The following is a 57,671-nucleotide window of genomic DNA, read 5'->3' as shown; positions in this document are numbered from 1 at the left end:
AAAGCGCGCGTTGAGCCAGGGCAAAGTCATACCTTGGCAACGCGCATACGTTGGCTCTAATCTTTAATACACGTCGCATGCTTGGCGTAATCTCGTTAAGCGTGTGACATAGCTGCTTGCCAAGTAAATACCTTATCTTTGTATTTCAATATATCTTCATACTTTAGAAGCAGTCGCGCCGCTATTTCTAGCTGTATATACAAGTAAAATGCTGTGTTTCTGGTGTTATGCATACCAAGTGGTATGGGGTGATACGAGAACTGTCGTCATTACTTACAATTTTTATTTATTTTTCACAGAAGCTCACGCTGATTATTTGGCATACTGACAATAAGCAAACTTGTGAGGTGTTAAAATTTATGCGTTTACAGTGGGTATTTGTGAACTTGATCAGATTTGTTGGCTTGGTTATAGCGTCAGTCTGGATGACTTTAGCTTCGGCGGCTCCTGCTTGGTACACGATACAGACCGAGCACTTCAACATTCACTATACTCAAGGTCATCAGCTCTGGGCCATCAGCGCGGCTAAAGAGTTAGAGATTGTGCGTGATAAAGTGTGGCAGCAACAGAGCAGAGGGTTGAGTAAAAAAGCGGATGTGGTGATTTTTGATCCTATCCATGCTGCGAATGGATTTGCGCTTCCCAGTACTGATAATCCACTCATGGCTTTGTTTACGACACCGCCGCAATCAGATACCGCCATTGCTAATCATAATAGTTGGCAACAATTACTTATATTGCATGAATACATACATTTAGTGCACCTTTCTCAGCCTAGCAGGCATACATGGAAGCAGGCATTGCGGAATGTATGGGACTTGTATGACGTGTCCCAAGCAATGATGCCGCGTTGGGTGGCAGAAGGATATGCCACGTTGGTAGAGTCAAAAATGACGGGACGTGGCAGGTTATATGATAATTACAGTGAGGCGTTGCTCAGGGAGTTGGCACAACAAGGTGCATTGCTATCCTATGAGCAGTTGAATGACGGCAACCATGAGTATCAATCCAAAGCAATGGCTTATTTACTGGGCGCTCGATTTCTCGCTTGGTTAGAGCAGCGCTATTCACAACAAACACTCGATTCGGTATGGACCCGTATGCGAGCAGTAACCTCTCGAGACTTTACTCGCGCTTTTAAGGGAGTATTTGCAGAACATCCAGCAACATTATACCGGCGCTTTATTGCTGAATATACCTATCAGGCAATGGAAAAAGAACAGCAAGAACCTGTTATGGCAAGTACCTTATGGCAAGAGTATGCATATGGTGCTAGCAGTCCTGTGTTGTCCGCTGATGGTAGTCGGTTGGCTATCGTAGAGCACGATAAGGAGGGCCGAGTAAAACTCAATGTGTATCAGACTCAAGATGACCCCGATGCAGAGCGAAAGTTCATGGACAAACAGCGCACTCTGCTTAACGAAGATCCGCAAGATGTGGCTGAAGTTCGTCCTAAAGTGTTCGCTAAAAAGACACTTTACTCACTTGAACCTATAAACTTTTCTGGTATTCGGTATCCTCAGTGGTTAGATAATAATACGTTGTACTTCATTGCCTCTACTGCGGATCAGGCAAATCCTAAGCAGCGAAGGGGAGAGTTGTTTCGCTGGTCTGTTATCTCGAATAAAGTTGAGCAACTCACCCAAAATCAAGCAATCCGTCGTTTTACCTTGGTAGAGGACGGTCAAACCATTTATGCCGAGCAGGTGGCGTATGGCTATTCAGAGCTGGTAAAAATTCATTTGCCAAGCCAACAGGTAACAGCCTTATTTGATAAACAGATAAGCACTTTATATGACTTCCCTTCATATAGTGCTGCGCAGCAGAAGCTCGCATTTTTGAAACATACCATAAATGCAGATTGGCAGTTGTATATACAAGATGTGAATGCTCGAAATACTTACCCTGTTCCCTTACCCAAAGGGTATCAGTACTTAACACAACCTAGTTGGTCACCTGACGGAGATGCATTGTATTTTGTGGCAGGTAAAAATGGTGCTCTGGATATTTATCGATACGAGCTCAGTACAGGCGCGTTGTATCAACTGACACAAGGGCAAGCACTATTTCAATTCCCTATCGCCCATAAGTATGGACAGTTGCTCTATTTGTCGAGTGGATTCGAGGGGGTGGACATGTACCAGTTATCAGCTTTGCAAGGAGAGTTAGTGAATGAACTTGAACCTAGAGCACAATCAGGCAGTGTTAATGGGGTGAATGGTGAAAAAGCGCCAAATAGCTATGCCACTGTATTGCCACCGGCAAGGGTGCATCAAGATGATATGCTTTCGCAGCGATACGACATTTGGCATCAGGATGCGTCACTGACTTTGGGGGCGCAATATGCATCGGCAAGTACAGCGTTAATTAATGTTGGCTTAAAAGGGTCGGATTTTTTGGAGCAGTTGAGTTGGCATATCGGGCATACGCAAGATGTATCACGAGGTCAACTTCAAGGAAATTTTGCAAAGTTACGTTATCAATATGATCAGTTTCAACTAGATATACATGGCTTTGATTTCGAAGTGACTAATGAGACAAGTACTTCTTCTGACAAGGTCGGTGAAGAACAGCATGGTATGTTTGCACAGTTGAGTCAGCACTATCAATGGGGACAGCTCAATTTACAGACTCAGTTTGCGGGTTTGTTCGGCAAACAAGCACAGCGACAACAGTCGGTATCTCAGCGTTGGCTGCGGGTAGGCATAAAGCAGTCATGGTTGTATGATCAACAATCCTTTGCCATAGGCCAAAAGCTATCGGGCTACTGGTTAGAAGGGCAAACCGCAGAGCGCAATTGGCAAGGACAAAGCCTTTCAGCTAGCCTGTTTGGTAAAGCTTTTTATATCCCAATGGCGCTATCATATCAGTATGCTAAGCGAGAAAATCAGGCTCTGCAGCTCGGTGGATTCAGTTCGTCGCTAATGAGTGAAACGCGTTTGGCCAATATCATAATGGCGCCTGAACTGCCATTTTACACTGCTCAAGGGAACAAGTATGAAGGTTTTAGTGGGGCAATAACGCTAAAAGAAAGCTATCCGTGGCTGTACTTTCAACAACACCAACTAGATGGGCAGTTATTTGCACAAAGTTACGGTATTAAATGGTCTGTTGGGTTTAACGGGCAAACTTGGTTGGGTAAATTTTCCCCTGCGGGGTTGAGTGACTTCAAAGTCGATGTCGGAATGAGTCGTGTTGAAGGAGACAGTTTTGAAAATGAAAATAGAGCCTGGTTTGGCCTGTGGTACGACTTATAACCTAATATCTTGAACATAAATAAAGAAAGGCGACATAGAGCGTCGCCTTGAGTATAAAACAGATATGGAGAATGAAGAGCATGTCAGGATGTACACCTGTCTGCATAGAGCAATAAATACTCTGCTCTACCCATATTCTCCCGATATGCCTTAGTTAGTATAGTCTGCTGTTAGCTGTACGCCATTAAATGCAGAAAATGCTCTGATCATGACATGATATCTACCAGCGCCATCGTTTTGTGTACAGGTTTCACCATTACCCCAACGGTAAGGACGGCAGTCGTATGTAGAGGTTGTAGGCTTTTCATCTTTACGTACATATAAGTCCGCATCACCCGTGCCACCGGCCATTTTGAAGGTAATATTGGTTGCACCCATCGGCACATCAAAATAGAAGAACTGCTCTGAGTATTTTACACCCGACAGATCCGTTCTTGCTACGCCTCGTTGTAGCTGCGCAGGGTCGGTTGCATCAGAGACAGAAACTGTCTTACTAAGAGAAGCAGTTTGGCCTTGATCGTCTGTGACTGTCAGTGTTACCGAGTAATCGCCACCATTGGCGTAAGTATGTGCGACATTGCTACCAAAACCATTGTTGCTATTGTCGCCAAATTGCCATTCATACTGGTTGATTGAGCCACCAGGCACGTTAGAGTCTGAGCCGTCAAATTGGCAAGCTAACTTGTCACAGCTGTAGGTAAAGCGAGCTGCCGGTACAGGGTCACTACCAGGTTGATCACCAACCGGGATTTGATTGTTAAACTGACTAGCAACTTGCGGCCAGATCTTGCTGATTTTAGCACCTTTGTTAGTACAGCCACCCAAATGGTGTAGTGCGATAACATTGTTGGTTGCCGCTGCAAGTACAGGAGAACCAGAAGAACCGCCAATAGTATCACAGTAATAACCAAGATCTGTACCTGTACCACGTCCATTCGCATTGGCTTCATTCACCTGACATAGGCCGTTACTGTCTTGATCTGATTCAATAGACAGCTCTTTTGGGTTACCAGAACCATGCTGTGGAATATAGATACGTTCGCCTTGCGTTGCATCGCGCACATCCAAGCCGAAATAGCCGAATGGTTCTGTTAATTCAAAGTCGTTCACAGTGAATAAGGTGTAATCTAGTGTGTAATCAGTTTTTAGGAAATCTCTACCCGTGACCTTGACCACTGTCTCTTTGGTGCTGCCGTTACAGCTTGTGTGTTGGTAATTAAACCATACTTCCGTTGATGTAAGTTCTGACGCTGTTTCCACACAATGGTTGTTAGTAAACATGTGGTTATCGGCACCAACACGCCAACCAGTACATAAGCTACGACCACCAATAACTAAGCGTGCCACCGGACGACTGCGCTCAAACTCAGTAGGGTGAGATTGTGCCCAACACTGAACGTCTCTACGCTCATTAACCCCACAGGTTGATAGTGTATCAACATCAGCAGCGCTGAGCTGATCCTCGGTACCAAAGTGGTAATAGTCGATGAGAGGTGTGCCTAAGTTAGCATTATTTGCCTGACCCGGTGTGTATTCGACGACAACTGTATCGCTGGATACAGACATTGCTGCAAAGTCACTGGCACCGTTATCACCTTTTTCTAGAGTTGCTTTACGCATATCCGAAGCGGTGTATTCATAACGCTCACTATTGTCTGTCGCTCTGACAACCAGCTTACCACCACCATTTAAGTTAATGTTTTTAAAGTGTAGTTTTATATAACTGGCATCTGGGTGTGAAATAGTTTGTGAGATTGTGTTGGCTTTACCACTGAGCGCTAGGTTCAGTGTTTCGGTTTTACCGATGATGGTTTCGGTTGTTTTGCTTGTGAAGTTTAACATTTGCTCTTCAGTTAATGGCGCTTGTGCGAAAGCGGTCATTGAAACAATACTTAGAGCGGGGAGAAAATAGCGTTTTTTCATTGTTGATCCTTACATGTTTTTGTTTTGTCTAAAAGTTAGACACATCTAAGGTAGAACGAAAAAACGCATAGGTAAATAAGTTGTTAATAATAAATTAACATTGAGTTTAATTTTGTTCTTTGTTTTGGTTATAACTACTGCCAACATATTTGAGCGTATTCAACTTGGCCTGATAGACCCCTTGTTTTTCCCGATCTTCCGATTTTTCGATGGCGTACTGTAAATACATCGCAGACTTTTCTTTTTTATCTTGTAGATAGTAAATCTTCGCCAGTGCAAAGTAGGGTTCGGGAATGTAGGGCGTTGTGGCAATTAAGTCTTTTAGAAGGGATTCAGCTCGAAAATAGCGCTCTTTGGCAATTTCTTGTTCGGCAAGTTGTAAAAAATCAAACGGCGTTTTTGCGTTGTCCAACAATTTTTTTTCTAGTTCTTCTTGCAGTTGTGTGTCTGAGAGCTGTTGCGCAAGATAGCTGTAGCTATAAAGTAAGTTGCTGCTTACTAGCTGATTATTCACGGCAAATTCAAACAGTTTTTTGGCGGTATCAGTATCACCAACTCGACGGTGTAAAATAGCAGCTAAGTTAATCATTTCGGGATCATAGGGGGCATATTCAAGGGCTTGAGAAACGAGGGAATAGCTAGTATCAAATTGTTCTGCCAGTAATGCTTCAGTGGCGAGGTTTGCGTAGTATTTTGCCACTAAATCAGCGTACGTAGCGCTGCCGACAAACACCAAGTCTCGTGCTGGAAAGTAGTCAATTACAGTACCCGGGCGAATAGCATACAGCCAATTCTTATCATCTTGCTCAGGAGGGGCATATAGCTTTGTTTTAAAATGATTAGATACCAAAATGGTCTGGCCCTGTTTTTTATAAATGGGCATGCTGGCAACTTCTCTAAAGCTCGTTTCTACGCCGAGTATATTAGCATATGCTTGAGTCAAAATTGCGAGGCTAATACAGTTACCTTCATTCTTTGCTAGTGTATGGCTGGCATTGAGTGTGGCACCATCGTAACTAAACCTATCAAGGCTGCTATCCAGATAGTTGGCGATAATGGTATCGGCTCGGATATTTTTGAGTTTTTGTTCTTCGGCGTAGTTTATAAACTTTTGTTGTTCTGCTTCTGGTAGTGCAAAGATACTCGCTTCATTTTCGATATCCAAGCGGGTAAAAAGGGTATGATTTAAAAGGGTTGATGGTTTTTTAAGTGATTCTTTTATTTCAACTTTCTGCGTCTGTTTGCAGCCTGTGAGGAGCAGTATTAATAGCAGTGCAAAGAACTTTTTCATGGTGATACTTCCTTATTCATCAGACGAAAATGTAATCTTTCTATAGGCAGTTTACAATCGTTATCACAGCATTTTAGTTATGTTTGAAACAGATATATGTTTAGGTTGTATAAGCGGTGACTTTGTCGCCTAACTCACGCCCATCTTCACATCATCCATCTCTTTGAGAGCTGGCCCTAAAATATGTAATAGAAACTTACAAATGTCACGTTTTTCTCAGCCATAAACTTGTTATGATAGATGTAGGAAAATTACACAAGGTGCAGTCATGAAAACGAACATAATGAGGTGGATTCTACCTTTTGCAGTGTTAACTCTCGGCGGTCTAGGAGCGTGGGGTATTAATGCAGTGGCAGCAGATCCAAAAGAAAAGGAACCCGTTGACAGCAGACCCGTGGTCGAAGTGGAGTCGATATCAGCGTTGGATCATCAAGTCATCATTAATAGTTATGGTGAAGTAAAGCCGTATGAGCAAACCAACCTATCCGTTCAGGTGTCTGGTGAAGTAACGTATTGGCATCCGAACTTTATTCCAGGTGGTGTCATTGCGCGTGGCGATGTATTAATGCGTGTAGAAAAAGATAATTATGAAGCCGCATTGCTGCAAGCTGAGGCTGAGCTATCTCGTGCTCAAGCAGCATTAATTGAGGAGCAAGCGTTGGCTGAGGTCGCCGCCGATGAAGCGAGACGTTTTCCGAGTAAAAAGCATACTGACTTATTTTTACGTAAACCTCAGTTAATGAGTGCCAAAGCGGCGGTTAAATCTGCGGAAGCGGGACTAAAACGTGCGCAGCGAGATTTAGATAACTGTGAAGTTGTAGCCCCCTACGATGCACTGGTCGTTTCCCGTAGTATTGGTTTAGGTCAGTTTGTGAGCGTAGGCACACCTGTTGCTCAAGTTAACAATATTGAGGCTGCAGAGGTTGTGATCCCCATTGCAGGGTTCGACAGTGCTTTCTTACCTGAACGTATTGAAGGTATACCAGCCACTGTGACGCAAAGTGGATTGAACGGTTTTACTCGCCAAGCTGTAATTGATAGAGATTTAGGCGTAGTGGATACGCAAACTAGAATGGTGAATTTGGTTGTTAGAATTGATGACCCTTATGGGCTGGAGTCAAAGCAACCCGCACTGAAATTTGGTGCGTTTGTACAAGTGGAATTTGCGGGCAAAACGCTAAGTCGTATATACAAGCTGCCGCAGGATTTAGTGAACAACCAAACGGTTTGGTTATTAAATGATGAAAACAAGTTAGAGCCGCGTAAGGTTCAAGTCATTCGAGAAGAAGGCGAATACTTCTATGTCAATGTTGGCCTAAATGGCAATGAACGCATTGTAACGACTGTACCTGAGTATCCGCAAAAGGGTATGGCAGTCAAAGTTGCTGGTGCTGATTCATCTGATGCGAAAGCGTCAAAGCAAACCTTGTAAAGGCTGGGGTCAGTAATGAGTACACAACAGCACGAAAAACAAACAGGCGTGATAGCCTACTTTGCTAATAACTCTGTCGCAGCTAACCTGTTGATGTGGTTCATTATCATCGTTGGTATTGCCTCTTATTTTTCCATTCAGAGACAGATGTTTCCGAATGTAGAATTAAACTACATTAATATACAAGCTAATTACCCAGGAGCATCACCGCAGGAGATAGAAGAAAGTATCCTGATCAAAATAGAAGAAGCGCTCAAAGATGTTACCGAGATAGAAGAGGGAGTTTATCGAGCATTTCGTAATGGCGGTAGTGCAACATTAGAGATAGACCCCGATGTTGAGCTTGCCGATGTGATGGATAAAGTAAAACTCAGAGTTGACGGTATTGCCACGTTTCCAGCTGCGATGGAGCCGTTAACGGTCAGCCAGAGGGAATTTCGTCAAGATGTTATAGGCATGACTGTTTCAGCGGATTTACCGTTGACGGACTTAAAACCTATAGCCAAAAATATAGAAGACGAATTGTTGCAGTTGAGCAACGTGTCTCTGGTAGAGGTGAGTGTTCCTTTGGATGAAATTGCCATTGAGATTGACCCTGATATGTTGCGTCAATACAACCTCACTATAAGCGATGTGACGCAGGCGATCCGTGGTTATTCAACGAATTTATCTGCCGGTCAGTTGCGCACTGATGCGGGGATTATTTCCGTGCGCGTTGAAAACCAGTCTTACAATGGAGACCAGTTCCGTCAACTTCCTGTAAAGGTAGGAGAAAATGGCGCCAAGTTGTTACTCAAAGATGTGGCCGTGATCAAGGATGCCTTTACCGAGGGTGAGCGGTATTTCAAACTCAATGGTAACAATGCTGTGTATATTGCGGTCAAGGCAACGAAAGAACAAAACATGATCCCAATCGCGGAGACGGTTAAAGACTACATAGCGCATAAAAATGAACAATTGCCGGCAGGGGTGCAAATTGATCCTCTTGTTGACATGACCTACTACCTCAATGGTCGCCTTGATATGATGAAGAGTAATCTTTTTCAAGGGGCTATTTTGGTCGCCATCATGCTTTCCATCTTCTTACGTTTTAAGTTAGCGTTGTGGGTTATGGTTGGCCTACCTATTTGTTTTTTAGGTGCCATAATGACGATGCCGCTGCTTGATATTACGGTCAACGTGGTCTCACTCTTTTCGTTTATCATGGTACTGGGGATAGTGGTCGATGATGCCATAGTGATAGGCGAGAGTGCCTATACAGAAATTGAAAAGAACGGACCGGGTGTTGAAAGTGTAGTGCGTGGCGCTAAACGTGTTGCAACTCCTGCGACATTTGGGGTTTTAACCACGATGGCAGTCTTTGTGCCACTGATGTTTTCAAGTGGGCCAGACAGTTCTAACTTTGTGTCAATCGCGGGTGTTGTTTTACTGTGTCTGGCGTTTAGTTTAATTGAATCAAAACTAATCCTGCCAGCCCATATTGCGCACACGAAATTTGATCCGATGCCAGAAAACAGTTGGCGAGTTCGTTTCAATAAGCGCTTTTTTGGTTTTGTTAACGGGCCTTATAAACGATTTATAACCCATTGTGTACAGTGGCGATGGACGGTACTGTTTGCCTTTGTTGGCATGTTTATCATGAGTATTACGCTTATCACCAGTGGTAATGTGCGCACGTTATTTGTGCCCAAAATACCGCATGATTTTCCAGCAATAAATTTAACCATGAATGACAATGCATCGGATGAACAAACTATTTCCGCAATTCGCCAACTAGAAGCGTTGATCTTGTCTGTAGATAAAGAAATAGAGCAAGAATACGGTCAAAAAATGGTGCGTGATGTCATGGTGATGAATGAGGGTCGTACCGAAGGTCGAGTGTTAGCACCTTTAGTCGATGAGCCGCTCAGACCATTTAATACCTTTGAATTAACCCGTCGTTGGCGTGAGAAAATGCCTGAAATAGCCGGTGTGAAATCGATCCTTATTGAGGAAGAAGTTATAAACATCGGAGGAGATGGTGATTTTGGTTATCTGCTTTACGGCTCCGACATTGAGACCTTAAACGCGGCGGGCAGACAGCTAATTCGTATGTTGCAAGATGAAAAAGGGCTTTTCGATATCAGCTCGACCATCGACCCTGCCAGCAAGGAAATTCAACTGATACTCAAACCTGTTGCGTATGACCTAGGGTTAGATTTGCAAAACATTGGTTCGCAGGTCGGGGCAAGTTTTTACGGTGGAGAAGCACAGCGTGTTATCCGCAATGGTGAAGAAGTGCGCGTGATGGTACGTTATCCAAAACTGACTCGTGAAGCTTTCTCATCGTTGAAACATACCGTGATCACCACAGCTGAAGGTAAAGATGTGATGCTAGGTGATATCGTTGAGCTCGTTGAAAAGCCGGGGATCAGCTATATCCGCCGTGAAGAAGGTTATCGTACCGTTTATGTTTATGGCAACATTGATGAGGAAGTCGTTGAGCCTAACGCCGTGACCAAGCGTATTGATAATGACATTTTACCTGAGTTGTTAAAGGCATTTCCTTCAGTTAAAACTAAACTGGGTGGCTCGGTTGAAGAGCAGCAGGCTCAGGCTAATGAGCAACTGGTATTTTTCATTGTTGGTATGTTGATTGTGTACATACTCTTGGCCATCCCGCTGAAAAGTTATGCACAACCTTTGATTGTGATGTCTGTGATCCCATTCAGTTTGGTGGGCGCTATCTGGGGGCATCTATTCTTCGGGCTAGACCTGAGCATGATGTCAACATATGGGATCATTGCTGCAGCCGGCGTGGTAATCAATGACTCGTTAGTAATGACGGACTTTGTGAACCAAGCGCGAAAACAAGGCATGCCGCTTAAAGAGGCGGTGATCAATGCAGGTTGTGCACGTTTTAGGGCGATCACTTTAACATCTATTACGACCTTTGCTGGTGTTTTGCCCATCATGTTTGAGACCAGCTTACAGGCAATGTTTGTGATCCCTATGGCTGTATCACTCGGGTTTGCAGTTATTTTCGCAACCTTGATCACCTTGTTACTGGTGCCTTGTCTGTACATTATTATGACGGATGTTAGAGCGGTATTTAGAGCTTTGTTTAAATCGTTGAAACAGGTTCTGACTGCTCGAAGAGATCAACGTATGCCTAATTAAGTAAGGTGATTTCAAAAGGGCCAATTGTAACAATTGGCCCTTTTTTACGTGTTTACATTCCCGCCAAGCTAATAAAAGTTATGTTAGACTTCACAAAAAAGAAAATAGGAACAGCGTAGTGACTGATAAAGTGTCTGCACCCATTGCAAAAAAAATCCCACACAGTATGACGCATCATGGACATACTCGTATCGATAATTACTATTGGATGCGAGATGACAACAGACAAGATGCTCAGGTCATTGCGCATCTTAAACAAGAAAATGAGTTTACCGAGCATCATATGTCGGCTCACCAATCACTACAGGATGCATTGTTCGAGGAGCTAAAGGGTCGCATTGTTAAAGATGACAGTTCGGTACCTGTGAAAGATGGCGCCTACTGGTATGTGAGTGATGTACAGGGTGATGATGAATATGCCAGTCATTTTCGTGCCACAGATGAACAGCTCAGTGATAAAACCTTGTTGCTGAATGTTAATGAACTTGCCCGTGACTATGGGTATTACGATATCGGCGAAATTAACATCAGTCCCAATGACAACATACTTGCCTACAGTGAAGATATCGATGGACGACGCATATACTCAATACGCTTCAAAGACCTCACTAATAATCAATATTTAACGGATGTGTTGGAAAACACTGAGGGACAGTTAGTTTGGGCAAACGATAACAAAACTGTCTTTTACGTAAAAAAAGACTCGCAAACTTTACTGGGCTATCAAGTTTATCGTCATCTACTAGGTACACCACAAAGCGATGATATCTTGGTGTATGAAGAGCAAGATCGGCAGTTTTACATGGAATTGGGTAAAAGCCGTGATGAGAGTGAGATCTATATCCATCTTGCTGCGACTGAAACCAGCGATGTAATGGTATTAGATGCAAATGAACCCCAGGGTGAGTTCAAAAGGTTGTTTCCCCGTACCGAAGGTCATGAGTTTGGCATCGATAAACACGCTGGAAGTTATTATATTTTATCCAATCATCAAGCTAAAAATTTTCGCCTTCTTAAAGCAAGTGAGGCAACCATTGGTGACATATCAAAGTGGCAGGAACTGATAGCGCATCGCGAACATATTTTGATAGAAGGGTTGGAGTTATTCGATAGCCATTTCGTCATTACCGAAAGAGAGCTTGGGCAGATCCGTTTTGTTGTACACAATTATGACGGAGAAAGTTACCACCTAAGCTTTGATGACGAATGTTTTTATGCGGGGGTTGGCTATAACCCTGAATCGAGTGCCAGTACCGTCAGAATTCATTATTCCAGCCTAACCACACCAAGCTCGGTGTATGATTGTGATTTAAAAACTGGCCGCAAAATCCTCCGTAAGCAACAGCAGGTGTTGGGCGGTTTTGATGCGAGTAACTATGCCTCTAAAAGGTTGTTTGTGACAGCCAGAGATGGAGCACAAGTTCCTGTATCGCTGGTATATCATAAAGAAAAGTTTCATAAAGATGGCACCAACCCATTGCTGCAATATGGTTATGGTGCTTATGGTATTACAATCGATCCGAGCTTTTCTAGCGCTACCTTGTCACTTCTTGACCGGGGGTTTGTGTATGCCATTGCGCACATTCGTGGCTCAGAGATGCTGGGAAGACCATGGTATGAACAGGGGAAAAAAGCGCACAAGCAAAATACCTTTAATGATTTTGTTGATGTGACAAAGAGCTTGGTTGAACAGGGCTATGCTGATAAAAACAAGGTATTTGCTTCTGGTGGCAGTGCAGGTGGTTTGTTAATGGGAGCGATTGTTAATCAGGCGCCACAGTTGTATTTGGGAGTGGGCTGCCACGTGCCATTTTTAGATGTGTTGACCACCATGTTGGATGAGTCTATTCCACTGACAACCAATGAATATGATGAATGGGGTAACCCAAACGATAAAACCGCTTACCAAACTATTTTGAACTATTCTCCGTATGATAATCTTAGACAGCAGGACTATCCGCACATTCTGGTGACAACCGGTTTATATGACTCACAGGTCCAATATTGGGAGCCAATGAAGTGGGTTGCCAAGTTGCGAGAAGTAAAAACGGATGATAATTTGTTATTGTTCAAAACGGATATGGATGCAGGTCATGGGGGAGCATCTGGACGCTTCAAAAGTTTGCAGGATAAAGCTCTGGAAATGACGTTTTTCATAGGCTTGTTATCTTCGAAGTAGCGCTCTAATCGGTAAGGTGTTTTAGATGTTTTTAGCTCATGGTCTTTGGCGTGTTTATATGCAACCACCCTATGCTTATATGGGTCTAAAGGGAGCATTTAACAAAGAAGGTGTCCTTGCTTTCCAAGAGCACTTGCGCGCATATGCAAATCAATTTCCTGCACAAAGCATACTATATGCGGTTGTTGATATGAGTGAGTTTGAAATGAGCACTGCTGATAGCATGGAAGATACCCGCGAGTATTTTTCTGGTGTTACGCAGCGTGGTCTGAAGCACGTAGATTACGTGGGGGCAAATGCACTTGCCCGCCACGCTTTGGCTCAGTTATGGCAAGGAACCACAACGAGCATTAACTTTTATGCCAACATGGCAGAACTTGTAAGCCAACAGCCCCACCATAAAGATAATATACAACGCTTAGTTGAGATAGGCTTTAAGCATCCAGACTAACTTTTCTTGCTCTTTGATGTAATCGCTCATTAGTGCTGCGGTTCCTTCGTCTTGTGCATCGCCCGCTTGCTCTAAAATATCACGCTGCATGGCTATCAAGACTTTGTAACCACTTAACAGGTTGTTTAGTGCGTCGGCTCCATCACTGATGTTTTTTGCTTCAGCTATCTTACTGCTCTCCAAATAGTCAGAAAAAGCATGTAATGGCTTTCCTTCTATAGTGAGTATTCGCTCTGCGATTTCATCTACTTTTTCTAAAAGCAGGTTATAGATCTCTTCAAACTTAAGATGCAGCTCAAAGAAGTTACGGCCTTTGATGTTCCAGTGAAAGCCACGCGCGTTCATATATTGGATCTGATAGCTACTCAGCAGTGTATTTAATGACGTTACCAGTGATTGGCTTTTTTGATTGTCTAAACCAATTGAGTTCGTTGTATTCATATTAAGCTCCTTGTTTTGATGTTCACTAGTATGGGTGAAAGTCGCTCAAATTCCCATCGACTAAAATCTATGCAATCAATCGAAAAAATAAATCAAAGTAAAATAAATGTGCGAATAATATTTTATATGTGGGTTATACGTGATTTTTCTACCCCGAGATCAAAAACTCATTATTTGGTATTAGTGTGGGAATAAAGCTTGCCAAGTTTTTACTATTCACAGAGTGAAACGCTGAAAAATTGATCTGAAGCATAAGAGGCGTTTACGGTTAAAATTGCACCTACTTTGGTTTGATTTAGGTCAAAAATCACTCTGTCTATGGGCGCATAATGGACTGGAAAGATACAAGGTTATTATTGAAGGAGAGTAATTATGCAAGGTAAAACTAAATCACAACATAAGTCAGAGATCATTGTCGTTGTAATCGCTTTAGTTGCATTTTTGATAGGCTTGATTGGTCATCTTGCGGGAGCAAGCTTTGCTAACTCTGATGCGTTTGGCTACATTGCGGCACCGATTCCTCTGATAACAGGTATTATCGCCTGGGTTGCATACAAAGTTGCGCAAAATGGAGACCATTAATCTGGCTGCTCGAGATCGTCCTGATTAAGAAGTTGTAGGATATACTCAGTTACCTGACGAGAGTAAATCATACTGGTATGGCTTAAATGAAACACTTTATGTTCTTCCATACCTTTGAGTTTGGTCTCCTCTAGTAGAACCGTGCCGTCTGAGCGACTGCCCTTTTTTAGCAATGGCATAAGGCCAATGGGTAAGTCGCCAGCGATACTGTATAACTTAGCTTTGAACGGCCAGTCATGGTTGTCACTGAGCAAAAACTCAATGCTGTCTTTGAGCAACATGTTCAACCCTTTGTCATGCATGTGTTTTGCAATGGTGCTGCCTTTGTGTGGTGTGCCAAGTGTTATCACTTTGCTCACACACTGGCTTGGGAGTGAATTATTCTCCAAATAGGCTCGGGCAACTAAACCGCCCATAGAATGGCAGACCAAAGCGGCGGGGTGATCTTCGATAAAATCGTCAATGGCAGTAAAGATTGAGTTTTTGTTTGGCGTTAGGGTGTTATAACTGAGGTTGAGTATTTCAAACCCTTGATTAGTTAATCTTGAGCACAAGGGCTGCATTACAAAACCAGACATATACAAACCGTGTAAGACTACAACACGCTTTATCGCCATTTTGACTCCTACTTTAGTTGCTCCGGTACTAGGTGCACGCTGCGCTGTTCGTCGCTGACCCATATTTCTTTGTCTTGCACCGTTATAGTCAAGGAAATTGAACGAGCTGCCATATCTGCCAATTGTTGCGTTGCAAGATAAGGTAAGCTGATCACGGATAAATTGTCAAAACCACTGAGCTTAGCCTGATTTTTTTGCCACCATAGCGTTTGTGTATTTTCGCCATATGTGTAAAGCACAACTTGTTTAGCTCGATTACAGGCTTTTTTCACACGTTTCTCATCAGGTAAACCCAAATCAACCCATAATTCAATTTCATCACTGTAGTTTTTAACCCAAATTTCAGGCTCATCATCGGCACATAGGCCTTTAGTGAACTCGAGTTGCTCTTGGTATTGCAGCGCATACGCAAGTAGCCTGACCATTAGCCGCTGTTCGTTTTCTGATGGATGTTGTGCAACCGTCAAAGAACAGGTTTGGTAAATGTGTCTATCCATATCACTGAGTGATAGCTGTGTTTTTATAATAGTTGACTTTAATGCCATATGAATGCGCCAGAGAAAAATGATGGGCGCAGTATACTGGAGTTATGCTGGTAAGCGGTGTTATTAACGGTAAAAAGATAAAATTTTACGCTCTATTAAGGTAATTTTGTGATTACCTAGGTAAAATGACGTTTTGATTTTACCTGTAGGAGAAAACGATGGCCATCCAGTGGTTCCCAGGGCATATGAACAAGGCTCGTAACGAGATTAAAGAAATCATGCCGCAGATGGACGTAATTATTGAAGTGCTGGATGCACGCATTCCTTACAGCAGTGAAAACCCGATGGTATCTGCCCTTCGTGGTGATAAACCGGTCATCAAAATATTAAACAAAGCTGATTTAGCCGATCCGTCTTTAACAGAGCAGTGGATGGAGTATTTTGAGCAAGAAAGTGGTGTGAAGGCCATTGCTTTTGGTCACGATAAAGCTGCTGAGGTCCACAAAATAAACGAGTTGTGTAAAAAGCTTGCGCCACATAAAACTGGAGCGGACAAGCAGCTTAAAGCCATGATCATGGGGATCCCCAACGTTGGCAAATCAACGCTTATCAATATTTTGGCAGGCCGAATTGTGGCTAAAACAGGCAACGAACCTGCTGTGACAAAAGCACAACAACGCATTAAGTTAGATGATGGCATTATGTTGTACGACACGCCGGGCATGTTGTGGCCAAAAGTAGAAAATGAAAATTCAGGCTATCGCTTAGCAGCAACAGGCGCCATTAGAGATACCGCCATTGATTATGAAGAAGTGGCCAGTTATACCGCAGAATATTTAATACATGCTTATCCCGAGTTATTAAAGGCGCGTTATAAGCTGGATGAATTACCTGAGCAGGATTGGGAGTTTATTGAAATCGCAGGTAAAAAACGTGGTTGTATTCGCGGAGGAAATCAAATTGATACGCACAAGATGTCTGAAATCTTAATCAATGAATTGCGCGATGCAATCATTGGCCGCATCACTATGGAAACGCCACAAATGCGTGAAGATGAAGAAGTGATGGTGGCGCAATTAAGAGCCGAGGCGGAAGCGAAAAAAGCGGCCAAAGAGGAAGAAAAGAAGCAAAGAAGAGCTCGTGCGCGAAAAAATCGTCGTTAAAGTTGCAAACGAAACAGGCTGCTTTCTTAAGCAGCCAACTCGACTCTATCTCGTCCCTGATTTTTTGCCCGATATAATGCATCATCTGCACGTTTGATAAATTCATCCTCACTTTCTTGAGGTTGATACTGAGCGACGCCGACACTGATGGTAATGGCTACTTCACACTTACATGCTGCAAGTTTTTCTCTTAATTTTTCACTCAGTTGCTGGGCATGATTTAGATAAGAGTTGGGCATTAAGATCATAAATTCCTCACCGCCCCAACGACATATAATATCGCTGTTATGTGCTACCGATTGACATAGCTGTGCAAAGTGCTTCAACACCCTATCGCCAACCAAGTGACCATGCTGGTCATTGACTTGTTTGAAGTGATCAATATCTAGCAGCAATAAGCTCAAAGGTACTCGGCCCAGTTTGGCTCGATAAATGTGTTTTTGTAGCTGAGGTTCAAATGCTTGTCGGTTTAATACATTACAAAGTTTATCGGTAAGAGCAATGGCCTCCAGACGAGATTGATACTGATTAAAGGTCAATTGTGCTATTGCCAAAATGCACAACGTTATCACCACACCAAGTAACAAATTTGCTATCAGCGCATCTGTTAATGTCGTTTGCGTGGTGAACTCTTGTTCGACTAACAGGTGCCAGCCTAATTCAGGAATGTAACGACTATTTATTAGGCGCTGCACACCGTTTTGTTTAACTGAAAATTTATAGTTTTCTTGTTTGGCTATAGCGCTGTGATGAGAGTCAAATTCAGACTTCAAGGTGCGGTTGGGGAGCAAAGATTGATTGTAGAATAACAGGCGTCCTTGGTGATCAGAAAAGTAGACCTTACGATGATACTGGGCTTGGTATTGGTTGATGAGTGTTTGTAAGTCATATAGCTGAATGCCGACACCAGCAACTCCGAGTAATTCGTCATTGAGCACAATTTTGTGATTCACATACACGATGGCTGTAAAGTTATCTTGAGGTGTAACATCTACATTAAGAAGATAGTCTCTGTGAGATGGCGCAATTGCTTGTTGGTACCAAAGTGTTTCTTGACTATTTAAATCTAATTTGTGAGTGCGGCCATCGTAATGGTAGTAAGTGAGCGTTTTATGGTCGACCAAAAAGCTTGTCTGACTTTGAAATAACTGTTTGGTTTTATCTAGGAAAATAAAGAGTTGATCGTCACTGGCATCGCTGTCATTGAGCCATAAATGGATGAAATGGTTCTGTGCCATGCTCTGTGCAACATAAATAGGGGCTTGTAATTGTTTTTGTAGATCAGTGCTTATCAAATGGCTAGTCAACGGCAAAGCATCATCCACAATGCCTTCGCTAAGCGAATTGTGTGCCATATAAAAGCTAAACCAACTGGTAAAAGTAAATCCCGCCAGCAGCAATAGTGTCAAAATTAGGTTGCAGCGGCGTCGAGCATGGGTCATTAGAATTATTATATTTCACGCTGAAGTATTACTTATGGTACAGGGTGTTGATTTTATAGTCGATTACAGCTGATTACACCGTACGAAAAATAAAAAAAGCCCACAAGGGGCTTTTTAATTTTCATATCTACCGTCACCGATATGAGCAATGTAGCAAGTAAAATTTGTGAGTGTATGGACGAGTGAGCACTGTGTTTGCCTCCTTTCCATACCGAGCAGTTTACGTATGCCAAACGAACTAAGGGTCTTAAAACAATTAGAGTAACAAAGTTGCGATTACTCGCTATTGTTGATATTGATTATCATTTAGATTTGATAGTTGATCAAGCACTATTTGAAAATAATTTTCATTTACAATTTTTTTGTAAGTATGTATCGGTTATAGAAATAAAAAAAGCCCACAAGGGGCTTTTTAATGTCATATCTACCGTCACCGATATGAGCAATGTAGCAAGTAAAATAGTGAGTCGGTTGAAGGTGGCTGTATCAAGGGGCGTTGCTACAAACACACTCAACCTATGGCTGTTAGCGTGCGCCACACGTTTGTTTCAGGGTCGAGAAACAATATGAGTTATCTAACAAGGTGAGCCGTCAACCTCTCCTTGTTGAGATTGATTATCAATTAGATCTTCGGAGGTGTCAACACCTAGTTGAGATTAATTTTCATTTTTATTTGAGCTTCTTTTGTGGGTTATTATGTAAATTAAAGGTGAATGATAGGTTTGAATGGTGCTTTGTTGGCTAGGAAGTGCACAATTCAACGTACAGTAACACCAATCTTATGCCTTCAAATACCGTGTGCATTAGGTTTCATCGCGATGATGTTAGTGTAGGGGATGAACGGATTAGAGTTGCTCAGGCAATCAACTCTTACAAGTAGCCATGAGTTCCTAGCGTTTGTGCGACTTTTTTATCACAGAGGATTCGATCTCAGGAAGGTTTTGCAGTATAACAAATACGCAAATACAAATAATAACTATAAGGTAATTGTATGCTTAGCATGGTTGGTCTCATCGGCGCGTTGGCATTATTGATAGCTCTAACGCTAAGAGGTGTTAACTTGTTTATTTCAGCTCCTTTGTGTGCGTTGCTAGTGGCGCTTACCAGCCAAATAGCGGTATTTCCAGTCGTTGAACAACCCGCATTTATCAGTAGTTACATGGCGGGCTTCAGCGGATTTGTTCAAGCTTGGTTTTTCATGTTTTTGCTGGGGTCGTTGTTTGGCAAGTTTATGGAAGATACGGGGTCAGCGGATGCAATCGCCCATTATATAGTATCTAAGCTGGGTATGAAGTATGCGGTGCTTGCCGTCGTTTTGGCCTGTGCGCTGCTCACTTATGGCGGTGTAAGCGTGTTCATTGTGGCTTTTTCAGTGTTTCCCATGGCATTGAGCTTATTCAAAGACGCCAACCTACCACGGCGATTTATTCCTGCCACGTTGGCATTTGGTTCCGTTACTTTTACTATGACCTCAGCGGGTTCACCGGAAATCCAAAACTGGATCCCAATCAAATATTTGGGAACTTCACCTTATGCGGCTTGGCAAGAGAGCTTGATAGTGGCCATTTTCATGGCAGTATTGGGTTATTTCTTATTAATGCGCATGATAAGAAAAGCGCAGTCAAATGGCGAAGTGTTTGAGGCTCGTGATGATGACCCGATTGAATTAAAGCGGAACTTGCCACACCCTATCACTGGACTTATTCCTCTGGTTGTCGTGCTAGCACTCTCATTCACCTTGCATGAGGCTTTGCAACAAAGTGCACTCATTGTCGCGTTGTTGGGTGGCGTGTTGAGCATATTGATTTGCAACTACAAGCATTTTGTAAATTTGCAGCAAGCTATCAACCTAGGGACTACGGGGGCATTGGTGGCCATTGGTAATACTGCGGCGGTGGTTGGGTTTGGCGCTGTTGCAAAAGTTACTCCCGCATTTAATGAAGCGGTGGCGTTAATGACGCAAATCCCTGGTAATGAATTGCTTGGCGCGGCGATAGCGGTCAGTGTCATCGCGGGTTTAACAGGTTCAGCTTCGGGGGGACAGGCCATCGCTTTACCATTAGTTGCACCACATTATATTGACCTAGGTGTGAACAACTCAGAGCTTCATCGCGTTGTTGCTATTAGCTCGGGTGCCATCGATACTTTGCCTCACAACGGTTATGTTGTGACCACGGTTAGAGCGATTTGTAAAGAAACGCACCAAGCAGCATATTGGCCGTTGGCAATGCTTACCGTCGCTGTGCCTTTATTAGGGTTGGGTCTTATTCTTGGTTTGTTTATATTCTTTTAATAGATAATTGCAGTGAACAGGGTTTAAAAGGACTCAATTTGCTCAACTTTCAGCATTGTTGTTGATTTTATCTAGATAACCCAATAGTTGCTGTGTTTATTATTACTTATCGCCACGAATAAAAACTTTTTCGCAAATTGTGCGCATTTTAAGCGATATCAAGGATGATGTTCGCAATAAGAGGTGATATACTCCCGCCGAATAATTTTTCTACTTTAAATAGAGCAAAACAATGGCAGATTTATCGAAGTACAGAAACATTGGTATTTTCGCGCACGTTGATGCGGGTAAAACTACCACCACTGAGCGTATCCTAAAGCTTACAGGTAAGATTCACAAAACCGGTGAGGTACACGACGGTGAGTCTACTACTGACTTCATGGAACAAGAAGCTGAGCGTGGTATCACAATCCAGTCAGCTGCAGTAACGTGTGAGTGGAAAGGTCACCGCTTAAACGTTATCGATACTCCGGGACACGTTGACTTCACAGTTGAAGTATATCGTTCATTAAAAGTTCTTGACGGTGGTGTTGGTGTATTCTGTGGTTCAGGTGGTGTAGAGCCACAATCAGAAACTAACTGGCGTTATGCGAACGAATCAGAAGTTGCACGTATTATCTTCGTAAACAAATTAGACCGTATGGGTGCTGATTTCTACCGCGTAGTAAAGCAGGTTAAAGATGTACTAGCAGCTAACCCACTTGTAATGACTTTACCAATCGGTATTGAAGACGAGTTCTGTGGTGTTGTAGACGTACTTGAAAAGAAAGCATATGTTTGGGATGACACAGGTCTTCCTGAAAACTACGAAGTACAAGACGTTCCAGCTGACATGGTAGACAAAGTTGAAGAATACCATGAGTTGCTAATCGAGTCTGCTGTAGAGCAAGACGACGACCTAATGGAAGCGTACATGGAAGGTGAAATCCCTTCTATCGAAGACATCAAGCGTTGTATCCGTAAAGGTACTCGTGACCTAGCATTCTTCCCAACTTTCTGTGGTTCTGCGTTCAAAAACAAGGGTGTTCAACTAGTACTTGACGCTGTTGTTGATTACCTACCTGCACCAACAGAAGTTGATCCTCAGCCGCTAACTGATCCTGAAACTGGTGAGCCAACTGGTGAAGTAGCTACAGTTGACGCTGAACAGCCGCTTAAAGCGCTTGCGTTTAAGATCATGGATGACCGTTTCGGTGCACTTACCTTCATCCGTATCTACTCTGGTCGCATGAAAAAAGGTGACACAGTACTTAACTCTGCAACAGGTAAAACTGAGCGTATCGGCCGTATGGTTGAGATGCAAGCAGATGACCGTAACGAGATTTCAGAAGCACAAGCTGGTGACATCATCGCGGTTGTAGGTATGAAGAACGTTCAAACAGGTCACACGCTTTGTGATCCTAAGCATGAATGTACACTTGAAGCGATGATCTTCCCAGAGCCAGTAATCTCAATCGCGGTACAGCCTAAAGATAAAGGCGGTAACGAGAAGATGGGTATTGCTATCGGTAAGATGGTTGCAGAAGACCCGTCATTCCAAGTTGAGACTGATGAAGATTCAGGTGAAACTATCCTTAAAGGTATGGGTGAATTACACCTAGACATCAAGGTAGACATTCTTAAGCGTACTTACGGCGTAGACCTAATCGTTGGTCAGCCTCAGGTTGCTTACCGTGAAACTATCACGCAAGAAGTTGAAGATAGCTACACGCACAAGAAGCAATCAGGTGGTTCTGGTCAGTTCGGTAAGATCGATTACCGTATCAAGCCAGGCGAAGTTGGTTCAGGCTTTACGTTCAAGTCTACCGTTGTTGGTGGTAACGTTCCTAAAGAATTCTGGCCTGCAGTTGAGAAAGGCTTCAAGTCAATGATGGAAACGGGTGTTCTTGCTGGCTTCCCTGTATTAGACGTTGAAGTTGAGCTATTCGACGGTGGTTTCCACGCAGTTGACTCATCAGCAATCGCGTTTGAAATCGCAGCGAAAGGTGCATTCCGCCAGTCTATCCCTAAAGCGGGCGCACAGCTTCTTGAGCCAATCATGAAAGTTGACGTGTTCACTCCGGAAGACAACGTAGGTGACGTAATCGGTGACCTTAACCGTCGTCGTGGTATGATCAAAGACCAAGAAGCGGGCCTAACAGGCGTTCGTATCAAGGGTGACGTACCACTATCTGAAATGTTCGGATACATCGGTCACTTACGTACAATTACTTCTGGTCGTGGTCAGTTCTCTATGGAGTTCTCACACTACGCACCATGTCCGCAAAACGTTGCTGACACAGTAATTGCTGCAGAAAAAGAGAAAAAAGCGGCTAAGTAATTCTTAACCACTTTTAAATAATTAAAAAGCCGCTTGATTTTCAAGCGGTTTTTTTGTGCCTAATAAAAAAGTGCTGAATATTCATATTTTTGGTGTTTATTTGGGTACGATAGCTGTTATTATTGCTGTTCGGTGAATAAATAACTATCTGGAATGGATGCTAAATAAAATGGGAGCTTGTAGTGAGAACGGTTGATTTAACAGTAAATTGGCCACTATATAGTGTGTTCTTGACATTATGTTTTGGGCTGTTTGCTTTATCTTCTATGCTGGAAGGTGGAACAAACACGCTGTCTATGTTGTGTTATGCTCTACTGACTATTACTCTTGTGCCGCTGTTTTTAACGTTAAGTGATAAACGCTTCGTGCACATCGACAAAGCGGGTGTGAGTTATTCCCTAGGGTTAGGGACCTATTATATTCATAGTGATGATATCGTCCGTATTCAGCGTAAAAGCTTTTCTCTACTTACGCTAATACAAGTACAGATGAAAACGGGTAAAGTTAGATCGTTTTACAGCTGGACTTTGAGCGCCCCTGACTTTATTAGAGCTGAACAGCTTTTAGCAAGCAAGTAGCAAAAATGCGCCTTTTTGGCGCATTTTTTTTGTTATCACATGTTAAGCGATTCACTACGGTTTTTCGTTGAGCCATATCGCAGCTTGTTTAGCGAAGTAAGTCAAAATACCATCAGCGCCTGCACGTTTAAATGCTAGGAGCGATTCCATAATACAGGGGCGCTCAGCAAGCCAACCGTTGTCGATAGCGGCACGATGCATCGCATACTCGCCACTGACCTGATAAGCAAATGTCGGTACCTGAAATTCGTCTTTGACTCGGCGTACGATATCTAAATAAGGCATTCCTGGTTTAACCATTACCATATCGGCACCTTCTTGCAGATCCAATGCGACTTCTCTTAGTGCTTCGTCGGAGTTGGCCGGATCCATCTGATAAGTTTTTTTATCGGCACCTTTTAAGTTTCCTGCTGAGCCAACGGCATCCCTAAAAGGCCCATAGTAGCTAGATGCGTATTTCGCTGAGTAAGCCATAATTCGAGTGTGAATATGGCCCTCTGCTTCCAATGCCTCGCGAATGGCTCCAATACGGCCATCCATCATATCTGAGGGCGCGACAACGTCAGCTCCCGCATCGGCATGAGACAATGCTTGCTTGATTAAAATCTCTGTCGTTACGTCGTTAATCACGTAACCCGCTTCATCAATAATGCCATCCTGCCCATGTACAGTAAATGGGTCGAGTGCCACATCAGTGATAACTCCTAATTGAGGATAGGCTTCTTTAAGTGCTCTAACGGTTCTTTGTGCCAGTCCTTCTGGGTTATATGCTTCTTCAGCATTAAGAGACTTTTTATCGGCAGGGGTGACCGGAAATATAGCAATGGCAGGAATACCTAGTGCAACAAGCTGTGCGGCTTCCTCGATTAATAAATCAATCGATAAGCGTTCAATACCTGGCATCGATTCAATCGCTTCGCGTCGATTTTTACCTTCCAGTACAAATACGGGAAAGATAAGATCGTTCACAGTTAGTTGGTTTTCACTCATTAAACGTCTTGAAAAATCGTCGCGGCGCATTCGGCGCATCCGCGTGTAAGGGAATAAATCTAATCCAGATTGAGCCACAATATTCTCCTAAATTATTTATAGGCAATTACCCGATTTCGCCCTTGCTGTTTCGCTTGATATAAGGCTTTATCGGCTAAATCGGTAAAGATGGTTGGGTTTTTACTATCGCTGGCAATGGCAGAGTAAATGCCAGCGCTGAGCGTCATACTCAGTTGGGCGGTGCCAAAATCAAATTGGACCTGACTTAAATCCTCACGGATCTGTTCAGCGAGCTCTTTAGCTCCTTGCTCTTGAGTGTTTGGCAGTAGCAAAACAAACTCCTCGCCACCATATCTGAATACTTCATCGGAGGGACGCTTTAGATGTTGCTCAATCATTTTTGCTACTGCGCAAATGGCTTGGTCGCCGACCACATGACCATAGTTGTCATTGATTTGTTTGAAGTGGTCAATATCTAGCATCACAACACTAAGTGTTGTTTGCTCACGGCGGGAACGTCTTACTTCCATGATGACTCGTTTATCAAAGTAGCGGCGGTTTTTGACTTTAGTTAGTGCATCTTCCATATTCAGCTTTTCTAACTCGCGATTTTTCTCTTCGAGTTCTCGTAAGGTTACTTCCAGCTCAAAGGTACGTTCATCAATACTACTCTCCAACTCTTCTTGCGCTTGGGCCTGTAGATGAATTCGCTCTTTAAGTAGCGCATCTTCGGCACGAGTTTGTGCCAGACGAGCCTGTTGCTGTTTGATTTTATCATCGCGGTCTTGGATATAGCGCCTGGCCAGCGCGTAGCTGATAGCTAGGCTGATCAGCAAGTAACATACATAGGTTAACGGTCTATCAAGTACCGCCCCCGAAAGCAGGCTGAGCTCAAAAGCGCATTGGTAACTCAGCACCATAAATAGCAAAAGGAACAGCAGTAAATAGGTTTTATGAGAAAACGCGTCGCGTTGCCAAGCTGCAACCGCTATCAACATATAAGTGATAGCCAGCGCAAAGCAGTAGGCAAATGCGATGGGTAATGCAATACGATGTGGAAATAACGACAAGCCTATGGCGATGACAATACTCAGTTGAAACAGAATATTCAGAGCGCGTTGGATCCGTACCGCCGACTTGGGTACCAGAGTTGTTTTTAGTAAGGGGATAAAAAGCCAAGTAGAAAGCAACATAAACAAGGTTTGGCCGTATTGTTGTAGCCACAGCCAATCACCATAAATGTAGCGGTGACTAAATCCATATAAATGTACGTTGAGCAACCAAATGGCGGCAATGGTTAACCCGCCATACAAGAAATAGTGTTTGTGGGTAAACGAGTACATGGCTGCATTGGTGAGCACCATGGCGAGTATTAGGCCCGCTAAAATACCATAAAGTAAATTGAATTTACTGGTGTATTTAAGGTATTCAATAGGATGCCATAGGCTCAGAGGCAAATATGTTTGTTCGCTATTTTTAACGCGTATATATATAACAGTATGCTGTTGTGCCGGTAGTTGTAGTGGTACCAGTTGAGCCTCATGCAGGATTGGACGCTGTTCGTCTACAAACTGGTATGGTGAGGGTGGTACCAAAATCGAGCGGTTTTCTTTTGGTACGAACGCGCTTACCTCATCTAACTGATTATTATGAATACTGAGTAACAAAGGTAAATTCAGATCGGAACTATTACTTAGGGGTACTCTAAGCCAGATGGTTTGCATGGTGTGACTTAACTGCAAAAAGCCACTGGGTACAGGCTGCCACAAAGGTGTGCTTTGTTGCAACTCGGCTAAGTTTTCACTGTTGTTTTGTGTGTAAGCAAACGGCAACGAGAGATGTTTATTAAAATCTTTAGGCACCTCAAAGGCTGTGCCCGAAAAGGCAAAGCACAAGCAAAAAAACAGGGAAATATATCGGCTCATATTTGTCCATTCCCTGTTGTAAGTAAACGTGCAAAGTTGGTCTGACTACAGGCAGCTACATGTGCTTCGCTTTGCCCTCTGAGTTGCGCAATTTGTTGTACAACAGCACTGATAAAAGCGGGCTCGTTGCGTCTTGATTTGGGCTTAGGCTTCAGTGTGCGTGGTATTAAGTAGGGCGCATCGGTTTCAACGAGCAAACGATCATCAGGGATAAGCGGCACTAGGGCTTGTAGTTGAGCACCTCGACGCTCATCACATACCCAACCTGTGACACCAATCATCAAACCATAATCGAGATAAAAAGAGAGCGCTTGGGCATCTCCTGTGAAGCAGTGTAATACACCTTTGACGTTAACGCGTTCGAGTTGTGTTTGCATTGTACTGAAGGCATCTCGCTCGTGCAGATAAACTGGCTTGTTTAACTGTTGTGCCAGCATAAGCTGTTCATGTAGAACGATTTGTTGCTGTGGGCGAGGAGAGAAATCTCGGTTAAAGTCCAGCCCACACTCACCAACAGCGACAACCTCAGGCTGTGATAACAATGTGTTAAGTTGCTGTATGTAGTCATCATTGACGCTTTTTGCATCATGCGGATGCACACCTGCGGTACTGACAAAGCCATAACGTTTGGCAAGTTCAAGGCTTTGTGCTGACTCAGCGATATTGGTTCCTATGAGCAACATCTCGCTCACACCAGCTGTTTTTGCTCGTGCTACGATGTCATCGCAGTCTTGTTCGAACTGATGACTGGTTAGGTTAACGCCCGCATCGGTGTATTGAATCGTCATCCGTTAGCTCACCCGCACAGGTCCTATTTGCTTATTACTCATTAGCTTCCTTCTCGCTCGGTGCTTTGGTATACAGCTTGGCTAATAGTAAACCCAGTTCAAATAACATTAGCATTGGGATGGCTAATAAAGTTTGTGATAACACGTCAGGAGGGGTGAGGAACATCGCCACTACGAAGGCGGCCACAACCATATAAGGACGTTTCTCTTTCAAACTTTGTGTGGATGTAGCGCCACTCCAGCAAAGTAGCATGATGGCCACTGGAATTTCAAAGGCAATGCCAAAAGCAAAAAATAGCTTGAGCGCAAAGCTTAGGTAGCTACTTATGTCCGGCGACAATGTCATCATATCTGGTCCAACGCTTGTGAAAAAGCCTAAGACAATAGGCAGAACCACGAAATAGCAAAACGCAATCCCAGCATAAAAAAGTAAGATACTAGAGAGCAGGATTGGGATGAGCATACGTTTTTCATGCTGGTACAGACCTGGCGCGATAAAGCTCCAGATTTGATGTAAAATCATAGGTATTGCTGCGAATAATGCAACGAAAAGTGTTAGCTTGAAGGGGGCGAAAAACGGTGCTGTAACATCTGTTGCGATCATTGTACTGTTTTCGGGTAAGCTGGACACCAAAGGTGAGGCAACAAAGCTGTAAATGTCGTTGGCAAAATACACTAAAGCGAGAAAGATGAGTAAAATACTCAACAGCGCTTTCATGACACGATTCCTAAGCTCAATTAAATGGCTGATAAAACCGCTTTGATGGGCTTGTGACATTGGTTACTCTTTTACTTCTTGCTCGTTAATCGGTTTTGTTTGACGTTTTTGATACGTTTTTGTAGCTGTGTTTTACTGATTCAGCTGCTTTTTTTAACTCATCGACAGAGTGTTTTACGTCGTCCGGCAAATCCTGCATATTTTGCTGCTCTGCCTTTTTTAAGTTGTTGTGTAGCTCATGTACGCGCAACTCTTCATTGACCTCGGCCTTAACCGAATTAGCGACAGATTTTATGGTATTGATCCAACGACTGACTGTGCGAATGGCGACAGGCAGGCGCTCTGGACCTAAGACTATTAGGCCAACGACCAGCACGACCACAAGCTCCCACATGCCCATTTACTGTGCCTTATCTTTCTTATCTTGTTCAGCTGGGCTGTTAGCGTCTTGTTTCTTTTGCTCGGTTAGCTGAGCTGCTGACTTTTCCTCATCAGACATTGTTTTATCGTCAGACATCGCTTTTTTAAAGCCCTTCACGGCACCACCTAAGTCACTGCCCATACCGCGCAATTTCTTTGTTCCAAAAAGAAGAACGATGATGGCTAGGATTATTAATAACTGCCAAATACTGATCCCACCTAAACCCATGATGACTCCGTTTGTAGTAGATAAGTTTAATGATTAGTGATTATACGCCCAGTGTGTAAAATATCACCCTATTTTGCGCCACGCGCCAACAAATAAGGCAAAGCTTGAGGATAATGCGAGTCCGCTTACCAGCCAATCTTGTGCCAGATACGTTAAGCTGGCACAAATGAGTAAGGTACACGCAAGCATACCTAGGAGTATTGGTTTACTGTTACTTTTTGGAGTAGGCGTATTTAACTGACGATTATTTTGTTTTAGGTTGTGATAAATCAAATCAGGTATTTCAGGCATTTTCTCGGCCCAAAAAGGTAAATTTGCATACATCTTTTTGAGTACAGACAGTGGACCAACTTGTTCTTTAACCCATTGTTCTAAAAATGGCTTAGCTGTTTGCCATAAATCTAATTGTGGGTATAGTTGACGGCCTAATCCCTCAACGTATAACAAGGTTTTTTGTAATAAAACTAGTTGTGGCTGGACTTCCATGTTGAAGCGTCGCGCCGTATTGAACAGGTTCACTAGCACATGGCCAAATGAAATCTCTGCAAGAGGCTTATTGAAAATTGGTTCACAAACCGTGCGAATGGCAAACTCAAACTCTTCGACACAGGTATCAGGCGGTACCCAGCCTGAGTCGACATGTAGTTGCGCAACCTGACGATAATCACGATTAAAAAAGGCTATAAAGTTTTCAGCAAGGTAGCGTTTATCATCTTTATTTAAAGTGCCGACAATACCGCAGTCAATGCCAATATATTGAGGGTTATGCGGGTTATTGCGAGACACAAAAATGTTTCCGGGGTGCATATCGGCATGGAAAAAGCTATCTCTAAATACCTGTGTAAAGAACACCTCAACACCACGCTCAGCTAACAGCTTCATGTTCGTGCCTTGCTTCAATAGCGCCTCGGTGTCAGATACAGGTATACCGTAGATGCGCTCCATAACTAGTACATTGGTGCGTGAGTGGTCACTGTAAACTTCTGGAATATACAAGGACTCAGAATCAGTAAAGTTGCGTTTTAGCTGAATTGCATTTGCGGCTTCGCGCATTAGGTCAAGTTCATCTAACAGAGTTTTTTTGTATTCTTTAACAACCTCTACAGGACGCAAGCGACGACTCGGTTTAAAAAGCTTAACAAGCAAACGGGCAAATTGTGTCATCAAGGCCAAGTCGGCTTGAATTTGCTGTTCGATACCGGGTCGAATGACCTTAATAACCACTTCATTTTCTTGTTCATTGTGCACGAGTGTGGCGGTATGGACTTGTGCGATTGAGGCTGAAGCAAGTGGAATTTGTTCAAACTTAGAAAACAGCTCACTGATGTCATTTAGCTGTAGTGCTTGTTCAATCAAAACTTGAGCTTGTGCACCATCGAACGGGGCAACCTTATCTTGTAACAATGCTAACTCTTCAGCCACATCTAGCGGCAGAAGATCTCGGCGAGTTGAAAGCATTTGTCCAAACTTAACCCACACGGGACCAAGCGTTTGTAACGCTAATCTCAGTCGTGCACCAATGGCTTTATCACGGTGTTTATTGCGGATCCAAAACAGACTGCCTCTTGCTAAGCGGGCAAACCAGGGACGCTTATCCTCTGGGATAAAATCATCAAGCCCATAGCTGAGTAATGTGTGTGTGATCTGGTATAAACGAGCGATAGCCAAACTGGTTTCCTTAGCGAGCTAGCAGTTGGTTAATACGCTGCTCGAGCACAGCGGTATGTTGTTTTAGTTCTCGGGTATGCGCTTTGAATTGTGCCATTTCTATCGGGTGAATGGTGACTTTTAGCTCATCTTGAAATAACCCTATGGTCGTAGTTTTTAGTACGTCATCAAGGTGCACAGTGCGTTGCTTAGTGTTACGTAGCTGTTGTACCAATAGCTGAGCAGCAGCATCCCCAAAATAGGTTGATAAATGTTCAGCCCAGTCTATGTCGAGTTCACTGAATATCTGGCTGTAAGCTTGAGCTAAGTGCAGATTGCCCTCTAAATCAAGCTCTCCTTGTCTAATCAAACGAGTTAACTGACTTGGGTCTTTGAGTTGTGACAAGGTTTCAATACTGGCGCTGATGTGGCAATCAACATGCTCTTGGTAATTGTTAAACAGCATAAAGCTGTGGCCCGTGAAGGTGATTGCAAAAGTTTGCTGCCAGTCACGAATTTCTACAGCCAACACCTGATGTTGTATTTTGCCAAGCGAAGCTAGCAAGCTTGGCTCCAAGCTCAATATTTTGTTGAGTATACGTTCGGCAGCTGCCGTTAACAGCGTGTTGATCATGCCACCCTCTAGTATTTAAAGCCGCGGTGAAGCGCCACAATACCGCCGGTCATGTTTTGGTAGCTGGTTTGCTCAAAGCCTGCGTCTTCCATCATGCCTTTTAACGTTTCTTGATCTGGGTGCATGCGGATTGACTCCGCCAGATAACGATATGACTCACTATCGTTTGCCACCAACTTGCCCATCGTAGGTAACAGATTAAATGAGTAGAAGTCGTAAATTTTTGATAGGGCTTCACTGTCCGTTTTAGAAAACTCGAGGATTAGTAAGCGGCCACCTGGTTTTAAGATGCGATACATTGACTTAAGTGCGGCATTTTTATCGGTTACATTACGTAGTCCAAATGCAATGGTGATCACATCAATACTGTTATCAGGAAAAGGCAAGGCTTCGGCGTTCATTTGTACATATTCGATATTACTTACCAGTCCGAGATCACGTAATTTGTCTCGCCCCACTTTAAGCATAGAGTCATTAATATCACCGAGAATTACCCGACCAGTATCGCCCACTAATTGACTAAATTTAGCGGTTAAATCACCCGTACCACCGGCGAGATCCAATACCGTATGCCCCTTGCGAACGCCTGAACATGCAATGGCTTGGCGCTTCCACAAGCGATGAATGCCGAATGACATCAGGTCATTCATAATATCGTACTTGGCAGCTACGGAATGAAATACATCTGCTACCATTGAAGCTTTTTCTTCTCGGGCGACCGTTTTATAACCAAAATCTGTGGTGTTTTGTTGCGACTCTTTCATGGTGCGTCTCTGAATGGGCGGTTAAGCAAAGTTGTACACTAGTGTACTTGATTGCGTGACTCAGGTGCAATTTATACGCAGTAGAATTTGCCTGATTTAACCAACAAAATAGCGACAATGATTGGATTAAGGGGCGATAAAGCTTGTTTGTCCGCAAAGATGGGCTTTGTGAGCCGCTAAATGCGCTTTATGTGCCAGTTCGTCGAAGTTTTGTTCTTGATATCGCTTGGTTATACCCAAAGCCAGTTCAATTCTGGGCAGCTCCATATTGCCCTTGGTGCTGACGAATTTGAGTCTTTCGACCCCTTTTTTTATTTTTTCAGCGATCACATTGGCTGTGCTCGGTTCAATATCAGCCAACAGAACCGTAAACTCCTGTTTGCGAGTGCGTCCAGGTAGTCCGCTTTCAAACACATACTTTTGTACTTTTTTTGCCACGCGGTTAAGGACCACGTCTCCTACAAGATCACCATAATGTTGGATAAAGTCGTCTAGGTTTGTTATTTGAATTGCAATCGCACAAATAGATTTATCTTTTGCCATCCAAGCTTGTGTTTGTTGGTTTAGATAATGACGTTTATAAAGCCCAGTTTGTGGATCAATTATATGTTGCTTGCGTAATTGTTGTAATTGCTGCTGCGACTTAATGTACATCAAACGAGCTTTTTTCATCTGTGCTTTAAACATTTGATGTTGCTGCAACAAACCTTCTGTGGTCTGGCTTAGTTGTACTATGGCTTTACGGCTTTTCGCGATATTTCCCTCATCAAGAGTTTGCATACAGGTACTGATGGATTGCGCAAAGTTAGAAATCTGTTTGTGTGACTCATTCGTTGTTTTTGAAAGGCTGGTGAGTACACCATCTACATTTTGTAGTAACTCTGTCTCGGCTTTATGGCCGGGATTTAAGTATTCAAAATATAGGTGTTCAATATAAACACTATCTATGGCTTGCTTATCGCTGATTGCTTTATCAAGCGCTTTATTAAGCGCCATGTCACACTTACTGATATAAGTGTAAGCAACGTGATAGTTCATTGGCGTGGGTGGCAAATGATATTGCTCTAAAAACAGGCAAACCTGTGTCATTTTTTCTTGTGCATTAGCCATGGAGTCATGGAACATCATTTCATTTACCGCAATAATAAAGCTATCTGTTAGTTGAACGACCACCCCCTCTTAGGCTGGGTTATGTCTCACCGTTATGATACTAATCAAAGCACTGGGTGCAACGGGTATTAAAAAGCAAAAAGCACATATTTGAAATAGAAAAGTTAAAATTATGCGACTGTTCGCTTTTTTTATCAGCAATTTTTCTTAGTTTGCCTGCTATTTTTGCATATTGCAATTTAAGGGATTGAACTCTTTTATTTGCAGTGTGTGTGGAGGCTCGGTTAGAGTCAGTAAAAATGTCCCTGAGTTAGGAAGATAAAGTGATTAAAAACTTTGCGTTATTGTTAAGCACATCACTGTTGAGTGCTTTGTTAGTTGGCTGCCAGCTTACGCCAAAATCTTCGGATGCTGAGTTTACGAAGCTTGCCCAAGAGGTGGAATTATACAGAAAGCAAGTTCAGCCATATAAGAATCAATCATTGGACGTAGCTTATTATTTACCAAATTTGAGCGCGGATGCTCTGGCTGAGCAATATCAGCGTCGTAGCGAATTTTTGTCGCGCTTAGACCAGATACCTGAATCGCAACTCAATGTTGAGAATCAAATCAATTTCACAATTCTGCGCTCACAAATTCAAAATAAAGTTGATGAATACCGCTTTAAGAAACACTATATGCCGCTCACGTCAGAGGGTGGATTCCATTCTTATGTAGCAATACAAGCGGTAGGTTCTAACGACTTTAGTCAAGCCAGTGGTTTTGAGCTGTATTTGTCCAGACTGTCGCAAATCCCACGTTATTTCCAACAAAATATGGATTGGATGCGAAAAGGGATAGAAACTGGGCGTGTATTACCTAAGGTGGTTCTTCAAGGCTATGAAAGCTCGATCAGCGGGTTTATTTTTGAAGATGTTACACAATCAGTGTTTTATCGGCCGTTTAAAACCAATAGTGCAAGATTATCTGAAGCGCAGTTTGCCGCACTGCAAACAAGAGCTAAAACGGTATTAAAAGAAAAGGTGATGCCAGCCTACCAAAGTTACCTTAAGTTCTTCACTGAGCAGTATTTGCCTTCAGCACGAGAGAGTATTGCGATTAAGGACGTGCCAGAAGGCCAAGCAATTTATGAAAACCGTGTCGCACACTATACCACGACAGATATGACAGTAGAGCAGATCCATCAGCTTGGTTTGCAAGAAGTGGCAAGGATCCGTAGCGAAATGGAAGCGATAATCGAGGAGGTCGGTTTTAAAGGAACTTTTGCCGAATTTCTACAATTTCTTAGAACCGATCCTCAGTTTTATGCCACCACGGCGGAGCAGTTGATAAAAGAAGCTGCCTACATATCAAAACGTATTGATGCACAATTGCCGAAACTATTCCATACATTACCCAGACGTCCATATGGCGTCGTACCTGTACCTGAGAGCATTGCACCTAAATATACTACGGGCCGCTATTATCCGGCAAATAATGACTTAGAAGCAGGTTATTATTGGGTGAATACCTACGCGCTAGATAAGCGTCCATTGTATGTATTGGAAGCACTTACCCTACATGAGGCTGTACCCGGTCATCATTTACAAATTGCTCTAAATGGGGAAATGGATCACTTACCTGCCTATCGTCGCAACGAGTATATTTCTGCCTTTGGTGAAGGCTGGGGGCTTTACTCTGAGTATTTAGGTTTAGAAGTTGGATTTTATCAAGACCCATATAGTAATTTTGGTCGCTTGACCTATGAAATGTGGCGTGCCGTGCGCTTGGTTGTCGACACAGGTATGCATATGTATGGCTGGAGCCGTGAAAAGGCGATGAACTTTATGCGTGACAACACAGCGTTGTCTTTACATAACGTCAAAACAGAAACCGATCGCTATATTTCTTGGCCCGGTCAGGCTCTGTCGTACAAAATTGGTGAGTTGACGATTAAACGACTCCGTGCTGATGCTGAGCAAAAGCTGGGTGAGCACTTCGATATCAGAGAGTTCCATTATCAAGTTTTACGCCATGGCTCTATTCCGCTGTATGTACTGGAAGAGCAAATCAATCAGTATATTGAGCGTACGTTGGCACAACTTGGTGCGAACACGTAAAAAAAAAAAGCAGCCTTATGGCTGCTTTTTTTATCCCTGTTGAGCAGCTTATAATAACAAGCTGAGCAGCAATTGCGATAAATCTTCTTTCGTATCGCATTGAGGAGCTTGTAATATTAGCTGCTCACCGAGCAACAGAGTTTGTTGCTGTACTTCGACTCTTGCGCGCAAGTTTTCGATACCATCAATATCTGCTACATGCGCCAAGCCTATGGTGCGGCGGATTAATTCCGTACCGCAAAAGCCATAGGCATCACGTAAAACTTGATTGATAAAGCGTTCGGCATACCCAGGGGCCTGCAATGCCAAGTCACGAGTCTGGGTTTTTGCAAGTTGTAGCCAAGTTTTTTCAAACTGTGCGACACAGGTTTGAATGCTATTCAAAAGGTATGCGTGTAGATCTCTTCGTTTAGGTAACTCAACAGCACGTTTGTGCTGAGCACAATAATTTAGCAATAAATTGCCGATGAAAGAGCCCAGATCGAAGCCAATGGGACCAAAGAAACCAAATTCTGGGTCAATTAGTTTGGTATTGGTTTGATCGACAAAAATGCTGCCAGTATGCACATCCCCATGAAGCAAACTTTGTGGCGAGCTGAGAAATTTGGCTTTGAGCTCAGCGACCGCAAGTTTTAAGTTCGAATTATTTTGTAGTGCTGTAACGTGCGGCTGCAACTCATTGGGATAGTTGTTACGCTCGCTACGGTGATAGGGGTCGTCAAAAAACAAGTCTTCAGTGATGGCACAAAGCTCAGGGTTAGTGAACTCTTTCACTAAGGCTTTCTTCTGCGCGGGGCTGAGGTAAAAGTCACTATGGTAAAAACTGGTCTTGGCCAGATAGTCGGCAACGTCTATCGCCAAGTTTGGATAGGTGTGCCCCTGACATAACTGACCACGCAGAATGTGCATATGCCCTAAGTCTTCTAACACAGTGATAGCAAGCGTGTCATTTCGATGCAGCACTTTAACTGTGGTTTGCGCGCAAACTTCTCCATGCCTGATGAGTACACTGGCTTCGATACGCGCGCGATCTAATGTCAGTGGCCATGACTCGCCCACACAACGAGCATACGGCAGGGCCTGCTTTAAGATCACACTATGTTGTTGCTGATCATGAATCCTAAATACTAGGTTCAGGTTGCCATCGCCAAATTCGTAACATGTAAGCTCGGCATCTGGAGCGAAAAAATTCGTCTGGTTTTTTACATATTCAAGTGCTTGAGTGCTATCGAAAGCGATGTAGTCAACCATGATATGCGACCTTCAGTAAAAATACACTTCCAGCATTCTATGCTTTTAAGTGTTTAGATGTCTATACTTCTTTTTTGAAAAGGGTAAAATAGCCACACTTGTTTTGACCGAGAATAGTTATGCAAACCTTAATTGCCCGCAGTTTAAAATACACAAACAATGAGTTGTCGGTGTTGGATCAATACTTACTCCCGCATCAAGAAGTCTGGCATGCTTGTGACAGTGTTGCGCAAATGCAATCACTTATTTTGTCTCTTAAAGTTCGCGGTGCACCTCTAATTGGCCTAGCAGCAACCTTGTTAGTGGCGTATTTGGCAGAGCAGGGGCAAAGCAAAGCGCAGTTGGCGCAAGCCATTGACGATTTAGAATCAACTAGACCCACAGCGGTGAACCTAATGCATTGTATGGCTAAAATGCGTATTGCTTTAGCACAAGACGATCATTTAGGCGCGTTGGTCAGTACAGCAGAGCACTTGTTTAATGAAGATGTCTCATTGTGCGACCAGATGGCAACTTTGGGTGCTGAACTGGTGAACCCAGGAGACAACATTCTCACTCACTGTAACACTGGAGCGCTCGCGACGGCTGGTATTGGTACGGCTTTAGGAGTGATCTACAAAGCACATCAACAGCAAAAGCATATTCATGTTTGGGTAGATGAAACGCGGCCTCTGCTGCAAGGTGGACGATTAACAGCATATGAGCTGGCGCAGTGGGAAGTCCCTTATACATTGATTTGCGACAATATGGCGGCCAGTTTAATGATGTCGGGACAAGTTGATAAGATTTTTGTCGGTGCCGATCGTATTGCAGCAAATGGTGATTTTGCCAATAAGGTGGGTACCTATAATCTGGCTGTACTGGCGAAACACCATCAGATCCCATTCTATGTGGTTGCACCCGAAACAACGCTAGATAGAGCCTGTCCTAATGGGCAAGCCATTCCAATTGAGCAACGTGACCCTCAAGAAGTTACTGGTGTGAGTGGCAGCTTCGGAGTATGTCAGTGGGCGCCACGGCGGGCTAAGGTATACAACCCTGCATTTGACGTAACGCCTGCTTGCCTTGTCACCGGTTGGGTGTTGAATAGTGGTGTTTATTCACAGCAAGACTTAGTAGGCGACGTATTCAAATAAAGGTACTATATTAGCATTTGCGAACAGAACACTTTACTAATTGAAAGGGACAACATGAGTAAACTTATAAAAGTATGTTTGGCTGTAGTGATATGGGGTGGACTAAGTATGGCGCACGCGTCACCGCTTATCCCAGTAGAGCACTTCAGTAAAGACTTTGCTTATCGCAGCGTAAAAATATCACCTAATGGCGAATATCTAGCTTTTATATCAAAAGTCGAAGGTAAAAATAATCTCTATGTACTTGATATAAAAAAGAGCAAGATTATCAGTGGGGTAAACTTTAGTGACAACGCCCAGGTTGGCCGTTATGAATGGTCAGGTGATGACCGTTTGGTGATGGAGAAACAGTATATAAGAGGCTGGAAGACGCATCCTAAATATTATGGTGAGCTATTCGCTATGGATGCCGATGGTAGTAAAAAACGATATCTCGTCGGTTATCAAGGGGAGATGCAAACGGGCTCTGCTGTGCGTAAGGCCACGCCTTTGTATGGCACTTCCTTCATCTTGGACCCATTAGTGCATGATGAAGAGCGTATTCTGATAGTGACCTACCCGTGGGATAACGTTAAAGAACCGAAAACGGTTGTCTATGAGGTGAATGTCAATACTGGATATAGAAAGCGTGTGGCTGGCTCACCGCATAAAAGTGGTCGTTTTCTGACTGACCGTCAAGGGAATGTACGTGTTGTATCATCCACCGATAATGGCGTTGATTATGAATTCTATATTCGCCCTCCAGAGGGTGGAAAGTGGCATTCCTTAAAGCTTGAAAATGGTGCCTTGCGCAACATTATACCGGTGGCCTTTAGCGCTTCTGGTAAAGAAGTATTCATTAGTGCCACCGAACACAGCAAGCCCAAAGGGATTTATAAGCTCGATTTAACAACGGGTAAAACCACCATGATCTTTCAAGATGATGTGGTATCACCAACGGTTGTTTGGGTGGACATTCAAAGTAAAGAAATCTACGCCATCGAGTTAGAGCCTGGATTTCCTAACTACGCGTTTATTGACGGTGATGCAAAAAGCAGTATCAAGCTAAAGTCCTTGTTGGCTTCTTTACCTAATTCACAGGTGCACCTTCTTAATTCAAGCCGTGATGGCAAAAAGAGTGTGGTGTATGCGTGGAGTGATACCGATCCAGGGCAATACTATTTATACGATGAAGCGCAAAAAAGTTTGAAGTATCTTTTTTCGGAGCGAGGTTGGCTAAAGCCAGAAGAGATGTCACCGACGAAGCCCATCACGTTCAAGGCGCGTGACGGTCTGACCATTCATGGCTATTTAACGTTACCAAAAGGAAAGCCTCAGAAGAACTTACCTCTTGTTGTGATGCCTCATGGTGGCCCACATGGCGTAAGAGATTTTTGGGGCTTTGATGTAGATGCGCAATTGTTGGCAAGCCGAGGAATTGCAGTGTTGAAAGTCAACTTTAGAGGTTCAGGTGGATACGGGGATGTTTTTCTGCAGGCAGGATATCAAAATTGGGGACGAGATATTCAGTTTGATATTATCGACGGGGTTAAGTACGTCATTAAGGAAGGTTACGCTAATCCAGACAATATGTGCATAATGGGGGCAAGCTTCGGTGGTTATTCTGCTTTACAAAGCTCTATTTTGGAACCCGACTTGTTTAAGTGTGCGATTGGGGTTGTTGGGGTCTACGATATACCGATGATGTTTAAAGAAGGTGACGTTTCAGAGTATGAAACAGGGCGCAATTACTTAACTAAAGTACTTGGCAGTGATCCGCAAGTACATAAAGCCTTCTCGCCCAGTTATAACGTAGATAAGTTAAAAGCGAATGTACTTATTGTTCATGGTGGGGAGGATCAGCGTGCACCAATTGAGCAGGCGGAGTCGTTGGTTGAGGCATTAAAAAAAGCTGAGCATCCTTTTGAATACATGCTGTTGGAAAGCGAAGGGCACGGTTTTTACAAAGCTAAGCATCGTCAAGAGTATTACAATACGGTTTTAGCTTTCTTAAATAAGAACTTAAAACTCTAGTCATAAAAAAGGCGACCACGGGTCGCCTTTTTAATGGCTTTATTCTAACGTAGGAAAGTGCTTTGCAATGTCTGACTCTGTGCTTTGCGCTACCCAGCCAGCTTCATTGTTGAAAAAGCGAATGGCAGTAAACTCAGGGTTGCTGCCCATGTCAAACCAGTGGGCTGTGTTGGCAGGTACACAAATCAAATCGCCCTGCTGACACAGTATTTGATAAACCTTTTCTTCAAGGTGCAAGCAAAACAGCCCTTGCCCTTTTACAAAAAACCGCACTTCGTCTTCGTTGTGAGTGTGCTCAAACAGAAACTTTTCTCTTAGTTGAGCAGCATTCGGATTGTCTTTTGCTAGCGATATAACGTCCACAGTCAGGTAGCCGCCGTCGGCTTGTATACGCGCGATATCCTGTTGATAGGCAAGCTTAATATCGGTTTCGTTCATATCATTTAGGATATTTGTTGAGACTTGCCACTGTTCAAAACGCACACCTATGGCTTGTAATTGCTGTTGGATGAGAGTGACATCCGAGGTGCTTAGTTTTGCTTCATTGGGTTGCTGGTCTAGAAAAATAGTTAGGTGGCTCATAAGTTATGTGCCTCAAAGTGATTAAAGCTATCAATGGCTGGATGCGTTGCGCTTTGTGGTTGGCCATCGCGCCAGAGCTGTAATGTTTTCATACCCGTAGCTTGAGCCGCATCAAGTTCCGCGACAACATCACTTAAGAATAATACCTGCTCGGGGGCATAAGGGAGCTGGGCCAATATAGTTTGATAAGATTGTGGCTCTTGCTTGGCACCGACTCGGGTATCGAAATAGCCGTTAAACAAATGACGAATATCACCAAAGTCAGAGTGTGCAAATAGCAATTGTTGTGCTTTCACAGAGCCAGATGAATAGACATATAAAGCAACGCCATTGGTTTTTTGCGTACATAGAAAATCATGGGCATCGGGGTAGAGATGTCCAGTAAAGTCACCTTCCTCATAGCCAGATTGCCATATGTAGCCTTGCAGTTGCTTTAGTGGAGTCACCTTTTTATCGGCTTGGATCCACCCTAACAATGCCGCTATAACCTCATCAATACTAGCATCAGGGTTATTTAGCTCTTCGCGTACAGCATGAATTTGTGTGCTGACATCTTCACGTTGCTGGTGAGTTCTTACAAAGTGTTCGAGGTGCTTAGCTGCATATGGGAACAGTACATCCTTCACGAATGAAATACGTGTGATAGTGCCCTCAATATCTGTCACTATGGCCTTTATCATTTTGTCGACTCCAACTTGATTCTTTCTAGTTCACAGGCAAATAAAAATTCCAGCCCTTCGATATGGCGACGTGTTTCACTGACGCTGTTACCTAGCGCATATAACCCATGCCCTCTGATCAATACCGCATGTAGAATAGGTGATTGCTGATGATACTCGGCAACACGCTCCGCAAGTCTTTCAATATCTTGATCATTATCGAACACCGCAACTTCTAGCGGGGTTTGGTGACTGTGTATCCCCGACAAGGATTTTTGCATTTCATAGCCGTTGATGCTTAGCACATTACTCGTCTCAAATCGTGATAACACAGTCGCAGCGACGGAGTGTGTGTGTAATATACAGCTTGTTTGTGGCACAAGTTGATATAACTTTAAATGTAAGGCAGTTTCGGCTGAAGGCTTGCCCTGACCTGAAATTACCTTACCATCCGTATCCAGTTCCAAGAAATGCTCAAAGGCGAGATGGCCTTTGTCATAGCCACTGGCGGTGACCACAAACCCAGTTTGCGTTCTGATCGAAAAGTTACCACCAGTTGCGGGCACCCATCCACGCTGACTTACCCATTTCCCCGTTTCAATTAGTGCTGATTTAGCAGCATCATTGTTCATCCTGTGTTACCTTGTTCTGGCAAAGAAAATAAAAATATTTAGACGGCTATACATCTATTCGTGTAATAATAACATTGCTTTTAGTTTTGCACCATCATCAAAGAGAGAAGGACATTGGAAAGTAAATTACCACACCTAGGCACTAGTATATTTAGTCAAATGACCGCACTGGCTAATCAGTATCAGGCGATTAACTTATCACAAGGTTTTCCAGAGTTTGACGCGCCTGACTACCTTAAGAAACAGTTAGCACATTATGCTGCTTCGGGTTTGAATCAATACTCTCCTTCGTCAGGTTGCGCCGGTTTGCAGGCGCAAATTGCCAGTCTAATCCAGCGACGCTATGTTCAAACGGTCGAGTCGGACACGATGGTGACAGTAACCAGCGGTGCTACCGAGGCTTTGTTTGTGGCTATCCAGGCCATAACTCACCAAGGAGATGAAATCATTATTTTTGACCCTGCCTATGATAGTTATGCCCCTGCGATTGAATTGGCTGGTGGTAAAGCAATTCACATTGCCCTACGCTCTCCAGATTACAGTATTGACTGGCAGCTAGTTGCCAGCAAAGTGACCAGTAAAACCCGCGCTATCATCATCAATACACCACATAATCCAAGTGCTAAGATTTTGACTGACAAAGATGTAGCTGCGCTTAAGTCGCTACTAATTGAATACGATCTGTTGCTTATCAGCGATGAAGTCTATGAACACATTACGTTTGACGGTCAGCCTCATTTAAGCGCGTTGGCCGACAAAGACATTTTTGAACGCAGCTTTGTGATCTCCAGCTTCGGTAAGACATTCCATTGTACAGGATGGAAAATGGGGTATTGTGTTGCACCAAGAAAGCTAAGTGAAGAGTTTCGTAAGGTTCACCAGTATGTAACGTTTTCTAGTTTTACACCTGCGCAGTTTGCGCTCACTGACATGCTCAGTGAACAGGGTGAGCATGTCGATGAACTTGCTATGTTTTATCAGCAAAAACGTGATGTGTTGGTTGATGCGCTTAAGGGGAGCCGTTTCAAAACCTTGGCAAGTGAGGGAACCTACTTCCTGTTGCTGGATTATTCAGCGATTTCACAGCTTGATGATGTGGCATTTTGTGAATACCTGGTCAAAGAAGTGGGGGTTGCAGCTATTCCGTTAAGTGTTTTTTATGAGACGCCACCGGGCGATAAAATTATCCGTTTGTGTTTTGCCAAACACACTGAGACGTTATTAAAAGCCGCGGAGAAGTTATGTCAGTTATAGCAAGCAGCTTAAAAGTCGCTTTAGTACAAAGCGATATACATTGGTGCCAAGTAGCACAGAACTTGATTAATTTAGATAGTATGCTCGCACTGAATGAATCAGTAGATCTGCTCGTCTTGCCTGAAACGTTTGCCACAGGGTTTGCCATAGACTTGGATGTGGCAGAACCAGAAGAAGGGCCTATTTTTACGTGGATGAAATGTACAGCAGCGCGTTTAAATACCGTGGTAGCAGGCTCCGTATTAGTACAGCAAGCAAACAAGAAGGCGAACCGCTTTTACTGGGTATGGCCGGATGGACATTATGAGTTTTACGACAAGCGCCATCTCTTTTGCTTGGGAAATGAAGGGGCACATGTTGTCGCTGGCCAGCAAAGAAAAGTTTTTACCGTCAAGGGCTTTAGAGTCCTACCCCAAGTATGTTACGACCTACGCTTTCCCGTATTTCAACGAAGTCAGAATGATTATGATGTGATGATAAACGTAGCTAACTGGCCTGCGGTGAGGCGCTATGCTTGGGATCATCTATTAATTGCCCGAGCGATAGAAAATCAATGCTACGTATTGGCATGTAATCGTATTGGTGATGATGGTAATGGCGTGGCGCACTCAGGTGGCACTGTCGCATATGATTATCTAGGGCAGCCAATCTCACGCGTTAATGATGAGCAACAGGGCGTATGCGTGCTCACACTGTTGTATGATGAATTAGTTCAGTTTAGAGCGCGCTTCCCTGCACATTTGGACGCTGATGCGTTTACGTTGAACACTTAGCCGAGTCCCTCACTTTTAGTAATGCTAAAAAGTGAGGGCGTCTATTAAGAAGCGTTGAACTGATGCACCAGCAAAGTCGCTTGAGGTGTGTCTTTGGCTAAATTGAAATAGTCTAAAAGACGACGCATTTCATAGGATTGTTCAGCCATTTGTTTGGCTGCGGCCATGGTTTCTTCTGTAATGGCTGAATTTTCTTGAATTAAGTCGGTGAGTCGTTGTACCACTTGATCAACTTCTTTGATGGCATGTTGTTGACTGTTGGTAGAGCTGTTGATTTTCACTATGGTTTCACTGACTTCCAAGACCGCTGAGACGATTTGTTCAAGCTTCAACCCTGAGCTATTGGCCATTTCAATTCCTTGTCCAACTTTCTCATTACTATTGGCGATGATATCTTTGATTTGCTTGGCGGAGGCAGCGCTTCGACCGGCCAACTCCCTGACTTCATTCGCAACAACCGCAAAACCTTTGCCGTTCTCTCCTGCTCGTGCCGCTTCAACGGCAGCGTTGAGTGCCAGTAAGTTGGTTTGAAACGCTAACCCATCAATTACAGAGACAATTTCGTTAATATTTTTGCTGGCCTTGTCTACTTCATTAATGGCAATAACTGTTTCATTCGAAAGCTCTCCACCTTCTTTGGCTGTTTCTTCAGCATTATGAGCCAGTTTAACGGCAGAACCGGATTGTTTTGAGACTTGGGTTAATGACTCCAGCATCTGACTGGTGCTGGCGCTGGCTTCTTCTAAGTTAGCCGCTTGCTCTTCTGTGCGTGCGCTGATCTCGGTGTTGCTGTCGGCTATTTCAGCGGCGCTTTGTGACACGTTATGAGCGGTACGTTGAATGCTTTCAATGACCTCAGTTAACTTGGCGATAGTGGCGTTTACGTCGCTTTTTAGGGTATGGAAAACACCGTTATAGTTGCCGTCGATGGTGTGTGTTAAATCGCCTTTAGCTAAAGCGCTTAAAACCTGAGTTACTTCGCTTATGGCGTCGTTGATAACGGCAATTGAGCCATTTACATCGCCTTTGAGTTGCAATAACTGGCCTTGTAAATCTGAATTTATTTGGAGGCTAAAGTTACCCTCACACATGGCGGCCATAACACTACCTAACTCGGCGATAACTTGGCTAAGGTTATTGACCGAGCGATTGATATCCGTCTTGAGAGAATGTAGCTGACCTTTCATTGAGGATTCGATGGTTCGGTCAAAGCGACCATAGCTGATAGCCGTCATAACTGATGAAATCTCGCTGACGGCCACATCAAGAGACTCGATTGACAGGTTGATATCTTTTTTAAGTTTACCAAGTTGGCCACTTGCCTCGCATGTTACAGCATGCTTAAAATCTCCCTGACTGACAGAGGCCATGACACTGCAAATGTCTTCAATCACGTCGGCAAGGTTGGTCACGCTGAAATTAATATCATCCTTTAGTATTTCTAATTGCCCTTGTAGCGGTAGGCTAATGCGCTTGGTTAGATCACCGTTACGAATAGCGTTCATTACTTTACTTACATCGTCGACAGCGCCAGATAAACTTTGCACGGAATTATTTACGCAGCTCTTTAACTGTTCTAATTTACCGCCCGCTTCTACGTTTATTTGCTCCTTGAAGTTGCCTTGTTCAACGTTTTTCATGACATGAACGATGGCGTTCATGGTGTTATCCAGCGAATAAAGAGAATGGTTCACGTTGTCTTTGAGTTTGGCGAGATCCCCTGACATAGTTGCATGTATTTGGCCATCAAAATGTCCTTCAGACATTGATTTAATGATGCTATTAATTTCTCCAATGGCACCATCAAGTGTACTTGCACAATGATTAGTTGCTTGCTTTAGTACATCCAGCTCGCCTTTACATTCAACTTTTATGCGGTCAGAAAAACAGCCGTCGGCCATTTTGTTCATAACACGGTTGGTTGCAGTTAAAGAAACTTGCAGCGCGTCTAGCATTGAATTGAATGCTTGAGCGGACTCCCCAATTTCATCACTGGAAGAAATTGGAGCTCGTAATGAGAAGTCTCCTTCGTGCTCAACCCGGCGCATGGTTGAAACCAATGCATGAACAGGTTTTGTGAGTGTTTTTGCAAACCATAGCGCAGCGATGATGATGACAGTGATGCATCCAAGCAGCACGATTGCTAGCACTTGAGTAAGCTGCTTTACGGCTGCAAAAGCCTCTGTTTCGTCTATTTCTGATAACAGTGCCCATTGCACGCCCATAATGTTGATAGGTGTATATGCTGAAAGCACGCTATGGCCATTGTAGTCGGTGATAAGTTTTTGCCCTGCCTGGCCTGCGATAGCTAGGCGGTAAGACTCTGTATTAATGCTACCCTTTTGTGGGTTTTTAAATGAATTAACCACAGAGTGGTTGAGTGGGTCTAAATATGAATCAGAACGCATGAGCCCTTCAGGGCCAACCAAATAGGTTTCACCACTTTCTCCAAGTCCTTCTCTTTCAGTCATAATACTGTTTAAGGCAGTCACCGAGAGCTGAAACACCAATGTCGCTCCAGCGGTGCCCTCAATCTCAATGGGAGCGGCAATAAAGCTGGCGGGAGCGTTGTAAGAGGGGAGGTAAGGTTCATAGTCAACAAACGCATATGTCTGATCACCTTCAAGCCTTTTAGCGGCATTAAACACTTTAGCTAAATTACTATCGGCATAGGGGCCGTCAATTAAAGAAGTCGCAAAATCGAGCTCTTTGAAAACAGAGTAAGCGACGATACCTGTATCGTTATCGATTATAAACAAATCGTATAGCTCAGAGATATTCGAGATTTCAGTGAAATACTGATGAAATTCTCGATGAGCCAAATCATAACTATCTAAATGCCCAGTACTGATCAGTCGTGACTTTTCGCCCAAAGGGTAGGTATTGTTTGCTATGTACCGTGTTTGCAGTTCAATCCCTTCTGGAGTGAGGGTATCTAGTAGTCCCGTAGGTGGTGGAGTATTCGGATTTTCAGCGATGAACTTATTAGTAAACTGGGTTTGATAAAAGTTATTTAAGCTCTGCGGAATATGAGTAGGTGCATCTAAATTGGCAATGGCATAGGTAAAAGATTCGGCGGCTTTGGCTGTATGCGGATTGATGGTCAGCATTTGTAGTTTATCTCGTACACCATCAAAGTGCCTAAGGACGGCATTTTTTTTAACTTCGCTGACAGCACCAAGCTGTGCATATGACTGAGCCTGAAGTGCAGAAGATGAGTGATACAGTGCAATGGCAATGATACCTGCGGTGGGGATCAGTGCAACCAACAAAAACGCAATCGTGAGTTTTTTCGTTAAGTTAAGCGTGGTGATATGCTTGATAAAGTTGCGCATAACATATTCCTTGTTACCAATTTTATAAGTGCCAATCTAATAACGGGCTGATAGAAAGTGTAGAACAATTCTCGTTCTCGTCGAGAAAATAGTGTCTAAAAAATCACCACATAAGGTGGGGGGGATGTTATTTGATAATGAAAAAGTATGAAAATACATTGTGAGGTGCGCCATACAAACGCACCTCACATTCGCAGGTTTTAGCCTAACGTATTCTTTCTTATAAAGCTTAAATAGGCTTCCAAACTTTGTTGCCATAAATTCATTGCTTGCGTAAGTTCACCATCACTGGACTTACCATCGAGCAAGCGTCGTTCAACTTTTTTCAGTGCTAGTCCATAGCGATTAAAACCTAATTGCAAAGCTGTGCCCGCTTGGCGATGTAGTAGTTTGATGCACTGGTCGTTGTTAACTCCCTCCAATTGCTGGATGTGGATAAGTTTATTGCGGGCCGACAATACAAATTCATTATAAACCGAAGAGATCTCATCTTCACTGAAGCCACTTTTCAGTGAGTTAACCGCGGTGTCATCATACAATGTATCGGTCAGCTCTATACTGATGTTTGGTTTTTGCGCGCTTTGAGAATCGCTTAGTGCTTGTCTGAGTTTTTCCTGCTTGATAGGTTTACCAACAATATCTTTGATACCCAATGTTAAATACTCTTTGATTTCATCAGGGCTGAGGCTGGCGGTAAATGCTAGAAATGGCGTACGTTTGTTCTTATGTTCAATATTTTTCAGTTTACGCATGACCTCTTGACCTGTCAGATCTGGCAGGTTCATATCTAACAATACGACGTCAAATTGGTGCTGCTGTAAGAGCGTCATGGCACTTTGACCATCTGTGGCGAGCTTTACTTTGTGTTCATCGGCTGCCATAAACTCAATAGCAATTTTTTGGTTTAAGTCTAAATCTTCAACCAGTAATACGTTAAGGCCAATAATACAGTCTGGGTTGTGGTGGCGTTGTTCTACAAGGCTTAATTCCCCTAGGGTTAGGGTCACGTCAAAGCTAAACACGCTGCCTTGGCCTACCGTACTGTTAATGTTCAATTGTGAACCTAAACGCTCTAGTAAACGGCTGGTGATTGCCAAGCCAAGTCCCGTGCCTCCTTTGATTTTTCCAGCGCTACTTTGTACATAAGGTTCGGTTAGTTTGTCGATATCTTCTTTGTCTATTCCTGGGCCAGAATCAATAACGCTAAAGCGTACTGTGTGGTTCATATTCGTTTCTTTAACCAATTCGACTCTAATCTTAACGCTACCTTTGTCGGTAAACTTAATGGCATTGCCAACTAGATTGATCACTATCTGCCTTAATTTTTGCTGATCGCAGTAGTAGCAAGCTTGTTCTGGTAAATCATAAATTAGTTCAAAAGACAGCTTTTTTTGTTCGGCAAGTGGACTTAGTAACAAACACAAATTGTTTAACCAGCTTTTTAGTTCAACATCTTCTTCGTATAAGGCTTCGTCACTTTGATCTAAACTGGCGTAGTCTAAAACTTTGTCTATGAGTAAATTAAGTGATTCTGCGGAATTAATTATGGCTTCACAGTAAGCCTTGTTACGGTGATTAGTAGTGCGGTTTAGCACTAATTGTGCACTGCCTAAGATACCATTGAGTGGTGTGCGGATCTCGTGGCTAATGGTAGACAGAAACAGCCCTCGGATCTCTAAATCTTTTTGCGCTTTCTCTGTGAGTCGGTTGAGGTTTAACTCCCTTTTTTCATTACATAGTAGCGCCATGCCTGTAGCGTAAAATATGGGGGCTAATACGCCGTTAATGAATAGCGTAGTCACAAACCAGTTGTCATCAAGTAGACTAAATTGGGTAACATCTCCCATTAAAAACGTGCGCGCTGTAAATGCGCTCATTACCAGTAATAAGATAATGGTGTAGACAATTGTTCCGTTTGGGTACAGGGGACGGGCAAAGCGTAAGAACAAATAAAGCAAAAAGATAGTTTCTGCAATATGTTGTAGGTCAGACACCAAAATGCGATAGCGTAAATTGTCATCAAATGCACTGAAGTAAACCAATCCAAAAAATAGTAAGGCGGTGATACACAAAAACAGCTTAAGCTCGACACCTTTGTAATTTAGAAATTGTGATATTGAGAAGCAGTGAATGATTGAAGCCGTAAACAATAATGCATTAGCAAAACCAATACTCTGCCACAAGTGCAGCTGGCTGTGCACAGAAAAACCGATCACCGCTGCAAATAAAACCAGAGGATAAAATATATAGAGCAAGGTGCCCGGTGTATCTTTGTTCGTTCGCCATGTGAGGAAGTTTAGTAATACCATCATCGCCATCATAGCCGCGCTGGTGATGTAGAGAGTTTTAGGATCAAACATATTTGTTATTATTTATTATGCTAGGCACTTAGTTAATTAGCATAGAGACTTGTGATGGGGGAGTAAAGAAGCAAAACAGCCGCAAAAGCGACTGTTTGAAGAACACGGTTGATAAATGTAGCGCTTAGCGAATTTCGTCTGGAATATTTTGTTGGGCCCAAGATAGCAATTCGATGCGGTTACGGCATTTGGTTTTTCTAAATGCGCTATATAAGTGTGTTTTAACCGTGTGCGGGCTGATATTAAGGTCTTCCGCAATTTCTTTATTCTTAGCACCTTTACTCATCAGAGATATTATTGCTTTTTCTCGTTTAGTGAGTTTTACAGGTTCAATATCACCTTCCGTCAGTTTATGTAGTGCGTCTTTGTTAAATTGCAACATACGATTGAGCGCATTACACATTATCTCGCGTCGATACCACAGTTGGTTTTCCATCAGTAAACGGATCCCCTTCATCAACACATCGGCGTTGTCAGTGGTGTAAAAAACGCCACGAATACCACTTAACAAAGCTCTATTGGCCAGCTCAGGGTTTTCATCAAGGTTAAAAAGGACGATGTCGCAATTGACCTGTAATTTAGAGAGGTGCTCTTTGAGCGTATTCCACGCATCTTTAGGTGATGTTTCGATAAATAGGATTCTCGTCCCTTCCGGTACATCTTCGATGTTGGTACTGGTAATAACTTCTAGCCCTTGCGTTTTAAGCAATGGCTGAAGAACGTTGATACCTATGGTATTAATTGGATTTTTATCTAATAACAAAAAGGCAGAACTGCTCATTGATACTAACACTCTCATTCAAACTGATGACTTAATGCTAACATGAGGTTCCGCCCTTTTGTATTAGTATTTTCATCAACGTCTAGAAGTAGTTGCTATATGTTACTGCTTGGTAACATCATGAGCAGTAACATATTATCAAATTAAAATGTTAAGTTTTTGAAATAAGTAAAGTTTTGTTTTCCAGTATAATAACTTAACTGTTTACATTACTTAACAAAGAATAGTTTAGAATAGTTCTTTTTTCTTATTTTGATATGGTGGCCAACCCATTGCTTGTCCTGCCAACATGTGTAGGTGAATGTGGTATACAGTTTGTCCTCCATGTTCGTTACAGTTCATTACCACGCGGTAGCCATCTTCGGCAAAACCATGCTGCTTTGCGAGTTTAGCCGCAACGACATACAAGTTGCCAATCAAATGAGCGTTCTGTTCATTGACATCGTTGATGGTAGCAATACGTTGCTTGGGGATCACCAGTACATGGAAAGGGGCTTGTGGGTTGATATCTTTAAAGGCAAGCGTGTGCTCGTCTTCGTAAACAACATCTGCTGGAATTTCTTTATTGATAATTTTGTCGAAAATTGTGCTATCTGTCATGTTAGATCCTACTAAATACATGCACGGCTTCAATCATTGAACGGCATGGTGGGTATACTAAGGTTGAATGGTTACACTAATGACAAAGTTTACACTGCCTGTCAAACTGCAAATGTAGATCGCTACAAAATTAAAGGATATAGGATGAATGTTAAGATAAACGGTTTGTTCATTGCGCTACTTTTATTGCTCAATTTGTCGTATGCCAACAGTGCAACGGTTAATTTTTCGGTTGAGCTCTACCCTTTGCAAGTAAACGACCAAGAGGTTGAGCACTCATTGTTCAGCAAAGTCACAGAGCTAGAGGTAGCGCCGGGTCGTCACATATTAAAAATGAAATACAATGATTTATATGAGTTAAACTATGATGAGCATGAGGTGATTGAATCCGAGCCGTTTTGGGTGGTCGTTGAACTCACAGATGAAGGCGATTATCAGGTGGTATTTCAACGCCCAGAGACGGTTGATTTGGCTAAGCAGTTTGCAAAGCATCCCAGCGCTTCGCTGCGAACCCCAAATTCACAGGTTATAGCTCTCAAGACTTTAAAGAATCGCCCAAGCTTACCTTCTGAGCGACAAGTTATTAAAGATGAGGTGGTTATCGAGTCACCAACCCCTGTTGTGCCACTTAGCAGTGCGCCAGCAAGTCATAAACCAGTCAAAGGCATATCTCATCCTGATGCTTATTCCATGCTGGAGTTTTGGTGGCAGCAAGCGAGTGAGGCGCAAAGAGCAGCATTTTTAGAAAAAATAAAGGGCCAATAGCGGCCCTTATTTTGTAAACTAGTGCACAGTTTATTGTTCAAATATAGCGTCAATCGTGCCTTGTGCTAATGGGTGGTAACCCGGACGTGCATTTTGGTATACCTGATAGGCCCAGTCGCGCTTACCATGTTTTACCAGCGCTTTATATAGAGGTACGATCAACTTACGTCGGCCAATGCCCGTTAGATGCTTATCTAAAGCTGGATAGATGGCTTCATAGCCATTACCTACGGCCAGCATGTACCAAGCAAACGCTCGTTCTGCGTTGGTTGACTGGGTTAAATTGAATGCCTTATCCAATTTACTCATTTTGGTTGGTGCAAGATCACGGGGTAGGTTGTTGATAAAGTGCAACCACTCGTGAACACTCCAGCTGTCGGTAGGTAAGCTATTTAAGTCTTGCTTGCCAGTTAGCCACGCCTGTGTGTGTGCATCTACTTTGTCAAATGCATCCGAGGTAGGGTTAGGGGCATCACTTGGTAATCCGGGTTCAAAGATCCACTCTTTGGCTTTTTCCAAACTAACAACACCAGGATATTTCTCTAGTAGGTTCTTCTTTAAATACTCAACAAATTCGGCTGTAGTTAGAGATTTAAAGGCGTATGTTTTAAAGTAATCTTTGACAAATACATCAAACTTTTCACGGCCGAACTGTTCTTCTAGATAAATTAAAAACAGTTGACCTTTGGTATAAGGTACAGAACTGAACGCGTCATCTGGGTCGCGACCATTTAGTTTTAGGTTCAAACGTGTATCTGGTGCTGCAATGGTTTTCAGTAGTGCACGCAAACCTGCGGCATCTAGCGCTTGCTCCATCACTGCGCGTTCTCGGCCAAAGACTTCTTCCATGATGCGATTTTCAACATACGAAGTAAAACCTTCATTTAACCACAAATCTTCCCAAGTGGCGTTGGTGACCAGATTACCAGACCAAGAGTGAGCTAGCTCATGGGCTATCAAATTAACCAGACTCTTATCACCGGCAACCACTGTTGGGGTGATAAAGGATAAACGCGGATTTTCCATCCCGCCAAAAGGGAAGCTTGGCGGCAGCATGAGCAAATCGTAACGTCCCCAAGCGTACTCACCATACATGGCATTGGTTTTGTTGATCATGGTCTGCGTGTCATTAAATTCCGCAACCGACGCATCTAATATTTGTGGTTCTGCAAAAATAGCTGTTTGGTGTGACATCTCTTTATATTCAAGATTACCCGCACCAATGGCGATTAAATACGGTGGAATGGCCTGCGGCATATCAAACCAGTAGTCACCGTCTTTTATAAGCGCGCCCGAGTTGTCAGCACTCATCACGGCACGAACATCCTCTGGGGTGTTGATGCGCGCAGAGTAAGTCACACGCATGGCCGGTGTATCTTGCACTGGGATCCAGCTGCGGGCGTGAATAGCTTGAGACTGACTGTACATGAATGGGTGCGTTTTACTGGCTGTCTGTACTGGGGTAAGCCACTGTAATCCAGATGCCTGCGGCAAACTGTTGTAATAAACGCGCGCTTTTTTTGCTTGCTCTTTGAAGCGTATAGTCAGCTTAGCGCCTTTTACGTCATCACGTTTGGCAAGAGTAAAGCTGGCTTTATGCCATTGGCCGTTGCGGCCTTGGTACATGACTTTATCAACTTCTAAATCGCGGGTATCCAGTACCAAAGTGCGGGCACTGGTATTCTTCCACTCCAAGGTGTGTTCAACAAAGCCTTCAAGTTGTTTATCGGCAAAGTCTACGTCCAAATCCAAATGTAGGTGAGTTGAAATAACGTCATCTAGATTGGCGTAGGTGTGTTGGTCTACGGCTTGGGTTGCTGTGACAGAATGTGAGAGTCCCGCCAGCGCCAGGCTGGTCGCGAAGGCTGTTAATTTCATAAAATCCTTGCTTATTATGGAGTGTTTGTGACCTTGTTATAACATGCTTGGTGATAAGATCACACATGGATGCGCCCAGTGAAGTGATCGGGTAAACTAGCACTATTGAAATTATCCGTTAAGGCCATGAAGTGCACGCTTTACAGTCCCTACATACATTTGCTTTACCCTGTCAGTGCCATCAGTTGGTGACTATCAGTGATGGGCAGCAGCTCCATGATATCGATTTCTCAAAGCCATTTTGTTTACTCGGAGAGGGAAGCAACACCATCTTTGTAGATGATTTTGCTGGTACAGTGATTAGGATTGCCCTGCGAGGAATATCAATTGAGGAGCGTGATAGCGACTGGTTGATAGATGTGGCCGCGGGGGAGAACTGGCACGCTCTGGTTGTTCATTTACTTGAAAAAAATATTGCAGGACTAGAAAATTTAGCGTTAATCCCCGGAACGGTCGGGGCGGCACCGGTGCAAAATATTGGCGCTTATGGTGTTGAATTAGCAGAATTTATTGAATATGTCGAAGGTTTCGATATTGACACCAAACAATGCGTAAGGTTGGATAACGCGCAATGTGAGTTTGGTTATCGGGATTCGGTGTTTAAGCACGCTCGCAAAGGGCGCTTTGTGATCACTCAAGTTGGGCTTAGCTTAAATAAGCACTGGCAGCCGAAGTTGAGTTACGCTCCTTTGCAGGTTCTTCGAGATAGGCAGCCTACTGCAAAGCAAGTGTGTGAGACGGTCATCAATATTCGACAAAGTAAGTTGCCCGACCCTAATGTACTGGCCAATGCTGGCAGCTTCTTTAAAAACCCTATTGTCAGTAATGAGGCTGTGGCAAAGCTCAAACAACGTTTTACAACTATGCCAGTGTATTATGTTGACCCGCATCAGCAAAAAATCGCGGCAGGCTGGTTGATAGAGCAACTAGGCCTCAAAGGTCATCAAATCGGTGATATTGCTGTCTATCAGCATCAGGCATTGGTATTGGTGAACCTAGGTCAAGGCACCTCGGATGATCTGATCTCCATGATAGAATACATTCAGCAGCATGTTTGGCGTCAGTTTTCAGTCCGCTTAGAGCATGAAGTGCGGCTAATGGGCCAGCATGATGAAATTCACATTCAAGGAGTTAGGAATGAATAAAGCACCTCAAGGTAACAAGCTTGCTATTCTCAATGCGTTAAATCAAGGCGGGTTTGTGTCGGGGCAATTGCTGGGTGAACAGTTGGGGATCAGTCGTGCTGCGGTATCAAAACATATTGCTTCGTTACAAGAAATGGGCATTGACATCTTTACGGTCAGTGGCAAAGGCTACAGTCTTAATCACAGCCTCCCTTTGTTAGATAAAGTCCAGATAAATAAACACCTCACCCAGTTACAATGCCACAATCCTATTGAAGTGGAACCTGTGATTGACTCAACCAATAGTGAGTTAATGCGTCGTGTACAGGCTAAACAGCCCATGGTTTCTGGTCAGATCCTAGTGGCTGAAATGCAGCAGTCTGGTCGTGGCAGGCGAGGCCGTACATGGCAATCACCATTTGGCGCAAACTTATATTACAGCTATTACTGGCGATTAGATGATGGTTTGCAAGCGGCCATGGGCGTCTCTATTGCTGTGGGGTTGGCGGTATATGATGCGCTTAAATCTTTGTACCAATTGGATGTGGCACTCAAATGGCCCAATGATATTTACCTCAATGGTAAAAAGCTCGCGGGGGTATTGGTTGAGCTGGATGGTCAAGTAGAAGGCCCTTGTCACTTGGTAATCGGCATTGGTATTAATTTGCTTATGCCAGAAGGCGCGTCAACCAATATCGACCAACCTTGGACAGATTTATCTAGTCATATTGGAGCACTTGATAAAAACCAATTGGTTGCCGTCCTCACGCATTGTTTAGCTGCTCGCTTGGCGCAATATCAAAAAAGTGGTTTGGGCGAGATGAGGGCGCCGTGGAATGCACTCAATGCTTTTGCTGGTGAGGTCGTTACTTTAAGTACTGGGCAGCGCCAATGGCGAGGTGTGTGCGAAGGTATAGATGAGCAAGGAGGCATTGTGCTACGTCAGGATGGTGAATTAAAAAGTTATTTTGGCGGTGAAATATCACTGCGTAAGGACAACTAATGCGCTTATTAATTGATGTAGGTAATACAGCGGTTAAGTTGGCACTGGCCCAACAGCAGGCTATCAAGGTAATCTCTCAAAACGAGATCCCTTGGGAAGGTATCAGCGAGGTGCTGGTGGCACAAGTGGGTAAGTCTGATGAGTTGGCACATTATACCGCCAAAGCGCAGCAGATGAATATTCCTATTGTTCAAGCCTATGTGACGCCAATTCTGGGTCAATTACATTGTGCATATAACCAATATCAAAATCTTGGTATCGATCGGTGGCTTACCGTTGTTGCGTGTCACTATTTATATCCTAAACAAGATTGCGTGATTGTTGATTCGGGAACTGCGACCAAAGTTGATGTACTTACTGCTAGCGGTCATCATCTAGGAGGTTGGATACTGCCGGGGCTCGATATGATGGTCAACAGTGTGGTGAGCAATACCCAAAAAGTATTTAGTGATGAACAAAGTCCATTTACTCAACAGTTGGGCACCAATACCCCAAATGCGGTTAAAAATGGTGCCTTGGTGGCGACGCTTGGCGCGGTGTATGCGGGCATAGCCAGTTTAAAGTGTGATAAACGTGACCTTAACGTGATTTGTGCAGGGGGATACGGTGAATTTATATCCCAACAGCTAGAATGTGAGGCGTCCTTTCATGATTTTTTAGTCTTTCAGGGGTTACTGTTTTGGCGTAAAAACATTCAACTTTGAATGTTTTAGCGCGATTTTGCCGTAAATCTGAGCACTTAAGCATTATTTTCACATTTTTTTGCAGATTGTTGTTGCATCGCCCGAAACCTTGCTCTAGAATCTCGCCCCGTACTAAAGCAGTGCCGACTTAGCTCAGTTGGTAGAGCAACTGACTTGTAATCAGTAGGTCATCCGTTCGACTCGGATAGTCGGCACCATTTTTTACACTGCAATCTGCAGATGCTTTAGGAAAGAATTTTTCGTGGAGGGGTTCCCGAGCGGCCAAAGGGATCAGACTGTAAATCTGACGGCACTGCCTTCGCTGGTTCGAATCCAGCCCCCTCCACCACTTTATTCTTGACGGTTCGAGGTAGTTAAGAACAGGTTCCTAAAGCGGGCATCGTATAATGGCTATTACCTCAGCCTTCCAAGCTGATGATGCGGGTTCGATTCCCGCTGCCCGCTCCAGTATTCTGGTGTGCTGATATAGCTCAGTTGGTAGAGCGCACCCTTGGTAAGGGTGAGGTCGGCAGTTCAAATCTGCCTATCAGCACCAGTCTTAAGAATCTTCTCAAATACTTCCTTTGATTTGTCATTAAATAACTGAAAGAATAAGCTTAGCTCGCATATGGCGGGTTATTTTTATATGTAATCTAGATACACAAAACTGATAGGTTCCGTCATGGCAAAAGAAAAGTTTGAACGCGTAAAACCGCACGTAAACGTAGGTACAATCGGCCACGTTGACCACGGTAAAACAACTCTAACAGCAGCAATCACTAACGTACTTGCAAAAGTATACGGTGGTGTAGCTAAAGACTTCGCATCAATCGATAACGCTCCAGAAGAGCGTGAGCGTGGTATCACAATCTCAACTTCACACGTTGAGTACGATACACCAACTCGTCACTACGCACACGTAGACTGTCCAGGACACGCTGACTATGTTAAAAACATGATCACTGGTGCTGCACAGATGGACGGCGCGATCCTAGTAGTTGCTGCTACTGACGGTCCTATGCCTCAAACACGTGAGCACATCCTACTTTCTCGTCAGGTTGGTGTACCTTACATCATCGTATTCATGAACAAATGTGACATGGTTGACGACGAAGAGCTTCTAGAGCTAGTAGAGATGGAAGTACGTGAACTTCTTTCTGAGTACGACTTCCCAGGTGATGACCTACCTCTAATCCAAGGTTCTGCGCTTAAAGCGTTAGAAGGTGAGAAAGAGTGGGAAGACAAGATCGTTGAGCTTGCAGAAGCACTAGACACTTACATCCCAGAGCCAGAGCGTGACATCGATAAGCCATTCATCATGCCTATCGAAGACGTATTCTCAATCCAGGGTCGTGGTACAGTAGTAACAGGCCGTGTTGAAGCTGGTATCATCAACGTGAACGACGAAGTTGAAATCGTAGGTATCAAAGAAACTACGAAGACAACTTGTACGGGTGTTGAGATGTTCCGTAAGCTTCTAGACGAAGGTCGTGCGGGTGAGAACATCGGTGCACTACTACGTGGTACTAAGCGTGACGAAGTTGAGCGTGGTCAGGTTCTATGTAAGCCTGGTTCAATCAACCCACACACTAAGTTCACTTCAGAAGTATACGTACTTTCTAAAGATGAAGGTGGTCGTCACACGCCATTCTTCAAAGGCTACCGTCCACAGTTCTACTTCCGTACAACTGACGTAACAGGTAACGTTGAGTTACCAGAAGGCGTAGAAATGGTAATGCCTGGTGACAACATCAAGATGACTGTTGAGCTAATCGTTCCAATCGCGATGGACGAAGGTTTACGCTTCGCTATCCGTGAAGGTGGCCGTACAGTAGGTGCTGGTGTTGTAGCTACAATCATTGAATAATCAATAGATTGCAGTAACACTGTAAAAAAGGTCACTTA

Annotated in this window: 46 protein-coding genes and 4 tRNA genes (1 of these 50 running past the window's edge); 25 read left to right on the top strand and 25 right to left on the bottom strand. The window is 43.5% G+C overall.

Annotated features, from left to right (window positions below):
- Positions 1–60: the final stretch of a D-hexose-6-phosphate mutarotase gene (locus BIW53_RS01915; protein ID WP_070990106.1), read on the top strand. It extends 792 nt beyond the left edge of the window; 60 of the gene's 852 nt are visible here — the last part of the coding sequence; the start codon falls outside the window, past its left edge; its stop codon occupies positions 58–60.
- Positions 61–359: 299 nt separating this feature from the next.
- A complete protein-coding gene (locus BIW53_RS01910; protein ID WP_070990152.1) occupies positions 360–3,257 on the top strand; it encodes a TolB family protein in 2,898 nt (965 codons plus the stop codon).
- A 150-nt stretch (positions 3,258–3,407) separates the two neighbouring features.
- On the opposite strand, the gene BIW53_RS01905 is transcribed toward BIW53_RS01910, so the two are convergent.
- Positions 3,408–5,180, bottom strand: coding sequence for a PKD domain-containing protein (locus BIW53_RS01905; RefSeq protein ID WP_070990104.1), 1,773 nt, complete (start codon positions 5,178–5,180; stop codon positions 3,408–3,410).
- A 106-nt stretch (positions 5,181–5,286) separates the two neighbouring features.
- Entirely contained in the window at positions 5,287–6,471 is a 1,185-nt protein-coding gene (locus BIW53_RS01900) for a tetratricopeptide repeat protein (protein WP_070990102.1), read from the bottom strand.
- Positions 6,472–6,739: 268 nt separating this feature from the next.
- Between BIW53_RS01900 and BIW53_RS01895 the strand changes: the two genes are divergently transcribed.
- The 4 genes from BIW53_RS01895 (at position 6,740) to BIW53_RS01880 (ending at position 13,692) form a co-directional block, all read left to right on the top strand.
- Positions 6,740–7,903 carry an efflux RND transporter periplasmic adaptor subunit gene (locus tag BIW53_RS01895; RefSeq protein ID WP_070990100.1) on the top strand — a complete coding sequence of 388 codons (1,164 nt, stop codon included), beginning with the start codon at positions 6,740–6,742 and terminating at the stop codon, positions 7,901–7,903.
- 15 nt (positions 7,904–7,918) lie between these two features.
- Positions 7,919–11,062, top strand: a complete 3,144-nt coding sequence (locus BIW53_RS01890; protein WP_070990098.1) for an efflux RND transporter permease subunit — start codon at positions 7,919–7,921, stop codon at positions 11,060–11,062.
- Between the two features lie 118 nt (positions 11,063–11,180).
- On the top strand, positions 11,181–13,241 hold the full coding sequence (locus tag BIW53_RS01885; protein WP_070990096.1) for a S9 family peptidase: 2,061 nt from the start codon (positions 11,181–11,183) through the stop codon (positions 13,239–13,241).
- Between the two features lie 25 nt (positions 13,242–13,266).
- Positions 13,267–13,692 (top strand): hypothetical protein, encoded by a 426-nt coding sequence (locus BIW53_RS01880; RefSeq protein ID WP_070990094.1) that lies wholly within the window; start codon positions 13,267–13,269, stop codon positions 13,690–13,692.
- Here BIW53_RS01880 and BIW53_RS01875 read toward each other — a convergent pair.
- A complete protein-coding gene (locus BIW53_RS01875) occupies positions 13,660–14,133 on the bottom strand; it encodes a Dps family protein (RefSeq protein WP_070990092.1) in 474 nt (157 codons plus the stop codon). The genes BIW53_RS01880 and BIW53_RS01875 overlap by 33 nt on opposite strands.
- Positions 14,134–14,505: 372 nt before the next feature.
- Here BIW53_RS01875 and BIW53_RS01870 point away from each other — a divergent pair, with 372 nt between their 5' ends.
- Positions 14,506–14,715, top strand: a complete 210-nt coding sequence (locus tag BIW53_RS01870) for a hypothetical protein (RefSeq protein WP_070990091.1) — start codon at positions 14,506–14,508, stop codon at positions 14,713–14,715.
- On the opposite strand, the gene BIW53_RS01865 is transcribed toward BIW53_RS01870, so the two are convergent.
- Entirely contained in the window at positions 14,712–15,332 is a 621-nt protein-coding gene (locus tag BIW53_RS01865) for a PGAP1-like alpha/beta domain-containing protein (RefSeq protein WP_070990089.1), read from the bottom strand. The genes BIW53_RS01870 and BIW53_RS01865 overlap by 4 nt on opposite strands.
- A gap of 8 nt (positions 15,333–15,340) precedes the next feature.
- A complete protein-coding gene (locus BIW53_RS01860) occupies positions 15,341–15,877 on the bottom strand; it encodes a YaeQ family protein (RefSeq protein WP_070990088.1) in 537 nt (178 codons plus the stop codon).
- A 158-nt stretch (positions 15,878–16,035) separates the two neighbouring features.
- Here BIW53_RS01860 and ylqF point away from each other — a divergent pair, with 158 nt between their 5' ends.
- Entirely contained in the window at positions 16,036–16,980 is a 945-nt protein-coding gene (gene ylqF, locus BIW53_RS01855; protein WP_070990086.1) for a ribosome biogenesis GTPase YlqF, read from the top strand.
- A gap of 26 nt (positions 16,981–17,006) precedes the next feature.
- On the opposite strand, the gene BIW53_RS01850 is transcribed toward ylqF, so the two are convergent.
- Complete coding sequence (locus BIW53_RS01850) at positions 17,007–18,335, bottom strand: sensor domain-containing diguanylate cyclase (RefSeq protein ID WP_245699329.1); 1,329 nt, start codon at positions 18,333–18,335, stop codon at positions 17,007–17,009.
- 1,078 nt (positions 18,336–19,413) lie between these two features.
- Here BIW53_RS01850 and BIW53_RS01840 point away from each other — a divergent pair.
- The 3 genes from BIW53_RS01840 (at position 19,414) to BIW53_RS01830 (ending at position 23,613) form a co-directional block, all read left to right on the top strand.
- Positions 19,414–20,715, top strand: a complete 1,302-nt coding sequence (locus tag BIW53_RS01840) for a GntP family permease (RefSeq protein WP_070990080.1) — start codon at positions 19,414–19,416, stop codon at positions 20,713–20,715.
- Positions 20,716–20,947: 232 nt separating this feature from the next.
- Positions 20,948–23,035: an elongation factor G gene (gene fusA, locus BIW53_RS01835; RefSeq protein WP_070990078.1), complete on the top strand. Its 2,088-nt coding sequence runs from the start codon at positions 20,948–20,950 to the stop codon at positions 23,033–23,035.
- Positions 23,036–23,217: 182 nt separating this feature from the next.
- Entirely contained in the window at positions 23,218–23,613 is a 396-nt protein-coding gene (locus BIW53_RS01830; protein ID WP_070990076.1) for a hypothetical protein, read from the top strand.
- A 54-nt stretch (positions 23,614–23,667) separates the two neighbouring features.
- Here the strand turns inward: BIW53_RS01830 and hemB are convergent, their stop codons facing one another.
- The 10 genes from hemB to BIW53_RS01780 all read right to left on the bottom strand — a co-directional run bounded on the left by hemB (position 23,668) and on the right by BIW53_RS01780 (position 32,838).
- Positions 23,668–24,681, bottom strand: a complete 1,014-nt coding sequence (gene hemB, locus BIW53_RS01825; RefSeq protein ID WP_070990074.1) for a porphobilinogen synthase — start codon at positions 24,679–24,681, stop codon at positions 23,668–23,670.
- A 14-nt stretch (positions 24,682–24,695) separates the two neighbouring features.
- Positions 24,696–26,528 carry a sensor domain-containing diguanylate cyclase gene (locus tag BIW53_RS01820; protein WP_070990072.1) on the bottom strand — a complete coding sequence of 611 codons (1,833 nt, stop codon included), beginning with the start codon at positions 26,526–26,528 and terminating at the stop codon, positions 24,696–24,698.
- A complete protein-coding gene (locus BIW53_RS01815) occupies positions 26,525–27,316 on the bottom strand; it encodes a TatD family hydrolase (RefSeq protein ID WP_084228032.1) in 792 nt (263 codons plus the stop codon). Before BIW53_RS01815 ends, BIW53_RS01820 begins: the two co-directional genes overlap by 4 nt.
- A gap of 34 nt (positions 27,317–27,350) precedes the next feature.
- A complete protein-coding gene (tatC, locus tag BIW53_RS01810; RefSeq protein WP_070990070.1) occupies positions 27,351–28,094 on the bottom strand; it encodes a twin-arginine translocase subunit TatC in 744 nt (247 codons plus the stop codon).
- 25 nt (positions 28,095–28,119) lie between these two features.
- Positions 28,120–28,434: a Sec-independent protein translocase protein TatB gene (gene tatB / locus BIW53_RS01805; protein WP_070990068.1), complete on the bottom strand. Its 315-nt coding sequence runs from the start codon at positions 28,432–28,434 to the stop codon at positions 28,120–28,122.
- Positions 28,435–28,683 (bottom strand): Sec-independent protein translocase subunit TatA, encoded by a 249-nt coding sequence (tatA, locus tag BIW53_RS21170; protein WP_070990066.1) that lies wholly within the window; start codon positions 28,681–28,683, stop codon positions 28,435–28,437.
- A 63-nt stretch (positions 28,684–28,746) separates the two neighbouring features.
- Complete coding sequence (ubiB, locus tag BIW53_RS01795; RefSeq protein ID WP_070990065.1) at positions 28,747–30,351, bottom strand: ubiquinone biosynthesis regulatory protein kinase UbiB; 1,605 nt, start codon at positions 30,349–30,351, stop codon at positions 28,747–28,749.
- A 10-nt stretch (positions 30,352–30,361) separates the two neighbouring features.
- Complete coding sequence (locus BIW53_RS01790; RefSeq protein WP_070990063.1) at positions 30,362–30,964, bottom strand: ubiquinone biosynthesis accessory factor UbiJ; 603 nt, start codon at positions 30,962–30,964, stop codon at positions 30,362–30,364.
- Positions 30,965–30,972: 8 nt separating this feature from the next.
- Positions 30,973–31,728, bottom strand: coding sequence for a bifunctional demethylmenaquinone methyltransferase/2-methoxy-6-polyprenyl-1,4-benzoquinol methylase UbiE (ubiE, locus tag BIW53_RS01785; protein WP_070990061.1), 756 nt, complete (start codon positions 31,726–31,728; stop codon positions 30,973–30,975).
- Between the two features lie 126 nt (positions 31,729–31,854).
- Positions 31,855–32,838: a GGDEF domain-containing protein gene (locus tag BIW53_RS01780; RefSeq protein ID WP_175442067.1), complete on the bottom strand. Its 984-nt coding sequence runs from the start codon at positions 32,836–32,838 to the stop codon at positions 31,855–31,857.
- A 323-nt stretch (positions 32,839–33,161) separates the two neighbouring features.
- Here BIW53_RS01780 and BIW53_RS01775 point away from each other — a divergent pair, with 323 nt between their 5' ends.
- Positions 33,162–34,937, top strand: coding sequence for a DUF885 domain-containing protein (locus tag BIW53_RS01775; protein ID WP_070990059.1), 1,776 nt, complete (start codon positions 33,162–33,164; stop codon positions 34,935–34,937).
- A gap of 48 nt (positions 34,938–34,985) precedes the next feature.
- Here BIW53_RS01775 and mtnK read toward each other — a convergent pair whose 3' ends face one another.
- The gene (gene mtnK, locus BIW53_RS01770) at positions 34,986–36,188 is read right to left on the bottom strand and encodes an S-methyl-5-thioribose kinase (protein ID WP_070990057.1); all 1,203 of its coding nucleotides are present in this window, start codon (positions 36,186–36,188) and stop codon (positions 34,986–34,988) included.
- A 119-nt stretch (positions 36,189–36,307) separates the two neighbouring features.
- On the opposite strand from mtnK, the gene mtnA reads away from it, so the two are divergent.
- Together mtnA and BIW53_RS01760 are read left to right on the top strand one after the other, a co-directional pair.
- Entirely contained in the window at positions 36,308–37,324 is a 1,017-nt protein-coding gene (gene mtnA / locus BIW53_RS01765) for an S-methyl-5-thioribose-1-phosphate isomerase (protein WP_070990055.1), read from the top strand.
- Positions 37,325–37,378: 54 nt separating this feature from the next.
- Positions 37,379–39,337: a S9 family peptidase gene (locus BIW53_RS01760; RefSeq protein WP_139158758.1), complete on the top strand. Its 1,959-nt coding sequence runs from the start codon at positions 37,379–37,381 to the stop codon at positions 39,335–39,337.
- Between the two features lie 39 nt (positions 39,338–39,376).
- Here the strand turns inward: BIW53_RS01760 and BIW53_RS01755 are convergent, their stop codons facing one another.
- From BIW53_RS01755 to BIW53_RS01745, 3 genes are read right to left on the bottom strand one after another with little or no spacing between them, the layout of a single operon-like run.
- Positions 39,377–39,919: a 1,2-dihydroxy-3-keto-5-methylthiopentene dioxygenase gene (locus tag BIW53_RS01755; protein ID WP_070990053.1), complete on the bottom strand. Its 543-nt coding sequence runs from the start codon at positions 39,917–39,919 to the stop codon at positions 39,377–39,379.
- A complete protein-coding gene (gene mtnC / locus BIW53_RS01750; RefSeq protein ID WP_070990051.1) occupies positions 39,916–40,599 on the bottom strand; it encodes an acireductone synthase in 684 nt (227 codons plus the stop codon). The genes BIW53_RS01755 and mtnC overlap by 4 nt, the downstream gene beginning before the upstream one ends.
- On the bottom strand, positions 40,596–41,210 hold the full coding sequence (locus BIW53_RS01745; protein ID WP_070990049.1) for a methylthioribulose 1-phosphate dehydratase: 615 nt from the start codon (positions 41,208–41,210) through the stop codon (positions 40,596–40,598). The genes mtnC and BIW53_RS01745 overlap by 4 nt, the downstream gene beginning before the upstream one ends.
- 114 nt (positions 41,211–41,324) lie before the next feature.
- Here BIW53_RS01745 and BIW53_RS01740 point away from each other — a divergent pair, with 114 nt between their 5' ends.
- Together BIW53_RS01740 and BIW53_RS01735 are read left to right on the top strand one after the other, a co-directional pair.
- Positions 41,325–42,464, top strand: a complete 1,140-nt coding sequence (locus BIW53_RS01740; RefSeq protein WP_084228031.1) for a methionine aminotransferase — start codon at positions 41,325–41,327, stop codon at positions 42,462–42,464.
- A complete protein-coding gene (locus BIW53_RS01735; RefSeq protein ID WP_070990047.1) occupies positions 42,452–43,237 on the top strand; it encodes an amidohydrolase in 786 nt (261 codons plus the stop codon). The genes BIW53_RS01740 and BIW53_RS01735 overlap by 13 nt, the downstream gene beginning before the upstream one ends.
- Positions 43,238–43,281: 44 nt before the next feature.
- Here the strand turns inward: BIW53_RS01735 and BIW53_RS01730 are convergent, their stop codons facing one another.
- The 4 genes from BIW53_RS01730 to BIW53_RS01715 form a co-directional block, all read right to left on the bottom strand.
- A complete protein-coding gene (locus BIW53_RS01730; protein ID WP_070990045.1) occupies positions 43,282–46,572 on the bottom strand; it encodes a methyl-accepting chemotaxis protein in 3,291 nt (1,096 codons plus the stop codon).
- A 200-nt stretch (positions 46,573–46,772) separates the two neighbouring features.
- Entirely contained in the window at positions 46,773–48,932 is a 2,160-nt protein-coding gene (locus BIW53_RS01725) for an ATP-binding protein (RefSeq protein WP_070990042.1), read from the bottom strand.
- A 124-nt stretch (positions 48,933–49,056) separates the two neighbouring features.
- Positions 49,057–49,713 carry a helix-turn-helix transcriptional regulator gene (locus tag BIW53_RS01720; protein ID WP_070990040.1) on the bottom strand — a complete coding sequence of 219 codons (657 nt, stop codon included), beginning with the start codon at positions 49,711–49,713 and terminating at the stop codon, positions 49,057–49,059.
- Positions 49,714–49,941: 228 nt separating this feature from the next.
- Positions 49,942–50,313, bottom strand: coding sequence for a histidine triad nucleotide-binding protein (locus BIW53_RS01715; RefSeq protein WP_070990037.1), 372 nt, complete (start codon positions 50,311–50,313; stop codon positions 49,942–49,944).
- A gap of 144 nt (positions 50,314–50,457) precedes the next feature.
- Here BIW53_RS01715 and BIW53_RS01710 point away from each other — a divergent pair, with 144 nt between their 5' ends.
- The gene (locus BIW53_RS01710; protein ID WP_070990035.1) at positions 50,458–51,078 is read left to right on the top strand and encodes a DUF2057 domain-containing protein; all 621 of its coding nucleotides are present in this window, start codon (positions 50,458–50,460) and stop codon (positions 51,076–51,078) included.
- A 30-nt stretch (positions 51,079–51,108) separates the two neighbouring features.
- On the opposite strand, the gene BIW53_RS01705 is transcribed toward BIW53_RS01710, so the two are convergent.
- Entirely contained in the window at positions 51,109–52,956 is a 1,848-nt protein-coding gene (locus BIW53_RS01705; protein WP_070990033.1) for a M1 family metallopeptidase, read from the bottom strand.
- 131 nt (positions 52,957–53,087) lie between these two features.
- Between BIW53_RS01705 and murB the strand changes: the two genes are divergently transcribed.
- From murB to tuf, 8 genes are all read left to right on the top strand, one after another.
- Positions 53,088–54,101 (top strand): UDP-N-acetylmuramate dehydrogenase, encoded by a 1,014-nt coding sequence (murB, locus tag BIW53_RS01700; RefSeq protein ID WP_070990031.1) that lies wholly within the window; start codon positions 53,088–53,090, stop codon positions 54,099–54,101.
- Positions 54,094–55,083 carry a bifunctional biotin--[acetyl-CoA-carboxylase] ligase/biotin operon repressor BirA gene (gene birA, locus BIW53_RS01695; protein WP_070990029.1) on the top strand — a complete coding sequence of 330 codons (990 nt, stop codon included), beginning with the start codon at positions 54,094–54,096 and terminating at the stop codon, positions 55,081–55,083. Before murB ends, birA begins: the two co-directional genes overlap by 8 nt.
- On the top strand, positions 55,083–55,787 hold the full coding sequence (locus BIW53_RS01690; RefSeq protein ID WP_070990027.1) for a type III pantothenate kinase: 705 nt from the start codon (positions 55,083–55,085) through the stop codon (positions 55,785–55,787). Before birA ends, BIW53_RS01690 begins: the two co-directional genes overlap by 1 nt.
- Before the next feature lie 121 nt (positions 55,788–55,908).
- Positions 55,909–55,984: transfer RNA gene (locus BIW53_RS01685), tRNA-Thr, on the top strand.
- Between the two features lie 46 nt (positions 55,985–56,030).
- Positions 56,031–56,115, top strand: a tRNA-Tyr gene (locus BIW53_RS01680).
- A 44-nt stretch (positions 56,116–56,159) separates the two neighbouring features.
- Positions 56,160–56,234: transfer RNA gene (locus BIW53_RS01675), tRNA-Gly, on the top strand.
- Between the two features lie 12 nt (positions 56,235–56,246).
- Positions 56,247–56,322: transfer RNA gene (locus BIW53_RS01670), tRNA-Thr, on the top strand.
- Positions 56,323–56,448: 126 nt separating this feature from the next.
- Positions 56,449–57,633, top strand: a complete 1,185-nt coding sequence (gene tuf / locus BIW53_RS01665) for an elongation factor Tu (protein WP_070989959.1) — start codon at positions 56,449–56,451, stop codon at positions 57,631–57,633.
- The last annotated feature ends 38 nt before the right edge of the window (positions 57,634–57,671 follow it).

The organism is Pseudoalteromonas byunsanensis (assembly GCF_001854475.1).
GTDB lineage: Bacteria > Pseudomonadota > Gammaproteobacteria > Enterobacterales > Alteromonadaceae > Pseudoalteromonas > Pseudoalteromonas byunsanensis.
The sequence above is the reverse complement of the archived record's forward strand: the minus strand, read 5'-3'. Positions and strand labels throughout refer to the sequence as shown.

Bases quoted from the DNA above. Each gene is read 5' to 3' on its own strand.
- BIW53_RS01860 (WP_070990088.1), bottom strand. From the start codon at position 15,877: ATGGCATTAAAGTCAACTATTATAAAAACACAGCTATCACTCAGTGAT.
- BIW53_RS01790 (WP_070990063.1), bottom strand. From the start codon at position 30,964: ATGATCAACACGCTGTTAACGGCAGCTGCCGAACGTATACTCAACAAA.
- BIW53_RS01815 (WP_084228032.1), bottom strand. From the start codon at position 27,316: ATGACGATTCAATACACCGATGCGGGCGTTAACCTAACCAGTCATCAG.
- mtnA (WP_070990055.1), top strand. From the start codon at position 36,308: ATGCAAACCTTAATTGCCCGCAGTTTAAAATACACAAACAATGAGTTG.
- BIW53_RS01900 (WP_070990102.1), bottom strand. From the start codon at position 6,471: ATGAAAAAGTTCTTTGCACTGCTATTAATACTGCTCCTCACAGGCTGC.
- BIW53_RS01840 (WP_070990080.1), top strand. From the start codon at position 19,414: ATGCTTAGCATGGTTGGTCTCATCGGCGCGTTGGCATTATTGATAGCT.
- BIW53_RS01710 (WP_070990035.1), top strand. From the start codon at position 50,458: ATGAATGTTAAGATAAACGGTTTGTTCATTGCGCTACTTTTATTGCTC.
- BIW53_RS01735 (WP_070990047.1), top strand. From the start codon at position 42,452: ATGTCAGTTATAGCAAGCAGCTTAAAAGTCGCTTTAGTACAAAGCGAT.
- BIW53_RS01760 (WP_139158758.1), top strand. From the start codon at position 37,379: ATGAGTAAACTTATAAAAGTATGTTTGGCTGTAGTGATATGGGGTGGA.
- BIW53_RS01880 (WP_070990094.1), top strand. From the start codon at position 13,267: ATGTTTTTAGCTCATGGTCTTTGGCGTGTTTATATGCAACCACCCTAT.
- BIW53_RS01690 (WP_070990027.1), top strand. From the start codon at position 55,083: ATGCGCTTATTAATTGATGTAGGTAATACAGCGGTTAAGTTGGCACTG.
- fusA (WP_070990078.1), top strand. From the start codon at position 20,948: ATGGCAGATTTATCGAAGTACAGAAACATTGGTATTTTCGCGCACGTT.
- BIW53_RS01745 (WP_070990049.1), bottom strand. From the start codon at position 41,210: ATGAACAATGATGCTGCTAAATCAGCACTAATTGAAACGGGGAAATGG.
- BIW53_RS01875 (WP_070990092.1), bottom strand. From the start codon at position 14,133: ATGAATACAACGAACTCAATTGGTTTAGACAATCAAAAAAGCCAATCA.
- tatC (WP_070990070.1), bottom strand. From the start codon at position 28,094: ATGTCACAAGCCCATCAAAGCGGTTTTATCAGCCATTTAATTGAGCTT.
- tatB (WP_070990068.1), bottom strand. From the start codon at position 28,434: ATGGGCATGTGGGAGCTTGTGGTCGTGCTGGTCGTTGGCCTAATAGTC.
- BIW53_RS01720 (WP_070990040.1), bottom strand. From the start codon at position 49,713: ATGAGCAGTTCTGCCTTTTTGTTATTAGATAAAAATCCAATTAATACC.
- ubiE (WP_070990061.1), bottom strand. From the start codon at position 31,728: ATGAAAGAGTCGCAACAAAACACCACAGATTTTGGTTATAAAACGGTC.
- mtnC (WP_070990051.1), bottom strand. From the start codon at position 40,599: ATGATAAAGGCCATAGTGACAGATATTGAGGGCACTATCACACGTATT.
- BIW53_RS01755 (WP_070990053.1), bottom strand. From the start codon at position 39,919: ATGAGCCACCTAACTATTTTTCTAGACCAGCAACCCAATGAAGCAAAA.
- BIW53_RS01905 (WP_070990104.1), bottom strand. From the start codon at position 5,180: ATGAAAAAACGCTATTTTCTCCCCGCTCTAAGTATTGTTTCAATGACC.
- BIW53_RS01715 (WP_070990037.1), bottom strand. From the start codon at position 50,313: ATGACAGATAGCACAATTTTCGACAAAATTATCAATAAAGAAATTCCA.
- BIW53_RS01780 (WP_175442067.1), bottom strand. From the start codon at position 32,838: ATGGCTAATGCACAAGAAAAAATGACACAGGTTTGCCTGTTTTTAGAG.
- ylqF (WP_070990086.1), top strand. From the start codon at position 16,036: ATGGCCATCCAGTGGTTCCCAGGGCATATGAACAAGGCTCGTAACGAG.
- BIW53_RS01725 (WP_070990042.1), bottom strand. From the start codon at position 48,932: ATGTTTGATCCTAAAACTCTCTACATCACCAGCGCGGCTATGATGGCG.
- BIW53_RS01895 (WP_070990100.1), top strand. From the start codon at position 6,740: ATGAAAACGAACATAATGAGGTGGATTCTACCTTTTGCAGTGTTAACT.
- mtnK (WP_070990057.1), bottom strand. From the start codon at position 36,188: ATGGTTGACTACATCGCTTTCGATAGCACTCAAGCACTTGAATATGTA.
- BIW53_RS01820 (WP_070990072.1), bottom strand. From the start codon at position 26,528: ATGAGCCGATATATTTCCCTGTTTTTTTGCTTGTGCTTTGCCTTTTCG.
- tatA (WP_070990066.1), bottom strand. From the start codon at position 28,683: ATGGGTTTAGGTGGGATCAGTATTTGGCAGTTATTAATAATCCTAGCC.
- birA (WP_070990029.1), top strand. From the start codon at position 54,094: ATGAATAAAGCACCTCAAGGTAACAAGCTTGCTATTCTCAATGCGTTA.
- BIW53_RS01850 (WP_245699329.1), bottom strand. From the start codon at position 18,335: ATGGCACACAATTCGCTTAGCGAAGGCATTGTGGATGATGCTTTGCCG.
- BIW53_RS01890 (WP_070990098.1), top strand. From the start codon at position 7,919: ATGAGTACACAACAGCACGAAAAACAAACAGGCGTGATAGCCTACTTT.
- BIW53_RS01870 (WP_070990091.1), top strand. From the start codon at position 14,506: ATGCAAGGTAAAACTAAATCACAACATAAGTCAGAGATCATTGTCGTT.
- tuf (WP_070989959.1), top strand. From the start codon at position 56,449: ATGGCAAAAGAAAAGTTTGAACGCGTAAAACCGCACGTAAACGTAGGT.
- BIW53_RS01705 (WP_070990033.1), bottom strand. From the start codon at position 52,956: ATGAAATTAACAGCCTTCGCGACCAGCCTGGCGCTGGCGGGACTCTCA.
- BIW53_RS01730 (WP_070990045.1), bottom strand. From the start codon at position 46,572: ATGCGCAACTTTATCAAGCATATCACCACGCTTAACTTAACGAAAAAA.
- BIW53_RS01910 (WP_070990152.1), top strand. From the start codon at position 360: ATGCGTTTACAGTGGGTATTTGTGAACTTGATCAGATTTGTTGGCTTG.
- BIW53_RS01865 (WP_070990089.1), bottom strand. From the start codon at position 15,332: ATGGCGATAAAGCGTGTTGTAGTCTTACACGGTTTGTATATGTCTGGT.